At 67.0% G+C, this 55089-nt stretch carries 57 protein-coding genes and 1 riboswitch (1 of these 58 only partly in view); of the genes, 12 read left to right on the top strand and 45 right to left on the bottom strand.

Annotated features, from left to right (window positions below; translation table 11 throughout):
• The 5 genes from glyA to BLQ10_RS19330 form a co-directional block, all read right to left on the bottom strand.
• Positions 1-961: serine hydroxymethyltransferase (glyA, locus tag BLQ10_RS19310; protein ID WP_091564631.1), on the bottom strand; the 961-nt coding region annotated here is incomplete at its 3' end.
• Complete coding sequence (gene gcvH, locus BLQ10_RS19315; protein WP_091564632.1) at positions 958-1353, bottom strand: glycine cleavage system protein GcvH; 396 nt, start codon at positions 1351-1353, stop codon at positions 958-960. The genes gcvH and glyA, both read right to left, overlap by 4 nt.
• A gap of 701 nt (positions 1354-2054) precedes the next feature.
• On the bottom strand, positions 2055-3218 hold the full coding sequence (gcvT, locus tag BLQ10_RS19320; RefSeq protein ID WP_091564633.1) for a glycine cleavage system aminomethyltransferase GcvT: 1164 nt from the start codon (positions 3216-3218) through the stop codon (positions 2055-2057).
• Positions 3219-3230: 12 nt separating this feature from the next.
• A complete protein-coding gene (gcvP, locus tag BLQ10_RS19325) occupies positions 3231-6125 on the bottom strand; it encodes an aminomethyl-transferring glycine dehydrogenase (RefSeq protein WP_175558699.1) in 2895 nt (964 codons plus the stop codon).
• Positions 6126-6281: 156 nt separating this feature from the next.
• Positions 6282-6380, bottom strand: a riboswitch (glycine riboswitch).
• A gap of 243 nt (positions 6381-6623) precedes the next feature.
• Complete coding sequence (locus BLQ10_RS19330) at positions 6624-7163, bottom strand: TetR/AcrR family transcriptional regulator (RefSeq protein ID WP_091564695.1); 540 nt, start codon at positions 7161-7163, stop codon at positions 6624-6626.
• A 68-nt stretch (positions 7164-7231) separates the two neighbouring features.
• Between BLQ10_RS19330 and BLQ10_RS19335 the strand changes: the two genes are divergently transcribed.
• A complete protein-coding gene (locus BLQ10_RS19335; protein WP_091564634.1) occupies positions 7232-8806 on the top strand; it encodes an MFS transporter in 1575 nt (524 codons plus the stop codon).
• Between the two features lie 5 nt (positions 8807-8811).
• Here BLQ10_RS19335 and BLQ10_RS19340 read toward each other — a convergent pair whose 3' ends face one another.
• From BLQ10_RS19340 to BLQ10_RS19355, 4 genes are all read right to left on the bottom strand, one after another.
• A complete protein-coding gene (locus BLQ10_RS19340) occupies positions 8812-9285 on the bottom strand; it encodes an SRPBCC family protein (RefSeq protein ID WP_091564635.1) in 474 nt (157 codons plus the stop codon).
• Positions 9282-9671 (bottom strand): ArsR/SmtB family transcription factor, encoded by a 390-nt coding sequence (locus BLQ10_RS19345; RefSeq protein ID WP_254785677.1) that lies wholly within the window; start codon positions 9669-9671, stop codon positions 9282-9284. Before BLQ10_RS19345 ends, BLQ10_RS19340 begins: the two co-directional genes overlap by 4 nt.
• Positions 9672-9809: 138 nt before the next feature.
• Positions 9810-10289: a Dps family protein gene (locus tag BLQ10_RS19350; protein WP_091564637.1), complete on the bottom strand. Its 480-nt coding sequence runs from the start codon at positions 10287-10289 to the stop codon at positions 9810-9812.
• A 165-nt stretch (positions 10290-10454) separates the two neighbouring features.
• Positions 10455-11273 (bottom strand): sigma-70 family RNA polymerase sigma factor, encoded by an 819-nt coding sequence (locus BLQ10_RS19355; RefSeq protein WP_091564638.1) that lies wholly within the window; start codon positions 11271-11273, stop codon positions 10455-10457.
• Between the two features lie 242 nt (positions 11274-11515).
• On the opposite strand from BLQ10_RS19355, the gene flgN reads away from it, so the two are divergent.
• Positions 11516-12031, top strand: coding sequence for a flagellar export chaperone FlgN (gene flgN / locus BLQ10_RS19360; RefSeq protein ID WP_175558700.1), 516 nt, complete (start codon positions 11516-11518; stop codon positions 12029-12031).
• Between the two features lie 13 nt (positions 12032-12044).
• Here flgN and BLQ10_RS19365 read toward each other — a convergent pair whose 3' ends face one another.
• From BLQ10_RS19365 to BLQ10_RS19425, 13 genes are all read right to left on the bottom strand, one after another.
• Entirely contained in the window at positions 12045-12293 is a 249-nt protein-coding gene (locus BLQ10_RS19365) for a carbon storage regulator (RefSeq protein WP_091564640.1), read from the bottom strand.
• Between the two features lie 9 nt (positions 12294-12302).
• Complete coding sequence (locus BLQ10_RS19370; protein WP_091564641.1) at positions 12303-13571, bottom strand: hypothetical protein; 1269 nt, start codon at positions 13569-13571, stop codon at positions 12303-12305.
• Positions 13549-15597 (bottom strand): flagellar biosynthesis protein FlhA, encoded by a 2049-nt coding sequence (locus BLQ10_RS19375; RefSeq protein ID WP_091564642.1) that lies wholly within the window; start codon positions 15595-15597, stop codon positions 13549-13551. The genes BLQ10_RS19370 and BLQ10_RS19375 overlap by 23 nt, the downstream gene beginning before the upstream one ends.
• A 106-nt stretch (positions 15598-15703) precedes the next feature.
• A complete protein-coding gene (locus BLQ10_RS19380) occupies positions 15704-16792 on the bottom strand; it encodes an EscU/YscU/HrcU family type III secretion system export apparatus switch protein (protein ID WP_091564643.1) in 1089 nt (362 codons plus the stop codon).
• Positions 16792-17550, bottom strand: coding sequence for a flagellar biosynthetic protein FliR (locus BLQ10_RS19385; protein ID WP_091564644.1), 759 nt, complete (start codon positions 17548-17550; stop codon positions 16792-16794). The genes BLQ10_RS19380 and BLQ10_RS19385 overlap by 1 nt, the downstream gene beginning before the upstream one ends.
• Before the next feature lies 1 nt (position 17551).
• A complete protein-coding gene (fliQ, locus tag BLQ10_RS19390) occupies positions 17552-17827 on the bottom strand; it encodes a flagellar biosynthesis protein FliQ (RefSeq protein ID WP_090582752.1) in 276 nt (91 codons plus the stop codon).
• On the bottom strand, positions 17824-18690 hold the full coding sequence (fliP, locus tag BLQ10_RS19395) for a flagellar type III secretion system pore protein FliP (protein WP_091564645.1): 867 nt from the start codon (positions 18688-18690) through the stop codon (positions 17824-17826). The genes fliQ and fliP overlap by 4 nt, the downstream gene beginning before the upstream one ends.
• Positions 18687-19286 carry a flagellar biosynthetic protein FliO gene (gene fliO / locus BLQ10_RS19400; protein ID WP_091564646.1) on the bottom strand — a complete coding sequence of 200 codons (600 nt, stop codon included), beginning with the start codon at positions 19284-19286 and terminating at the stop codon, positions 18687-18689. Before fliO ends, fliP begins: the two co-directional genes overlap by 4 nt.
• On the bottom strand, positions 19287-20009 hold the full coding sequence (fliN, locus tag BLQ10_RS19405) for a flagellar motor switch protein FliN (RefSeq protein ID WP_091564647.1): 723 nt from the start codon (positions 20007-20009) through the stop codon (positions 19287-19289).
• Positions 20006-20902, bottom strand: coding sequence for a flagellar motor switch protein FliM (locus tag BLQ10_RS19410; RefSeq protein WP_254785678.1), 897 nt, complete (start codon positions 20900-20902; stop codon positions 20006-20008). Before BLQ10_RS19410 ends, fliN begins: the two co-directional genes overlap by 4 nt.
• 75 nt (positions 20903-20977) lie before the next feature.
• The gene (locus BLQ10_RS19415; RefSeq protein WP_091564649.1) at positions 20978-21805 is read right to left on the bottom strand and encodes an OmpA/MotB family protein; all 828 of its coding nucleotides are present in this window, start codon (positions 21803-21805) and stop codon (positions 20978-20980) included.
• Positions 21802-22623: a motility protein A gene (locus tag BLQ10_RS19420; protein ID WP_091564650.1), complete on the bottom strand. Its 822-nt coding sequence runs from the start codon at positions 22621-22623 to the stop codon at positions 21802-21804. Before BLQ10_RS19420 ends, BLQ10_RS19415 begins: the two co-directional genes overlap by 4 nt.
• A 2-nt stretch (positions 22624-22625) precedes the next feature.
• Positions 22626-22928, bottom strand: a complete 303-nt coding sequence (locus tag BLQ10_RS19425) for a flagellar FlbD family protein (protein WP_091564651.1) — start codon at positions 22926-22928, stop codon at positions 22626-22628.
• Positions 22929-23232: 304 nt separating this feature from the next.
• Here BLQ10_RS19425 and BLQ10_RS19430 point away from each other — a divergent pair, with 304 nt between their 5' ends.
• A complete protein-coding gene (locus tag BLQ10_RS19430; RefSeq protein WP_254785679.1) occupies positions 23233-24369 on the top strand; it encodes a cytochrome P450 in 1137 nt (378 codons plus the stop codon).
• Positions 24370-24518: 149 nt separating this feature from the next.
• On the opposite strand, the gene BLQ10_RS19435 is transcribed toward BLQ10_RS19430, so the two are convergent.
• From BLQ10_RS19435 to BLQ10_RS19510, 16 genes are all read right to left on the bottom strand, one after another.
• Positions 24519-25682 carry a flagellar hook protein FlgE gene (locus tag BLQ10_RS19435; protein WP_091564653.1) on the bottom strand — a complete coding sequence of 388 codons (1164 nt, stop codon included), beginning with the start codon at positions 25680-25682 and terminating at the stop codon, positions 24519-24521.
• Positions 25683-25713: 31 nt separating this feature from the next.
• Positions 25714-26148 (bottom strand): flagellar hook assembly protein FlgD, encoded by a 435-nt coding sequence (locus BLQ10_RS19440; protein WP_091564654.1) that lies wholly within the window; start codon positions 26146-26148, stop codon positions 25714-25716.
• Between the two features lie 18 nt (positions 26149-26166).
• Complete coding sequence (locus tag BLQ10_RS19445; protein WP_091564655.1) at positions 26167-27975, bottom strand: flagellar hook-length control protein FliK; 1809 nt, start codon at positions 27973-27975, stop codon at positions 26167-26169.
• Positions 27972-28691, bottom strand: coding sequence for a C40 family peptidase (locus tag BLQ10_RS19450; protein WP_091564656.1), 720 nt, complete (start codon positions 28689-28691; stop codon positions 27972-27974). Before BLQ10_RS19450 ends, BLQ10_RS19445 begins: the two co-directional genes overlap by 4 nt.
• Positions 28688-29122 (bottom strand): flagellar FliJ family protein, encoded by a 435-nt coding sequence (locus BLQ10_RS19455; protein ID WP_091564657.1) that lies wholly within the window; start codon positions 29120-29122, stop codon positions 28688-28690. The genes BLQ10_RS19450 and BLQ10_RS19455 overlap by 4 nt, the downstream gene beginning before the upstream one ends.
• Entirely contained in the window at positions 29119-30447 is a 1329-nt protein-coding gene (locus tag BLQ10_RS19460) for a FliI/YscN family ATPase (RefSeq protein WP_091564658.1), read from the bottom strand. Before BLQ10_RS19460 ends, BLQ10_RS19455 begins: the two co-directional genes overlap by 4 nt.
• The gene (locus BLQ10_RS19465; protein WP_091564659.1) at positions 30444-31175 is read right to left on the bottom strand and encodes a FliH/SctL family protein; all 732 of its coding nucleotides are present in this window, start codon (positions 31173-31175) and stop codon (positions 30444-30446) included. The genes BLQ10_RS19460 and BLQ10_RS19465 overlap by 4 nt, the downstream gene beginning before the upstream one ends.
• Positions 31165-32181, bottom strand: a complete 1017-nt coding sequence (gene fliG, locus BLQ10_RS19470; protein ID WP_091564660.1) for a flagellar motor switch protein FliG — start codon at positions 32179-32181, stop codon at positions 31165-31167. Before fliG ends, BLQ10_RS19465 begins: the two co-directional genes overlap by 11 nt.
• A complete protein-coding gene (gene fliF, locus BLQ10_RS19475; RefSeq protein WP_091564661.1) occupies positions 32178-33788 on the bottom strand; it encodes a flagellar basal-body MS-ring/collar protein FliF in 1611 nt (536 codons plus the stop codon). Before fliF ends, fliG begins: the two co-directional genes overlap by 4 nt.
• Positions 33788-34093 (bottom strand): flagellar hook-basal body complex protein FliE, encoded by a 306-nt coding sequence (gene fliE, locus BLQ10_RS19480; protein WP_091564662.1) that lies wholly within the window; start codon positions 34091-34093, stop codon positions 33788-33790. Before fliE ends, fliF begins: the two co-directional genes overlap by 1 nt.
• Positions 34093-34485, bottom strand: a complete 393-nt coding sequence (locus BLQ10_RS19485; protein ID WP_091564663.1) for a flagellar basal body rod protein FlgC — start codon at positions 34483-34485, stop codon at positions 34093-34095. Before BLQ10_RS19485 ends, fliE begins: the two co-directional genes overlap by 1 nt.
• On the bottom strand, positions 34485-34826 hold the full coding sequence (gene flgB / locus BLQ10_RS19490; RefSeq protein ID WP_091564664.1) for a flagellar basal body rod protein FlgB: 342 nt from the start codon (positions 34824-34826) through the stop codon (positions 34485-34487). Before flgB ends, BLQ10_RS19485 begins: the two co-directional genes overlap by 1 nt.
• Before the next feature lie 145 nt (positions 34827-34971).
• On the bottom strand, positions 34972-35397 hold the full coding sequence (locus BLQ10_RS19495) for a hypothetical protein (RefSeq protein WP_091564665.1): 426 nt from the start codon (positions 35395-35397) through the stop codon (positions 34972-34974).
• Positions 35390-35887, bottom strand: a complete 498-nt coding sequence (gene fliS / locus BLQ10_RS19500; RefSeq protein WP_091564666.1) for a flagellar export chaperone FliS — start codon at positions 35885-35887, stop codon at positions 35390-35392. Before fliS ends, BLQ10_RS19495 begins: the two co-directional genes overlap by 8 nt.
• On the bottom strand, positions 35884-37203 hold the full coding sequence (gene fliD / locus BLQ10_RS19505) for a flagellar filament capping protein FliD (RefSeq protein ID WP_091564667.1): 1320 nt from the start codon (positions 37201-37203) through the stop codon (positions 35884-35886). Before fliD ends, fliS begins: the two co-directional genes overlap by 4 nt.
• A gap of 141 nt (positions 37204-37344) precedes the next feature.
• Positions 37345-38193: a flagellin N-terminal helical domain-containing protein gene (locus BLQ10_RS19510; protein WP_175558701.1), complete on the bottom strand. Its 849-nt coding sequence runs from the start codon at positions 38191-38193 to the stop codon at positions 37345-37347.
• Positions 38194-38417: 224 nt separating this feature from the next.
• On the opposite strand from BLQ10_RS19510, the gene BLQ10_RS19515 reads away from it, so the two are divergent.
• The 4 genes from BLQ10_RS19515 to fliW are packed head-to-tail and all read left to right on the top strand — an operon-like array spanning position 38418 to position 41745.
• Entirely contained in the window at positions 38418-38978 is a 561-nt protein-coding gene (locus BLQ10_RS19515) for a flagellar protein FlgN (RefSeq protein WP_368086532.1), read from the top strand.
• 10 nt (positions 38979-38988) lie between these two features.
• Positions 38989-40416, top strand: a complete 1428-nt coding sequence (flgK, locus tag BLQ10_RS19520; protein ID WP_091564668.1) for a flagellar hook-associated protein FlgK — start codon at positions 38989-38991, stop codon at positions 40414-40416.
• A gap of 4 nt (positions 40417-40420) precedes the next feature.
• On the top strand, positions 40421-41344 hold the full coding sequence (gene flgL / locus BLQ10_RS19525; RefSeq protein WP_091564669.1) for a flagellar hook-associated protein FlgL: 924 nt from the start codon (positions 40421-40423) through the stop codon (positions 41342-41344).
• Positions 41341-41745 (top strand): flagellar assembly protein FliW, encoded by a 405-nt coding sequence (gene fliW, locus BLQ10_RS19530; RefSeq protein WP_091564670.1) that lies wholly within the window; start codon positions 41341-41343, stop codon positions 41743-41745. Before flgL ends, fliW begins: the two co-directional genes overlap by 4 nt.
• Positions 41746-41826: 81 nt before the next feature.
• Here the strand turns inward: fliW and BLQ10_RS19535 are convergent, their stop codons facing one another.
• From BLQ10_RS19535 to BLQ10_RS19545, 3 genes are all read right to left on the bottom strand, one after another.
• Positions 41827-42336: an AMIN-like domain-containing (lipo)protein gene (locus BLQ10_RS19535; protein WP_091564698.1), complete on the bottom strand. Its 510-nt coding sequence runs from the start codon at positions 42334-42336 to the stop codon at positions 41827-41829.
• 386 nt (positions 42337-42722) lie between these two features.
• The gene (locus tag BLQ10_RS19540) at positions 42723-43025 is read right to left on the bottom strand and encodes a DUF4193 domain-containing protein (RefSeq protein ID WP_018775830.1); all 303 of its coding nucleotides are present in this window, start codon (positions 43023-43025) and stop codon (positions 42723-42725) included.
• Between the two features lie 174 nt (positions 43026-43199).
• The gene (locus BLQ10_RS19545) at positions 43200-43694 is read right to left on the bottom strand and encodes a GyrI-like domain-containing protein (RefSeq protein WP_091564671.1); all 495 of its coding nucleotides are present in this window, start codon (positions 43692-43694) and stop codon (positions 43200-43202) included.
• 224 nt (positions 43695-43918) lie between these two features.
• On the opposite strand from BLQ10_RS19545, the gene BLQ10_RS19550 reads away from it, so the two are divergent.
• The 3 genes from BLQ10_RS19550 to BLQ10_RS19560 are packed head-to-tail and all read left to right on the top strand — an operon-like array spanning position 43919 to position 47589.
• Entirely contained in the window at positions 43919-44974 is a 1056-nt protein-coding gene (locus BLQ10_RS19550) for a nitrilase-related carbon-nitrogen hydrolase (RefSeq protein WP_091564672.1), read from the top strand.
• Complete coding sequence (locus BLQ10_RS19555) at positions 44971-46011, top strand: agmatine deiminase family protein (protein ID WP_091564673.1); 1041 nt, start codon at positions 44971-44973, stop codon at positions 46009-46011. The genes BLQ10_RS19550 and BLQ10_RS19555 overlap by 4 nt, the downstream gene beginning before the upstream one ends.
• 9 nt (positions 46012-46020) lie before the next feature.
• The gene (locus BLQ10_RS19560; protein WP_254785680.1) at positions 46021-47589 is read left to right on the top strand and encodes an APC family permease; all 1569 of its coding nucleotides are present in this window, start codon (positions 46021-46023) and stop codon (positions 47587-47589) included.
• 137 nt (positions 47590-47726) lie between these two features.
• Here BLQ10_RS19560 and BLQ10_RS19565 read toward each other — a convergent pair whose 3' ends face one another.
• The 3 genes from BLQ10_RS19565 to BLQ10_RS19580 all read right to left on the bottom strand — a co-directional run bounded on the left by BLQ10_RS19565 (position 47727) and on the right by BLQ10_RS19580 (position 52209).
• A complete protein-coding gene (locus BLQ10_RS19565; protein ID WP_254785681.1) occupies positions 47727-48665 on the bottom strand; it encodes an alkaline phosphatase family protein in 939 nt (312 codons plus the stop codon).
• 1119 nt (positions 48666-49784) lie between these two features.
• A complete protein-coding gene (locus tag BLQ10_RS19575) occupies positions 49785-50696 on the bottom strand; it encodes a dihydrodipicolinate synthase family protein (RefSeq protein WP_091564674.1) in 912 nt (303 codons plus the stop codon).
• A 34-nt stretch (positions 50697-50730) separates the two neighbouring features.
• The gene (locus BLQ10_RS19580; RefSeq protein ID WP_091564675.1) at positions 50731-52209 is read right to left on the bottom strand and encodes an MFS transporter; all 1479 of its coding nucleotides are present in this window, start codon (positions 52207-52209) and stop codon (positions 50731-50733) included.
• Positions 52210-52471: 262 nt separating this feature from the next.
• On the opposite strand from BLQ10_RS19580, the gene BLQ10_RS19585 reads away from it, so the two are divergent.
• Positions 52472-53686 (top strand): alpha-hydroxy acid oxidase, encoded by a 1215-nt coding sequence (locus BLQ10_RS19585; RefSeq protein WP_091564676.1) that lies wholly within the window; start codon positions 52472-52474, stop codon positions 53684-53686.
• 34 nt (positions 53687-53720) lie between these two features.
• Here the strand turns inward: BLQ10_RS19585 and BLQ10_RS19590 are convergent, their stop codons facing one another.
• On the bottom strand, positions 53721-54476 hold the full coding sequence (locus BLQ10_RS19590) for an IclR family transcriptional regulator (protein WP_091564677.1): 756 nt from the start codon (positions 54474-54476) through the stop codon (positions 53721-53723).
• 174 nt (positions 54477-54650) lie between these two features.
• Here BLQ10_RS19590 and BLQ10_RS19595 point away from each other — a divergent pair, with 174 nt between their 5' ends.
• A protein-coding gene (locus BLQ10_RS19595) for an aldehyde dehydrogenase (NADP(+)) (protein ID WP_091564678.1) crosses the window boundary here: on the top strand, positions 54651-55089 show its 5' portion. The gene runs 1031 nt beyond the window's last position; only the first 439 of its 1470 coding nucleotides appear in the window; it begins with the start codon at positions 54651-54653; the stop codon falls past the right edge of the window.

Raw genomic sequence — 55089 nt, forward strand, 5'->3', positions numbered from 1 at the left:
CCAGACGCTCGGCGAGGATCCGGGCGCCGGCCAGGACACGCTCCTGGCGTTCCTTGAACTCCGGGGACGCCGCGATCTTGAACGCCACGGCCTTGCCGGCGATGACGTGCTCCAGCGGGCCGCCCTGCTGGCCGGGGAACACCGCGGAGTTGATCTTCTTGGCGATGTCGGCGTCGTTGGACAGGATGATGCCGCCGCGCGGACCGGCGAGGGTCTTGTGCGTCGTGGACGTGGTGACGTGGGCGTGCGGGACCGGGGACGGGTGCAGCCCGGCCGCCACCAGGCCAGCGAAGTGGGCCATGTCCACCATCAGGTAGGCGCCCACCGAATCCGCGATCCGCCGGAACTCGGCAAAGTCCAGCTGCCGGGCGTACGCGGACCAGCCGGCCACGATCAGGGCCGGCTTGTGCTCCCGGGCCAGGCGCTCGACCTCGGCCATGTCGATCCGGTGGTCCTCCTCGCGGACCTGGTACGGGATGACGTTGTAGAGCCGGCCGGAGAAGTTGATCTTCATTCCGTGCGTCAGGTGCCCGCCGTGGGCCAGGTTCAGGCCCATGATGGTATCGCCCGGACGGATCAGGGCATGCATCACCGAGGCGTTGGCCTGCGCGCCCGAGTGCGGCTGCACGTTCGCGTACTCCGCGCCGAACAGGGCCTTGACCCGGTCGATGGCGAGCTGTTCGACCACGTCAACGTGCTCGCAGCCGCCGTAGTAGCGCTTGCCCGGGTAGCCCTCGGCGTACTTGTTCGTCAGCACCGAACCCTGCGCCTGCATGACAGCTTTGGCGGTGTGGTTCTCCGACGCGATCATCTCCAGCCCGTCGCGCTGGCGGGTAAGCTCGGCGTCGATCCTCGCCGCGATCTCCGGATCCAGCGCGGACAGGTCCGCGTCCAGGCTCGGCGAGACTACCTGCTCGAACGCGACTGTGCTTGTGCCTGCGGCCGCGGCTGCCGCGCTCACAGTTCGCCGCCGTTCTTGGACGCGTACTCCTGGGCCGAGAGCAGCGGGCCCTCGGACTCCGCGGCGACCTTGAACAGCCAGCCGGCCCCGTACGGGTCGGAGTTGATCAGCGCGGGATCGGAGACAACGGCGTCGTTGATCTCCGTCACCTCACCCGTGACCGGCGAGTACAGATCAGAGACGGACTTGGTCGATTCGACCTCGCCGCAGGTCTCCCCCGCGGTCACCCTCGAGCCGACCTCGGGCAGATCCACGTAGACGATATCGCCCAGGGCGTCCGTGGCCACGGCGGAGATGCCGATGGAAACTGTGTTCGACCCGGCGTTGCCGGAGTCCCGCGAAACCCACTCGTGCTCGTCGGAGTACTGCAGTTCAGGGGCAACTTTTGCCATGTGTTTTTCCTTTGCGTTTGAAAAGTCGTGGGCTAAATCAATTGTGGCTGAGGTACGCGGCAACGACCGTGGCCGGGTTGGGTGGCGGTTGAGGCAATTCCTCCCCGCCATCTCCCTAACCTCGCAAGCTCGGCCAGGGAACCCTGATGGCGTGGGCCCACGCATGCTCGGTCGCGATGGCGCCCGCTGAGCGGACGCGACGCTCCCTTAGACGCACGCTTCCGGAATCCCCTCACCCGCCGCTATTCAGTTCAGTTCTGGACGCCAACAGTTTTCGAAAAGACACCAGTTCCGGAAGAAACAGTGGCCGTTCGTATTCTTCTAGAGCCGGGCTGCTTCTTGGCTCCAAGGGTGTCATCAAGCTCAACCCCCAATGATCGAGCTTGGCGTGGCGCCCGGTGGGACAAGCCGAGCCGCGGTAGGCGGCATATCCCCCAGCACCTTGGCTTTCGAAGGCGCCGGTTCCCGTCGGTCCGGATGTGGCGTGATGTCTCGAAGGTGACGTGCCCCCGAGGGGCCGGCCGGGCTGGGTTTTCGAAAGCGTGCGTCTAAGCGAGTGACCGCCGTCCGGGTTCCCTGACCGAGCTTGCGAGGTTAGGGGGACGGTGGGAAAGCGAGCGAGCACGCGTGAAAACCCAGACGGACGGCCCCGGTGCCGGGTACCGCTGAGGCACCCGGGAACCGATGACGTACTGGCCGGGCTACTTTTGGCGCTTGTAGAAAGGCAGTGCGACCACTTCGAACGGCTCGGCCTTGCCGCGGAGGTCGATGTCCAGGGCGGTGCCGGGCTCGGCGAGCTCGACGTCGACGTAGGCCATCGCGACCGGGTAGCCGAGGCTGGGGCTGGGCTGGCCGGAGGTGACTTCGCCGACGACGTTGCCGTCCTTGAGGACCGGGTAGTGGCCGCGGCCGGCCCGGCGTCCGAGGCCCTTGAGCCCGACGAGCTTGCGGCCCGTGGTGGCGCCGGCGCCGGCTTCCTTCTTGGCGGCCAGTGCGGCCTTGCCGATGAAGTCGCCTTCCTTGGACAGCGCGACGACGGGGCCCAGGCCGGCGGCGAACGGATCGCCTTCGAGGGTGAGCTCGTTGCCGTAGAGCGGCATGCCCGCCTCGAGGCGGAGCGAATCGCGGGATGCGAGCCCGGCGGGGGTCAGCTCGCCGTCTTCGGCGATGGCGACGAGCGCCTGCCAGAGCGCGGCGGCGTCGTCGTTGGCGACGAAGATCTCGAAGCCGTCTTCACCGGTGTAGCCGGTGCGGGCCAGCAGGAGGTCCTGGCTGGCGCCGCCGAACATGAACGGGACGTCTACGGCGGCGTAGTACTTCAGGCCGGTGACGAGTTCGTGCTCCGCGGCGGGAACCAGGCGCAGCAGGATTTCCTGGGCCTTGGGTCCCTGGACGGCGATCAGCGAGGTCTCGGCGGAGGCGTCCTGGACCGTGACGTCGAAACCCCCTTCTTTGCCGGAACCAGCCCGCTCGGCCAGGGCCGCGGCCACGACCTTGGCGTTGCCCGCGTTGGGGACCACGAGGAACTTGTCAGTGCCGTCGGCCGCCGCCGGACGCCGGTAGGTGATGAGGTCGTCGATGATGCCGCCGTCCTCGTTGCAGATCAGCGAGTACTTGGCCTTACCGATCGACATCGCGGAGATCTTGCCGACCAGGGCGTAATCCAGGAAGGCTGCGGCGTCCGGGCCGGTGACCCAGACTTCGCCCATGTGGGAGAGGTCGAACAGGCCCGCGGACTTGCGGACGGCGTGGTGCTCGGCGAGTTCGGAGCTGTACTTCAGGGGCATCTGCCAGCCGCCGAAGTCCGTGAAGGAGGCTCCGAGCTTCTTGTGCTCTTCGTACAGGGCCGTGTAGTTCTCAGTCATCGTTGGCTGTCCTTAGTTGGCGGAGTCGTCGGAGTGGGCTGCTGTGTCTTCTTCGAAGGATTCGAGGGGAGGGCACGAGCAGATCAGGTTGCGGTCCCCGGCGGCGCCGTCGATGCGTCCGACCGGCGGGAAGTACTTGTCCTGCTTGAGCGTGTGGACCGGGAAGACGGCCTGCTCGCGTGGGTACTCGCGGGTCCAGTCGGTGCTGATCACGGCAGCGGCGGTGTGCGGGGAGTTGCGCAGCGGGCTGTGCTCCACGGTGAAGTCGCCGTGGGCCACCTGGTCGATCTCGGCGCGGATGGCGATCATGGCCGTGATGAACCGGTCGATCTCGCCGAGGTCCTCGGATTCGGTGGGTTCCACCATGAGGGTCCCGGCCACCGGGAAGGCGAGCGTGGGGGCGTGGAAGCCGTAGTCGATCAAGCGCTTGGCGACGTCCTCGGCGGTCACGCCGGTCTTGGCCGTGAGTTCGCGCAGGTCCAGGATGCACTCGTGGGCCACGAGGCCGCCTTCGCCGGTGTAGAGCACCGGGAAGGAGTCGTTCAGGCGCGCCGCGATGTAGTTCGCCGCGAGCAGCGCCGACTTGGTGGCCTCGGTGAGGCCGCGGCCGCCCATGAGCTTCACGTATGCCCAGGAGATCGGCAGGACGCCGGCCGAGCCGTACCGGGAGGCGGAGATCGGGGTGCCGTCGGCGCCGTTGGCCGGGTTCGCGGCATCGCCCGGCATGAACGGTGCCAGGTGGGCCTTGGCCGCGACCGGGCCGACCCCGGGTCCGCCGCCGCCGTGCGGGATGCAGAAGGTCTTGTGCAGGTTCAGGTGCGAAACGTCGCCGCCGAACATGCCCGGCTGGGCCAGCCCGACGAGGGCGTTGAGGTTGGCGCCGTCGATGTAGACCTGGCCGCCGGCGGCGTGGATCGCGTCGCAGACCTCGCGGACGTCGGCGTCGTACACCCCGTGGGTGGACGGGTAGGTGATCATGATGCAGGACAGGGCGTCCTTGTTGGCCTCGATCTTGGCGGTCAGGTCCGCGTGGTCGATCGTGCCGTCGGAGGCGGTGGCCACGACGACGACCTTCATGCCGGCGAGCACGGCGGAGGCCGCGTTGGTGCCGTGGGCGGACGCCGGGATGAGGCAGATGTTGCGCTGGGCGTCACCGCGGGAGAGGTGGTAGCCGCGGATGGCCAGCAGGCCGGCGAGCTCGCCCTGGGAACCGGCGTTGGGCTGGATGGAGACCTGGTCATAGCCGGTGATCTCGGTCAGCTGGGCTTCGAGGTCCTCGATCAGTTCGCGCCAGCCGGCGGTCTGGGATTCCGGGGCGAAGGGGTGGATGGAGGCGAACTCCGGCCAGGAGATGGCTTCCATCTCGGCCGTGGCGTTCAGCTTCATGGTGCACGAACCCAACGGGATCATGGTGCGGTCCAGTGCGAGGTCGCGGTCCGAGAGGCGGCGGATGTAGCGCAGCAGCTGGGTTTCGGAACGGTGGGTGTTGAACACCGGGTGCTGGAGGAAGTCGGAGGTGCGCTCGACGGCGGGGTCCAGGCCGAACCCTTCAGAAGTGTCGGTCACGGACGCGCCGAACGCGGCGATGACGTCGGCCACGATAGCGACCGTCGTGGCCTCATCGGCGGAGATGCCGACGGTGTCGGCGTCGATGGCGCGCAGGTTGACGCCCTTGGCGTCGGCGGCCGCGATGATCTCTGCTGCCCGGCCCGGCACGGAGACGGTGATGGTGTCGAAGAAGGAGGTGTGCAGCACGTGAAGGCCGGCGGCCTTCAGGGAGGCGGCGATGGTCTTGGCGTGGACGTGGACCGTCTGGGCGATTGCCTTCAGCCCGTCGGGGCCATGGTAGACGGCGTAGAAGGAGGACACGATGGCCAGCAGCGCCTGGGCGGTGCAGATGTTGGAGGTGGCCTTCTCGCGGCGGATGTGCTGCTCGCGGGTCTGCAGCGCCAGACGGTAGGCCGGGACGCCGGCGTTGTCCTTGGAGACACCCACGAGGCGGCCGGGCATGGAACGCTCGAGGCCCTTCTGCACGGCCATGTAGGCGGCGTGGGGGCCGCCGAAGAACAGCGGCACGCCAAAGCGCTGGGCGGAGCCGACAGCGATGTCCGCCCCCTGCTCGCCCGGGGGCGTGATGAGGGTCAGGGAGAGGAGGTCGGCGGCGACGGTGACGAGGGCGCCGCGTTCCTTGGCGTCGGCGATCACGGCGGTGTGGTCGAACACGCGGCCGGAGACGCCCGGCTGCTGCAGGACGACGCCGTTGATGACGCCCTCGGGCAGGCCCTTGGAGAGGTCAGCAACCTCGACCTCGAAGCCGAGGGCTTCGGCGCGGCCCTTGACGATCGCGATGGTCTGCGGGAGGCAGTCGGCGTCGAGGACGGTCTTGCCGTCGTGGGCCGTCTTGTTCTTGTTGGCGCGGCGCATCATCAGCACGGCCTCGGCGACGGCCGTGGCTTCGTCCAGCAGCGAGGCGTTGGCGATCGGCAGGCCGACGAGGTCCTGGACCATGGTCTGGAAGTTCAGCAACGCCTCTAGCCGGCCCTGGGAGATTTCCGGCTGGTAGGGCGTGTACGCGGTGTACCAGGCCGGGGCTTCGAGGATGTTGCGGCGGATCACCGGCGGGGTGAGCGTGTCGTAGTAGCCCTGCCCGATCATCTGCACGGCGGTCTTGTTCTTCGCGGCCAGCTTGCGCAGCTCGGCGAGGACTTCCACTTCGCTGAGGGCGGCGGCGAGCGCGAGGTCGGAGTCCTGACGGATGTCCTTCGGAACGGCGGTGTCCACCAGGGCGTCGACGGTGTCGTAGCCGACAGCCTTCAGCATGGCGTCGACGTCGGTCTGGCGGCGCGCGCCGATGTGCCGGTCAACGAAGGACGTGGAGGCTGGGGTAACAGTCACAAGGAACTCCATAACTCAGGCGGCGCAGGGTACGCCACATTGATTCGGGTTCCTCCCCGCTCTGTATTGGACCTGAGAGTTTCCGCGCAGCCTGCGTTTGAGGGGCTCCGCTTGCACCGTCGGTGAGCACAGCATGTCCGGGACAAGCCTGCTACTTTCCAGAGATGCCTTGCCGCGGCGGTACGTGGGCCTGAGAGATTCCTGGGGAGGGTTTGCTCCTACGGCGCCTGCTTGTACCTACTTGCAGGGCTCTCCCGCCGCAGATCAAAGGCGTATTCAATTGGGGGTGACAACAGTCACAGCTCTCATTGTCCTATGCCGGGCGCGCGTCCGCAAACTCCCGGCGACCGGCCCACCCAAGGTTACGGGCAACGAGCCGCCCCCAGGTGAGTCCGCCAACGCGATTTCGCCGGACAGCGCCGGGGTCGCCGTAACGTTCCGGCGAAGTCGCAGGCTTCCGGCGAGTTCGGCGGAAGTAAGTGGCGGGGGTCGGCGGGGTGGGCCCGGGCGTCAGCGGCGCAGCCTCTCGACGGCGGCGAGGAGGCTCTCGACGTCCGCCTCGACTTCCGGAAGCGGCCCGCCCGGGCCCCGGCCCAGCATGGCGTTGAAGTACAGCCCGTCCCCCATGTACAGGACGGCCTTCGCCATGGCGGGTCCGACGTCGGCTGCCAGCAGTTCCAGCCAGCTCGCCTGGGCGGCGGCGAAGCGGCGGAGGGTCTCCCCGTGCGCCACCTCGGCGAGCCGCGTGGCCGCCACGAAGACCCGGTCCATGGGCGTGTCCGCCCACACCGAGGACTTGATGAAGTACGCCGCTGCCCCTTCGGGGGCCGCCGCCATGGCCGCAACATCGGCAGCCAGATGCTGGTCCAGCCGTTCCAGCAGGACCGCGATCATCGCCTCCTTCGTCGGGAAGTGGTAGAGCAGGCCGCCCTTGGAGACGCCGGCCCGGCGCGCGACGGCGTCCAGCGTCGCGGCGCGCTCACCGACTTCGATGAGCAGGGCTTCGAAGGCATCGAGGACGGCCTCGCGGGCGACGGGTTTCCTGGGCATGCATCCCATCATGCCTGTCATGCCACGCATTTCTTAACTGTACCGTCCAGACGGTATAGTTACGTCTCATGAGCATCTCGTCTATCACCGCAGCCACCAGCACCCCGGCCGCCACCGGCCCCCGGGCACCGTGGCGCGACTGGGTGGCGCTGGCCCTGCTGATGTTCCCGGTCCTGCTCGTGGCCGTGGACAACACCGCCCTGACGTTCGCGCTGCCGACCATCGCCACCAGCTTGTCCGCTTCCGGCGTCGAACTGCTCTGGATCATCGACGCTTATCCCCTGGTCCTGGCCGGACTCCTGGTCGCGATGGGCTCCCTGGGCGACAGGATCGGCCGGCGCCGGCTGCTCTTCGTGGGCAGCGCGGGTTTTGCCGCAGTGTCGGCCGCGACGGCGTTCGCACCGAGCGCCGAATGGCTGATCGCCGGCCGCGCCGCGCTTGGCCTCTTCGGCGCCATGCTCATGCCGTCCACGCTTTCCCTGATCCGCAACATCTTTCCGCAGCCCAACCGGCGCAGGCTCGCGGTGGCGATCTGGGCAGCGGGCTTCTCCGGCGGCGCCGCCCTCGGTCCGATTGCCGGCGGCTGGCTGGTGGAACACTTCTGGTGGGGCGCCGTCCTGCTGGTCGCGGTGCCGATCATCCTGCCCCTGCTGTTGCTCGGTCCGGCGCTGATACCGGAATCCCGCGACCCGAAGCCCGGCCGCGTGGACGTGCCCAGCATCGCCATGTCCCTGCTGGTCATGGTGCCCGCTGTCTACGGGATCAAGACCCTCGCCACCCACGGGCATGCACCAGAGGCGTTCGCGAGCATCGGAGCCGGCCTGCTCATGGGCTATGCGTTCATCCGGCGTCAGCGCGCCCTGGCCCGCAACGAGGGTACGGCGCCGATGCTCGATGTCAGCCTCTTTGGCAACCGGATCTTCAGTACGGCCATCATTGCCAACGTCCTGGCACTGTTCTCCTTCAACGGCTTCATTCTGTTCCTGGCCCAGCACCTGCAACTGCTGGAGGGCCAGTCCCCCTCGGCCTCCGGGGTAGCCATGGTCCCGGCCCTGATCGCCACAGTTGCGGCGGGGCTGTTCGTAGTCCCACTGGTGCGCAAGGTGCGGCCCGGCTTTGTTGTGGCCGGCGGGCTGCTGCTGAGCGCGGCGGGCTATTTCCTGGTGGCATTCGGCGACCACAGCCACGGCCCGTCCCTGCTCCTGGCCGCCCTGATGGTGCTCTGCCTGGGGGTGGGCGCCGCGGAGACGATCTCCAATGACCTGATCCTGGGCGCGGCGCCCGCGGACAAGGCCGGGGCCGCCGCGGCCATCTCCGAGACCGGCTATGAAGTGGGGTCCCTGCTGGGCACGGCGATCCTCGGCTCGATCCTGACGGCCTCCTACCAGGGCAACCTCCGGCTCCCCGCGGGCGTGACCGAGCTTGCCCCGGCCGCGGCCACCAGCCAGGCCGGCGAAACCCTCGCCGGCGCCGTGGAGCTCGCCCGGATGCTTCCGGCTCCCCTGGCGGAGGCAGTGACGGCGGCCGCGCGCACGGCCTTCGACTCTGGCGTCCACGTCACGGCGTCAATCGCGCTGGTCCTGATGGCCGGGGCCTGCGTCCTCGCCGCCGTCGTCCTGCGGACGGTGCCGAAGGCCAACTAACAGGCTTACCGGCCGTCGACGTACTTCTGCAGGGCGTCCAGCAGCTCACCGGTGCCTTCCTTGCGCCCGGCGACCTGCGCCTCGTCGCTGGCCCGGGAGCCCGTGAAGAATGCGCCTTGCTCGGTCAGGGTCAGGAGGGTGCCGTCGCCGTCGGGCTCGAGTTCGATCGTGCTGAGCGAGACAGACATGCGCTCGCCATCCAGGAGCATCTCGTAGGTGTAGATGATCCGCTCGTTCTCGACGATGTCGTGGTAGATCGCATGCATGGTGGAGACGAAGCCGCCCGCCGGGCCGCCGACGTCGGTCTCGCGGCCACCCACCCGGAAGTCCAGGCTGGACTCGCCCTGTTCCCAGTCCGGCGGCCCGCCGAACCAGTTCTTCTTGCGCTCGTGGTCGGCGAAGGCGTTGTAGACGGCCGACGGCGGGGCATTCAGTCGGCGTTCGAGGCTGAAGCTTGCATGGGTGACGGGGGTGTTCATTGCGTGCTCCTCGGTGAGGGCGGGTGTTCGTTGCTGGCTGGCTGGCCGCGGGAAAGGAAGTCCTCGAGCCTGTCGAGGCGGCGCTCCCCCGGCGTCCGACGCTGGCCCAGCCAGTCTTCTGCGCGTCGGACCGTGGCGTGGTCAATGCTGCAGCTGCGAACCCTGCCGATTTTCTCACTGCGAATCAGGCCGCTGGCTTCCAGGACCTGGAGGTGCTGAACAACGGCGGGCAGGCTCATCCCGAATGGCGCGGCCAGCTCGGAGACCGCCGCCGGCCCGTCGCAGAGCCGGACCAGGATCGCACGGCGGGTAGGGTCGGCGAGCGCGTGGAAGACGACGTCGAGCTCCCGGTCGCTGAGCGGTTGATCCACCGAATTGTTAAGCACATACTTAAGTATTCTCCGGCACCGGGGGAAGTCAAGGGGTTCCCGTGCTCGAACTCCCGCGATTAAACAGAGGCGTCCGGCGCCGGGAGAACTCCGGCGCCGGACGCTGATGCTTTTTAGGGGCGGGGGAGCCGGTTCCTACTTGTTGTCCGGGGTGGTCACGCTGGCGTTCGCCCGCATGGTCTCGGCATTCACCATCCAGGCATACTGCTCAAGCTTGGCAATGAAGGCATGCAGGAGGTCGGCGGTGGTGGGGTCTTCCTCATCCACTTCATCGTGCACTTTGCGCATCGTGCCGACGGCCGCCTCGAGGGCCGCGACAATCCGTTCGATGGCGTCCTTCGTGTTGATCAGACCGGCCGGGAACTGGGCGAGCGCTGTGGACTTGGAAACTGTGGAGCTGCGGCCGTCCGGCAGGGCGTGGATGGCGCGCATGCGCTCGGCGAGCTCGTCCGCGAAACCGCGGGCGGCCTCGACGATTTCGTCCAACTGGAGGTGAAGGTCCCGGAAGTTGGTCCCGACGATGTTCCAATGCGCTTGCTTGCCTTGAACGTGGAGTTCGATCAGGTCCACTAGGACCGCCTGCAGGTTGGCCGTCAGTGTAGGTGTTGCTTTCATGCATCCTCCTCGATAGAACCGGTACCTTGCGGGCCGCGGGCGCCATCTGCCGGCACCCCGGCCGATGCTTCCGACGCTACCGCAGGGCAGGGACGGGCCGCGAGGTTCGGGGAGGAATTTCTCAGTCAGCTTACTAAGTCGGCTTACTAACCGTTTCGGGAAGGCTCAGACTGCCTCGTTGAGGAGCGGCCCCCGAGGGAACACGGCCCTTGTGATGCCGCCGGAGGTGGACTGGGAGAGCTGCGTGAGGTAGTCGTTGCGGCGCCTCGGGGTAATCCTCGACTGGGGTTCGAACGGCTGCTCGGGGTCGTCGGCGTAGTGGGCGGTCAGTCCGTCACGCATGAGCCGGATGGCCTCCGAACGCTGCTGGGACACCGCTGCGTGCGTGGATCCGAGTTCCGCGGCCAGGTCTTTGACCGTCCGGTCGCCGAAGTAGATTTCCTCCACAACGTAGCGCATCCGTTCCGGGAGGGATTTTACGGCGGCCCGCAGGTACTGGAGCCGTTCGTCCGCGAGCACAGAGTGTTCCGGAGTGAGGGTTTCGGCGGCCAGCGTATCCACCACGGCCTCATCGAGGGGCGTCAGCGTGCGCGAGGCGTCCGCGAGCGCGGCCTCCACAACGCTCTGCTGGACGCCCAGTGCGGAGGCGATCTCCTCCACTGTGGGGATGCGGCCCAGTGCGGACGCCAGGGTTTCCTGGACGGACATGGTTTCCTTGATCCGCCGGCGGGCGGAGCGGGTGGCCCAGTCGCTGGCCCGCATCTCGTCGGCGAAGGCGCCTAGGATGCGCCGGCGCGCGAACGCACCGAACGGCACCCCGAGGTCCGGGTCGAACGAATCGGCCGACGTGATCAGGGCAATAGCACCGGCCGAGGCCAAGTCATCGCGAGAAAGGTGTGACGCCTTCGAGCACAAATCTGAGACGAGATACCCCACCAGCGGAAGGTGCTGCGTGACCATCTCGTTGCGTTCCACGCGATTCAATACTGTGTCCCCCCATGAGACCGGATCCGAAGGGTCCTAGACCCTCAAAACGCCGGGAGCCGCACCCAAACCGACCGGTGCTCCCCCCATAGGAGTCAGCGTTCGCAAGTAGGGCGCAGCACCCATGGTCGAAACCTATCACCTGATCCAAGATCTGCGTGTACCCTCAGGGAAAAGCTTGGCAAAAAATGCGGTGGCCGTCCTGATGCTGTGAGTCACGGGGCGGAAAGAGAATGGGGCCCATGAGCGCAAGTGATCTCTCCGCGGCGCTGTGGCAGGAGCGGCGGCACCTGGAGCTGCTCCTGTTCAGGCTGGAAACGCAGCGTCTGCACATTGCGGCCGGGAATCTGGAATGGCTGAACTTCATGGCCTCCGAGATTGAAACCGTACTGGACCGCCTGCGCTTCGAAGCCCTGGCCCGGGGTGTCGAATCTGCTGCCGTGGCGGCCCAGTGGGGTCTGCCGGCGCAGACCACGCTCGTCGAACTGATTGCGGCCGCACCCGCCGGGCCCTGGTCCGAGATCCTGCGCGAGCATCTGGAGGCCCTGCACGCACTCCTGGCCCGGCTGGGCGAGGCCGCCAGCGTGAACGAAGAGGCACTGCGCACCCTCCCCCTGCCGGGACGCCCCGGGCCGGCGGACACGGCCGGGATGCTGGATCAACTGACCACCGGCGGAAATCTGGAGAGGTCTCTGGCCGTGGTCCGGCGTTCCGCCCAGCCGCTCCTGGCCCAGTATATGGGCGAGGACCAGGACTGACCCGGTGCGGTCCTCAGCCCTCGACGGGAGTGGCCCGCGGCGGCATGAGCCCGCGCAGCGCGTCCTCGGCGTCGGGGCCAGCTTCCGCCGCCGCGAGGTTGGCCGCTGCGATGGCTTCGATGACTTCCCGGCGCTGGATGGGCACACCGCGGGGTGCCTCAATGCCTATCCGAACGCCGTCGCCGCGGCCTTCCAGAACCGTGATGACGATGCCGTCGCCGATCATGATCTGTTCGCCCGGCTTGCGTGTAAGTACCAGCATCCTCTCAATCTACCCTTCAGCGCGGGGAGCGTCGGACGATTCCCGCCGGTTCTGCCATGTCGGAGCCGGCCCTGCCGGGCGCCCGTCGATCCAGCCCACGGGCAGTCCAAGACCGTTGACGGTTTCAGGTGACCCGGTCTCCGCGGCGCCGACCACCGCCACTGCGGTCACGTTGAGCTGGGCGGACAGCACGCCGACCCAGCGCGCCGTGTCCTCATGCTTGCGTCCGGCGTCGACCACTACCCAGACCTGGTCAGCGGAGAGCGCGGCCACGGACTGCACCCGGGCCAGGGCGTTGCGGGCTTTGCCGAGTCCGAACGCCACCAGGACGGTGCGCTCCGTCACCACCGCGTGGGCGCGCGCGGCTGTGGCGTTTTGGCGTCCCTCGACGTGCAGGTGGCCGTAGGCGGAGAGCTCGCCGGCGGTCCGCACATCGGCACCGCCGGCCGCCATGGACATAGCCAGGGCGGCGTCCATGGCGTCCTCCCCCAGCCCGATCAGGACCACGAGATCGCCGACGCCGGTCAACGGGGCAGGGGCGCCCGGCGCAGGGCCCGGCGCGCTGCCAGGCGCGGCGGTCGGCGCAGCAGTGGAGGCCAGCCGGCCGGCGGCGCTGGCGGGAGGTACGGCGGCGGGAGGTGCGGCGGCGGGGCCCGGATCGATGGGGGAGGCCGGGCGCCCGGGGTTGCCGACGGCGGCGGCCGTTTCCGCCGGGGTCCGGAGCCCGGCGCCGAGCTGTTCCAGAAGCTCGGAGAAGTCCCGCGACTCGGTGGATACACCGGCAGTTGCGGGCCGGTGCAGGCTGAGCTCAGCGGCGTCCGCCTCTTCCAGCAGTGCGGCGATGGCGGCGCCCTGAAGGTGATGGGACGGGAGGTGATGGGACGCGCCGGGAGCGGGCGGGGCCGTCGCCGGCCCTGCCGGGGCTCCGGTCTGGGCTGCCGGCGGGGCCGGTGTTACGGAGGCCGTCCCGGCGTCGGTCTCCCCCGCGGTCTCCCCCGCGGGCCCACCGGCGGGCCCACCGGCGGGACCACTGGCGGCCGTGCCCGGCTCGGCCCCGGCCAGGATGTCGGCGTCGGGCACTACCTCGCCGGTGACCACCTCGTGCTTGGACAGGATCTCGATCATGGCCTCGTAGCGGTCCTGGGCGAAGAGCCCGGCGATGCCTGGGCTGATGACGCGTTCGGCGGACACGATCCGGGCCGCGGGTCCGTACAGCTGTTCTGCCTTGCGGCGGATTTCCTCGAGCGAGGCTCCCTTAAGCCGATAGCGGTTCGGCATGGCGCACCACTCCTACTGTTTCGATCCGGACGTTGGCAGAGGTCACCTCGCGGTAGGACAGCACCGGCACGGACCCGGGCTGCGCACCGATGAGGCGGTGGATGGCGGGCCGGAGCGCCGGTGCGCACACGAGCACCGCCTGGCGGTTGGCGGCGGCCGCGGCGTCGACGGCGGAGCGCACTGAGCGCAGCACGGCGTCGAGCCTGTCCTGCCCCATGACGATCTGGCTGCCGCCTTCCGCGGGCCGCATGTCCTCGAGCATGTGTTGTTCCAGGACGGGGTCGATCATGATGACGTTGAGCACGTGGCCGTCCATGAACTTGGCCGTGAGCGCGGGTCCGAGGGCCTGCCGGGCGGCTTCCACGAGCGATTCCGGATCAGTGGAAATCTTGGCGCGGAGCGTGAGGGCCTCGTAGATCCGGGCGAGGTCGTTGATCGGCACCTGCTCATCCAGCAGGCCCTGCAGGACGCGCTGCAGCTCGGCGAGGGAGAGCAGGGCCGGGGTCAGTTCGTCGACGGCGGAGGGGCTTTGCTTGCGCACGCCCTCGGTCAGCACGCGGACGTCCTCGCGGGACAGCAGCCGGGCAGCGTTCGCCGCGACGATCGAGGACAGGTGGGTGACCAGGACGGAGACCCGGTCGATCACCGTGGCACCGGTCATTTCGGCATTGTGGCGCATTTCCCCGGGGATCCACTTTCCGGCGAGCCCAAACACGGGCTCGATCATCGCCGGGCCGGGGAGGGAGTCGAGGTTCTCGCCCAGGGCGAGCATTTGGCCGCTGGGGGCCGTGCCGCGGCCGGCTTCCACGCCGGCGATCCGGATGGCATAGGTGGCCGGCGGCAGGTCCACGCTGTCCCGCGTGCGCACAGGCGGGATGACGAGGCCCAGCTCCATGGCGATCTTGTGCCGGAGCGACCGGACCCGGGCCAGGAGGTCATCGGAGGCGCCGGAGACCATGTCCACGAGGTCCGGTGCCAGCAGGATCTCCACCGGGTGGATGCGCATGTCTTCCAGCAACTTCTCGTTGGGATCCTTTTCCGGGAAGTTCAGCGCGGTCGACTCAGCCTCCCGGGCTGTTTCCGCCAGCTGCTGGCTTGCCGCGGTCCGGCGGGAGGCGATGATCAGGCCGATTCCGACGACGACGAACGGGATGGGCGGCATGCCGGGGATCAGGGCCATGGCGAGGGCGGCGACGCCGGCGATCATGAGCGCATTCGGTGACTGCAGCAGCTGCGTGGAGGCCGTCCGGCCCATGTCCGACTCGGCATTGGACCGGGTCACGATCATGCCGGTGGAGACTGCCATGAGCAGCGCCGGGATCTGGGTGACGAGCCCGTCGCCCATGGTCAGCAGGCCGTAAGTGTTCAGGGCGTCGCCGATTTCCAGGCCGCGCTGGACCATGCCGATGGCGATGCCGCCGACGAAGTTGATGATGATAATGATGATGCCCGCGATGGCGTCACCCTTGACGAACTTCGACGCGCCGTCCATGGCACCGTAGAAGTCGGCCTCGGCAGAGACTTCGGCCCGCCGCTCCCGGGCCTGCGTGTCGGTGAGGAGCCCGGCGTTGAGATCGGCGTCGATCGCCATCTGCTTGCCGGGCATGGCATCGAGGGTAAAGCGCGCGCCCACCTCGGCCACCCGCTCGGCGCCCTTGGTGACCACGACGAACTGGATCACCACGAGGATGAGGAACACGACGGCGCCGATGATCATGGAGCCGCCGACCGTTACCTTGCCGAAGGCATCAATGACCTGCCCGGCGTACCCGTTGCCCAGGACCAGGCGGGTGGAGGCGACGTTGAGGCCGAGCCGGAACAGCGTGGCCACCAGCAGCAGGGACGGGAACACGGAGAAGTCCAGCGGCTTCTTGACGAACATGCTGGTGAGCAGGACCAGCAGTGCCAGCAGGATGTTGCAGACGATGAGGAAGTCGAGCAAGGGCGCGGGCACGGGAACCACCAGCAGGAGCACGATCCCCACGATGCCGATGGGCACCACCAGCCGGTTCAGCCTGTTGTTCATGGTGCGGTCCTTTCACAGACGCTGATTCCCAAAGTGTTCATCCCGCGCGGCACACTGTGTTTCGCACCGTGTTTCACGCTGTGTTTCGCACGTTGCGCAACGTGTCTCATACGGCCGCGGCCGTGCTGGTCATGCGGTGCATCCCGGCGCCGGCACCCCGGGCCTTGAGCGCCATGACGAACGCGAGGACGCCGGCCACCGCCCGGTAAAAGTCCACCGGGATCTCGTCCCCCAGCTCACAGGCCCCGTGCAGGGCCCTGGCCAACGGGATGTCCTGGACCATGGGCACGTTCTTCTCCTCGGCCTCTTCCCTGATCCTGGCAGCCACGTGGCCGGAGCCCTTGGCCACCACGCGGGGCGCGGACTTGCCGGGCTCGTACTTGAGCGCCACCGCCACGTGCGTGGGGTTGACCAGGACGACGTCGGCGTCTCCGATCGCCGCGATCATGCGGTTGCGGCTCATGGCCATTTGGCGCGCGCGGCGCTGGGACCGGATGAGCGGATCGCCCTCGCTGTTCTTGTTCTCGTCCTGGACTTCCTTCTTGGACATCCGCGTCTTCTTGCGGTTGCGCCGCATCACGACGAAGAAGTCCGCCGCGGCCAGCACGATTCCGGCGGCCACCGCGAACTGGACCAGGGCGGAAATGCCGCCGGCGGCAGCCTGCACCACGCCGGCGACCGGCAGCCCGCCGGCGGTCAGCAGCACCGGGACCAGCCCCTGCACCACGGAGTAGAGCACCAGCCCCACCACGCTGGCCTTCAGCAGCGCCTTGAGGCCGCCCCACACCGCCTGGGCGCCGAAGAGCCGCTTGATCCCGCCGAGCAGGTTGAAGTGTTCGAATTCGAGCCTGAATTTCTTCAGGTGGACACCGCCCTGGAGGGCGGAACCGGCGAGGACGGCGAGGAACACGACGATCAGCAGGGGTCCGATGATCCCGGCGATGGACGCGAACCCGTCTTCCAGCGCCCGGACGGCTTTGCCGGGATCCGGGGCGGACATGATCCCGCGGACGCTGAAGAGCTGGTCTGTGGCGGCGTTGGCGGCCCGGTTCACGGTGCTGGGCAGCATGAGCGCGGCGGCGCCGACGCCGAGCCACGCTGTGAGGTCCTGGGAACGGGACAGCTGGCCCTTGGAGCGGACGTCCCGCATCCGTTTGTCGGTAGCTTGCTCGGTCTTTTCCTGTGAATCCGCCATCAGCCCACCCCCAGCACGGCTTTGGCTGCCTGCCCGGCGAGGCTGGAAACGATCCGTGGCAGCGCCAGGAACATGAAGCCGGCCAGCATCAGGGTGAGCAGAATCTTGAGCGGGAAGCCGAGCGAGAAGGCGTTCAGCGCCGGCGCCACGCGGGTCAGCAGGCCGAGCCCGACGTCGGCAAGGAACAGGACCACCAGGAGGGGGCCGGCGATCTGCACGGCGGCGAGGAACATGCCGGACACTGCCGTGATGATGGCCTGCACCGGTTGGGCCAGGTCAATCCCCCCGGCCAGGGGCAGCGCGGCAAAGCTGCCGGTGAGGCCCGTGATGACCAGCTGGTAGCCGTCGGAGGCGAAGAGCAGGGCCAGCGCCGCCATTTGCAGGAGTCGGGTGAACTGTGCGCCGTTGACCATCATTTGGGGATCGTAGGCCTGCGCCATCTGGAATCCGCTGGACAGGTCGATCAGACTGCCGGCGGACTGGATGGCTGCGAAGATCACCAGGACCAGGAATCCCAGGACGAGCCCGGTGACGAGCTCCAAGACCACACCGGTGAGGAACGCGGCGGTGTCGCGGGGCGTGTAGCCGCCGACCATGCGCTGCGTCACCGCCAGTCCCAGCCCCAGCCCCAGCATGGCCTTGACGCGACCCGGAAAGGCCTGGTGCGAGAAGGGCGGTGCCACGATCAGGAAGGCGGTCATCCGGACCGTGGCCAGCAGCAGGACTTCCAGCCAGGTCGGGTCGATGGGGATGCCCACCTCACAGGCCTCCGAGCAGGGACGGGATCTTCGCGAAGAGGTCGTTAGTGAACGAGACCATCTCCGAAATCATCCAGTGTCCGCAGACGATCAGGGCCACGGCCACCGCGGCCGCCTTCGGCACGAAGGACAGGGTGGCTTCCTGCAGCTGCGTGATGGACTGCAGCAGGGAGATGGCCAGGCCCACCACCAGCGCCGTGACAAGCACCGGCGCGGCGAGCTTCGCGGCCACAATCATGGCCTGGAGGCAGATGTCCAGGACCGCGTTGGCGTTCATCCTGAACTCGCATAGCTCTGGACGAGCGCGGTGATGATCAGGCCCCAGCCGTCCACGAGCACGAACAGGAGGATCTTGAAGGGCAGCGAGATCATGACCGGCGGCAGCATCATCATGCCCATGGACATCAGGGCAGCGGACACCACGAGGTCGATCACGAGGAACGGGATGAAGATGACGAAGCCGATGATGAACGCGGCACGGAGTTCGGAGATCATGAACGCCGGGATGAGGGTCTGCAGCGGCACGGCCTCAGGAGTGGCCGGGTTCTCGGCCCCGGCGGCGCGGGACATCAGGGCGATGTCCTCTTCCCGCGTGTGGGCGAGCATGAAGTGCTGCAGCGGACCCGACGCGGCGCTGACCGCACCGTTGAAGTCCAGCTTGCCGTTGAGGTAGGGCTGGATTCCGAGGGTATTCATCTCGTTGATGACGGGCCACATCACAAAGATCGAGAGGAACAGGGCCAGCCCGGCCAGGACCTGGTTTGGCGGGATCGACGGCAGGGACAGCGCGTTGCGGGTCATTGCCAGGACCACAAAGATCTTGGTGAAGGACGTCATCATCAGCAGCAGCGAGGGCGCAACGGCCAGGAGCGTGATCCCGATCAGGGTCAGGACTGCGGTGGAGGGTTTGCCGTCCATCCCGTTGATCTGGATGTCGACGTTTCCGCCGCCGGGGTTGGCAGGGTCGGTCGGCGGCACCGGCGGCACCGGGTCGATGGGTGCGGCGTGGCCGGCCGGGGCGTTGAGCCACAGCAGGAGGACGGCAAACAGCACGACGGCGACCCCCAGGGCCAGGAGCCTGAGGGTTCTTGCGACAGCTGTTCGCGGACGGGTGGTGCCAGTGGCGAGCGGGAACATCAATTGCGGCGTCCGCTCCTGAGAGCGGCGGCAGCCTGCTTCCAGGTGGAGCCGGCCAGGATGGAGCCGTGCAGGGGCGGATGGCCCGAAGCGCCGCTGGCGCTGCCACGGCCGGCGGGGCCGCGGGCATGGGAGTTGCGGTGAAGGGAGCTGCGGCGGGACGGCGGCAGGTCCCGGACCCCGTCCGGGCCGTCGGCGGCGGCATCCGCGCCGTCGGCGCCGTCACGGGCGCGCCCGGCCGGCTGGCTGCTGAAGTGGTTGCCGGCGAGCGGGCTGGCCTCGGCCAGGACCCGGGCGAATTCCCCCAGGCCGCGGCTGATGCCGGGAACAGGGACTTCTTCGGGTTCGGGCGGGATGTCCCCAGTGTGCAGGACGTTGACGGCGTGCTCGGTGACGCCCAGGAGGAAGCGCTGCCCGGCGGCGTCGACCACCACCACGGAGGCTTTTTGTCCTAGGCTCTGCCGGCTGACGATGGTCAAGGCGCGGTCAGCCCGGCGCCGCCCGGCGCCTTGGCCCAGCCGGCGCTGGAGGAACCACATGAGGCCAAGCACCGCGCCCAGGGCCACGACTACCCGTAGCCCGAGGATCAGTGCGTCCATTCAGCTGAGCCCCTCGGCGACATCGAGGATCCGGGTGATCCGCACCGCGTAGTCCTGGTCGAGGACCACAACTTCGCCGTGCGCGATCAGGCGCCCGTTGAGCAGGACGTCGGCCGGGGCGCCGGCGGAGCGGTCCAGCTCGATGATCTTGCCCGGCTCCAGGGACAGCACGTCCCGGACCGACATCCGGGTGCGTCCGATCTCCACGGTCAGGGCCATTTCAATGTTGTTGATGCGGCCGAGCCGGCCGGCCACCGTGTCGCCGCCGGCGAACAAGTCCCCGCCGCGGTCCTGGCTGTTGCCGTGTTCGCGGAGCCGGACAGCAAACCAGGCGGCGGCGTTGCTGCCGTCGGAAAGTTCAAAGACAGCCGTGTCGGGGTCCGAGAGGAGCCCGGAGACGTCGGATTCCCGCAGGTCGGACAGGACACCGGCCCCGAAGACCGAGCTGGCGCTTTCCATCGCGGGGCGCAGGACGTCAGTCACGGAGACGTGTCCCAGCTGGGACCCGGCCCCGGCGGCCTCGTCAAGGAAGGTGCGGTCGCTGAGCATGAGGGCGAGGTCGGCGGTCACCGCGCCGACGAAGGTCGCCGTGACCGCTTGCCGGGCGTAGGCCGCCGCGGAGCGGGCGGGCACCAGGGCGACAACCTTCAGGGCCACCGGGCTCGGCAGCTCCTCGACGAGCCGTTCCGCCGACAATTCGTGCTTGGTCAGGGTGATGCTCATCGTTGGTTCTCCTCGATTGTGACAATTACTGCGGCCGCGCGGGAGCCGTTGCGGGCCGGGGCGGCGGTGGCCAGCCGGGTTCCGTCCAGGGTGAGGTCAAAGGGCCGGTTTTCCAGGTGCGGCAGGGTCAGGACGTCGCCGACGGCGAGTCCCAGGACCTGGCTTGGGGTGACGAACGACGTCGAGAGCCGTACCGACAGTTCCACCGGCACCTGCTCCAGCTGGGCGCTGACGCGCGCGGCGGCGTCGTCGCGGGAGTCGGTCGGGTTGACCTTCTTGAGCCGTCCCAGCAGGATGCCGGCCGGAACGGCCAGGGTGGCCGGGGCGTTGACGTCGCCGACGCTCATGGTGAAGGAGGCGACGATCATCAGTTCGCTCGGCGCGGCCGCCTGGGCGAACTGGGAGTTGTACTGGATCGTGTCCACCCGGACGGCCTCGCTGAGCAGCGGTCCCAGGGAGTAGCCGAGGTCTTCGAGGGCTTCGTCCATGAGGCCCTTGATCAGCGCCTGCTCGATCTGGGTGAACTTGCGGTCCGGCATGGGCGAATCGTTGGAGGCGCCGAGCATGCGGTTGACCCAGCCGAGGGCGGCCGGGCCGGGGAACTGCACCACGAGCTTGGAATCGTGGGCCTCGACGGTGCACAGGACCATGGCCGTGACGGCGGGCAGCGAGGCGGCGTACTCGTCGTAGCTGAGCATGCTGACATCTTCAAGGCGCACCACGGACTTGACGCGGACCTTGGCGGTGAGCTGCGTGCCCCACTGGCGGGCGAAGGTTTCGAAGGCGAGCTCCAGCACTCGGCTGTGTTCGCGGGCGAGCGTCGCGGGACGGCGGAAGTCATAGACGCTGACGGTCCGCTCCCGTGCCACTTCCCGCTCATCCAGAACACTCACGGTTGCCACTATCGGCCAGGGAACCCGAGGCGTAAGCAATCCGCCGCAGGCAATCCGCCGTAGGCAATAAGCAGCCTATTTCTGGCTCTGTTTCAATGCCTCCGGGATCAGCGCCCGGACGACGTCGGGCTTGTCGGAAAGGACCACGATGTCCACCCGGCGGTTCCGCTCCATGAGCGCCGGGGTGGAGTCGTCGTTGACCTGCCGGGCCGATCCGAACGCGACGGCGCCGATAGTGCCGGGGGCAATGCCGCCGTGGTCCACCATGTGCCGCAGGACGTTGACGGCGCGCGCCGAGGACAGTTCCCAGGTGGAGGGGTAGGCCGTGATGCCGTTCGCGGCGTGGCCCTCGACCATGATTTCCATGCGGGCCGGCTTCAGGACCGGGGAGATGACCTGCAGCACTCGGGTGGCCCGGGAGGTGAGCTCGGGCCGGTCGGGTTCGAAGAAGGCCTGTGATCCGACGAGTTTGACGGTCAGGCCGCGCTGGTCGATCTGGAACTCGACGTTCTCGCTCAGCCCGGCGGCTGCCAGCCCGGCCTGCATTTTCTTCTGCAGTTCCTTGAGTCGGTCCACTTCCTTGACCGCTTCAGCCATGTTTTTCTCGGGGGATGCGGTTGCCGCGCCCTTGACGGCGGCGAACGCCTCGAGGTTCTGGTCCACGAGTTCCGGCGGCACCACCGTGCCCGACGCCGTGTCCACGGTCTCCGACGCGACCGCGCCGAATCCGGTGGCCAGGGAGTTGCGGAGCTTTTCAAACTTGTTGGCGTCCACGGTGGACATCGCGAAGAGGACGATGAACATGCACATCAGCACGGTGACCATGTCCATGTAAGACGCCATCCAGCGTTCGTCGACGTGGTGTTCTTCCGGCTTCTTGCGCCCGCGCCGCCTGGGGCTCACGCGGCCTCGTCCATCCTGTCGGACTTGTCCGCGCCGGCGGCTTTCTTGCCGCCGCTGCCGGAGCTCTTGAGCTGGTGCTCCGGGACCATGGCGCGGAGCCGTTCGGCGAGCAGCAGCGGCTGGGCGCCGGACTGGACCGACAGCATGCCTTCCATGAGCAGCGTCATCCGTTCGATGTCCAGTTCCGAGAGCCGGGCCATCCGGGCGCTGAAGGGAAGCCAGATGAAGTTGGCGGAGAGCAGGCCCCACAGGGTGGCGACGAAGGCTGCCGCGATCATTGGGCCCAGGTGGTCCGGCGTGGAGAGGTTTTCCAGGACGTGGGTCAGGGACACCACGGTGCCGATGATGCCCACGGTGGGAGCGTAGCCGCCGAGGCTCGCGAAGAATTTGGAGTTGGCGTGGTCGCTGCGGGACTTCGAATCGATCTCGTCCTCCATCAGCATCCGGAGGTCCTCGGCGTCGGTGCCGTCGGCTATGTTCTGCAGGGCACGGGCCAGGAAGGGATCCTTGACGCTGGCCGCTTCCTCTTCCAGGGAGAGCAGGCCCTCACTGCGGGCCTTTTCGGCGAAGCGGACCATCTGGTCGATGCTTTCCTGCGGCTTGGCGGTCTTGCCGAGGAACATCTTGGGGAGGGCTTTGAAGGCTTGGACAACGTCCTTGAGGGTGTTTCCGGCGATCCCGACGGCGAGCGTGGCGCCGAAGACCAGGATCATGGGGGCGGGGAGGAGCAGCGCCGACAGGCTGGCGCCCTCGAGCGACACCATGGCGATAACGGAGCCAAAGGCGAGGAGCAGTCCGATGACTGTTGCGGGATCCATCGTTACTTTCTGGGTTGCGCGGGCGCCGTGGGGCCGGCGCCGTCGTCGTAGGGGTCGTCGTCCGGATCGTCGGTCCGGACCAGGCTTAGCGGATATCCGGTGATGGCCGGAAAGTCCCGGGCTTTGCTCAGGATGTAGGCCCGGTAGTCGGCGATGAGCTCGACCACTTCGGCGAGGCTTTCCAGCACCACGTAGGCGGCGCCGTCGAGCGTCACCAAATGCGTATCCGGGCTCTCGTGGATGCGCTCAATGAGGTCCGGATTGACCGCGAAGCGCGTTCCGTTGAGGCGTGTGACGACGATCATGGGCCGATTCTGCTCTGTGAGGGGAAGGGTGTTCTCCTCCGTACTGTCGGCAGGACCGGCCCCTTCGTTAGGCGCCTTGGTGACGTACCGGTTCCGCAGGGCGGCCAAGGTGGGCCAGAGTGCCCGTGCCAAGGCTGTTGCGCGGTATTAGGGTGGGAGCTGACGGGGCCACGCGGCCCGCCCCGTTGGACGCCTGCTCTGTTGCAGTTCGTCCCTTGCAAGTGGTCCAGTGCCAGGAAGCGACGGCCGTCCGCCTCATGAGGAAAGGCCAGCCATGGTGCCATTTCCGGCTCTGGAGCAGCCGTTGAACCCGTTTCCCCGCTACGAAGCCATGCGGCACAGTGAACCCGTTTTCCAGGATCAGGAGACCGGGGTGTGGCACGTGTTCCGCTACGACGACGTGCAGCGCGTCCTGTCCGAGCACGCCACGTTTTCTTCCCGGATCGGCGGGGACAACCCCTCCGAAACGGGCCAGCTCTTCGCCGCCAGCCTGATCAACACGGACCCGCCCAGGCACCGCCAGTTGCGTTCCCTGGTGTCCCAGGCGTTCACGCCACGGTCAGTGGAAGCGCTCGGCCCGCGCATCTCGGAACTCACTGACGAGTTGCTGGACCCGGTAGTCGGTGCCGGCGCCGCGGAGCTGATCGACCAGCTGGCCTATCCGTTGCCGGTCATCGTGATCGCGGAGCTGATGGGCATCCCGGCCGCGGACCGGGACCGATTCAAACAGTGGTCCGACGTGATCGTGAGCCAGACGCGCCCGGGCGCCGACGAGACCGGGCACATGGCCGCCCACCGGGAAATGGCGGAGTACTTCATGGGCATGATCGAGCAGCGGCGGCGCATGCCGGGCAATGACCTCATTAGCGGGCTCCTCGCGGCCGAGATCGACGGGCAGAGGCTCAGCGGCATCGAGTTGCTCGGATTCTGCGCCCTCCTGCTTGTTGCCGGCAACGAGACCACCACCAACCTGATCGGCAATGCTGTGCTGTGCTTCACCGAAGCGCCGGGCACAGCGGAGCGCCTGATCGCCGAGCCCGCCCTGCTCCCGCAGGCGATCGAAGAAGTGCTGCGGTACCGCTCCCCCGTCCAGTCCATGTACCGGATCTCCGCCGTCGACACGACGCTGCGCGGCCTGCCCATCCCTGCGGGGTCGCCGATCGTGGCCTGGATCGGCTCGGCGAACCGTGACAGTGAGCAGTTCCCGCACCCTGACGTGTTCGACGTCGGACGCTCACCGAACCGTCACCTCGCCTTCGGGCAGGGCGTCCACTTCTGCCTCGGCGCTCCCCTGGCCCGGCTCGAGGCCAAGATCGCGCTGCAGGCCGTGCTCTCCCGGTTGCCCGGACTGGCCGTGGATCCCGAGGCGCAGCTGGAACGGATGGAAAGCACGATCGTCTACGGAGTGAAACAGCTTCCCGTGTCCTGGCAGGCTGCCTGACGGCGAGCGCCGCCACCGCCACCGGCCCCGGCCCCATCCCGTTGCTTACTCCCGTTGCCCTATCAGTTGTGGCTGCTACGGGGTCCGAATGACAGCCGTTGACAGCCGTAAGTGATAGGGCAACGCGGGGGGGGCGGGGGCTGGAGGAGTTAGCGCTTCAGCTGGGTCAGTTCCTGCAGGACCTCATCCGACGTGGTGATGATGCGGGCGTTCGCCTGGAAGCCGCGCTGCGCAACGATCAGGTTGGTGAATTCCTGCGACAGGTCGACATTCGACATTTCCAGCGAGCCGCCGGTCAGGGTGCCGATGCCGGGGTCGCCCGCGGCACCGAGCTGCACGCCGCCGGAATTGCCGGTTGCCACGTAGGAGGAGCCGCCGGCCTTCTCCAGGCCAGCCGGGTTGGTGAACTTGGCGAGGGCGATCTTGGCCAGGACCTGCTTGATGCCGTTGCTGAACGATCCGATCAGAGAGCCGTCGTTGCCGAGTGTGTAGGACTCGAGCTTGCCCACGGCGGCGCCGTTCTGGCCGCTGACGGCCAGCGAGCTCATGGTGGCGTAGCCCGAGACCTTGGAGACGTCGATCGTGATGCCGTTAACAGCGATCGGGGCGCCAGCGTTCAGCTTCCCATTGGTGAACGTCAGGGAGCCCGCGGTTGTTGCGCCACCGTCGCTGGAAGCATCCCAGCCGGCCGCCGTTTTGGTGAACGTCAGCGTCAGGCTGCTTTCCTTCCCGTTGGCGTCGTAAACATTGACGACACGGTCCAGTTTGGTGCCGTTTGCGGTGTCGTTGGGCAGGTTTCCGTCCAGCGTCACCGTGTCCGTGGCCTTGGCCACCATGGTGTTGGGGTTCAGCGTGATGTCGCCGACGGGGCCACCCGCGTTGATGACGCCGTTGGTGGCGGTCCAACCCTGCAGGATGCCGCCGTCGGGGCTCACCAGCTGGTTAGCTGCGTCCGGGCTGAACGCGCCGGCCCGGGTGAAGAGCTGGCTGCCGCCCTTGCTTGTGACGAAGAAGCCGTCACCGGAAATCATCATGTCCGTGGCCCGGCCGGTGCTCTGCGAAGAGCCCTGGGCAAAGTTGGTGGTGACACCGGCAACCCGGACGCCCAGGCCGATCTGGGCGGGGTTGCTGCCGCCGGTCGCGGGCTGCGGGCCGGTGGCGCCCTGCTGCAGCTGGGACAGGGTGTCCTGGAACTGGGTGGAGGAAGCTTTGAAGCCGGCGGTGTTGACGTTGGCGATGTTGTTGCCGGTAACGTCCAGCATGGTCTGGTGGGCGCGAAGGCCCGAGATTCCGGAGTACAGCGAGCGGAGCATGGGAACTGCCTTTCTACGGGTGAAGAACTGGTTAGGAAGCGGCCGGAGCGGTGAGCCCGGTGATGGAGTCGAGGGGAACGGAGAGGTCGCCGATCTTGACGGTCGGAACGGCGCCGGCATAGGACACCGAGCCGGCGACGCCGGTGCCGGTCGTACCGTCGCTGAGGGTGTAGTCCACAGTGTGGCCGACCAGCTGCGCGGCCGCAGACCGCATCTGGAGGGAGAACGCCTCCTTGCTGTTCGTAGCCATTTCGGTCGTTTTCTCCATCATGGAGAGCTGGATGGTTTGGCTCATCATCTGGTTAGTGTCCATGGGCGCGCTCGGGTTTTGGTTCTTGAGCTGCGCCACGAGCAGGGACATGAACACGTTCGCATCCATGGTCTGCACGGGTGCCCGAACGGCAGAGGCCTGGGCGGCCGTCCCCGCCGCCGTTACCGGCTGGGATGCGATCGGCTGAATCGTCATAAGTCGCGTTCCTTCGTGTCAGACAAGAATGTCGAGGGTGGTCTGGGGGCCGTTCAATATCCTGGCGGTGCGTATGGCTTGACCATCGGCCAACGCGTCCCAGCGGTGTCCGGGCCGCGGCTCGGACGGTCCGTTTCGGCCGCCCGGGCCGGAGCCGCTACCGCCGGGGTCACGGCCGGCGGCGAACTGGGCGCCGGAGCCGGCCCGGTCCTGGCCGGTGCCGTTGTGGCCCCCGCTCTGTCCGGAGCCTCCGGGCCCGCTGTGATCGGACAGGTTAAGGCTGGCTCCGAATCCGGCGTCGTGGAGTTCCTTGCGGAGTTCGGGCAGGATGCCGCGGACCGCTTCACGTCCGGCGTCGCCCGGGGCGAAGAGCTCAATCCGGACGCCCGCGGCGTCGATCTGGGCCCGGACCGTCAGCGGGCCGAGATCTTCCGGGCTAACCTTGAGCGTCATGATGTGCTGGCCGTGGGGCGCCCCCACGAGCGTGAAGAGCGGTTTGGCCAGCTGAGGCTGGAGGGATGCCGCGAAATGGGGAGCCGGCGGGGACGCAGGCTGTGACGGCGGCTGGGCAGCGGGCTGGAACGCAGGCTGGGACACAGTTGCGGCGGCCGTCGGCGGCTGGGCGGGTATTACCGCCGGTGCCGGGCCTGGGTTGTCCGGATCGGACGGTGTCTCCGCGGCGTTGCCTACCGGCGCCGCGGCTGTGGCGCTGGCGGCTGTGGCGCTGGCGGCTGGGGCGGTCCGGGCTTGCCCGGACGCGGACGGTGCGACGGCGGTGACAGCGCCGGTGACAGCGGTGGCGCCTGTCCCGTTGGCCGCCGGTCCGGAGGCCGCTGCGGCGGTGCTCGCTGGCGAAGCCTCACGCGCAGAACCAAGTCCCGGCGCGGTCCTTGCCGCCGCCCCTGCCGGTGTTGCGGAGGCGGCGGGGGCGACCTGCACGGTGGCTGCCGGGGTTGCGCCGGCAGGTGCAACCCCGGGCGACCCGCTGGCCACCGCGGCGGAACCGGGCGCAGGAGTGGTCCCCGCCGTGCCGGCGAGGGTTCTGGCCTGCGGCACGGCCACAGCGGTGGCGGCCGCGGCGGCCGGTGTAGAAACCTGCCCAGCGACCGGGCCGCCAGCGGCTGCATCGGGCCCACCGGCAGCATTGACAAGGGCGTCCGCGCCCGCGGTCTGTGCGGCCGCGACGGCGGGCGACTCACCCTCCCGCACGATCCGATCCGGGACGGAGACCGGTGTCTGGCGCCGAGTGGCCGACAATCCCGTGGCCGCGATGGTTGGGCCCTGAGCGGCGGCAGCCGGCAACTCGGCGGGAAGACCGGCCGCGGTTACGGAGGCAGCGGCGGTCCGTGCCGGAGCAGGGAAACTATCGTGACGGTCCGACGCCGGCGCCACGGCCTGCGCTGACGCGCCGACCTGTGTGAAGGAAACAAACTGGGTGGAGGAGAACTGGGCCGGGGCGAGCTGGGTGGCGGCGAACTGGGCCGTGGCATTCTGCGCCGGCCCAAGGCTGGCGATGCCGGACGAAGCGGCGTCGGCAACCGCCAAAGGGTTCTCGACGGGGCCGGCCAGCGAAGCGCCGTCCGTGCCGTCGTCGCGCACCGGCAGTTCCGGCACCCCGTCGTCGGCCAGCGGTACGGCAGCGGCGGTTCCCGGCCCGGCAGCGGTGCCGTTGCCTGCTGCGCCCTGGACGTCGTTGAGGACGGCGTCGAAGGACGCGGTCTCCGGGCGTCCGTTCCCGGGCCGCGGCTCCGGTCCCTGCCGGGTTGCCCGGACCGGTGCGGCAGCTGCCGGCGCAGCCGCCAGATCCATCGACGCCGCTGCCTTCATGATGCCGTCCCTGCGGGAACGATGCGCCGGATGGAGGTCAGGTTGGACTGCTGCTCCCAGGCATCGCGGATCTGGATGGTCTTGCCGGGCACGGGAGCGTCGATCGCCTTGCCGTTGCCCAGGTAGATGGAAATGTGGTTGCCGCCGAAGCTCACCAGAAGGTCCCCGGGTTTCGCCTCGGCGAGGGAGGCTACCGGGGTGCCCTGGCGCATCTGGTCGCTCACCACGCGGGGAAGCTCCACACCGAGGTCTTTGAAGACCCGCTGGGTGAAGCCGGAGCAGTCCATGCCGGTGGCCGGATTCGTTCCGCCCCACACATAGGGAACACCGATGTACTTCTTGGCCACTGCCACCACGTCGTTGCCCGTCGCGGCACCGCCGGTGTGTACCCCTCCCGTTGCCTGGGCGCCGGTGAGCGCGGCGGTCCCGGTGAGCGGGGCGGTCCCGGCCGCCGTCGTGCCGCCAAGCCCCAGTGAGGTGCCGAGGCCCACGCTGTCCGTGAGGGAGGAGACATCCGTTGCGCCGCTGCCGCCCATTGCCGCGGCAAGTGCCTGCGTGAACGTGGCGGAGTCGCCTGTGCCCGTCGCGGTCGCGAGTGAGGTCGCCGCTGCAGCCTTGGCCGTGGCGGCGCTTGTTTCCGTGGCCGCGGGCCGGCTCAGTTCCGCGATCATCGACTGAATGCCCTGCATCCGGCTGATCGCCTCGGTCATGCTCATGGCTTCACCTGCTGCTCATCGCGGTGCCAGAGCGTCGAGGCGATCTCGTCCAGGGCCGACTGCTCGGCGCGCAGGTCCGCAGAGTGGACCTCGGCGTCGTGGCGGGCTTGCAGTTTTTCCAGCCCCACGGACCGCGTGCGGGCGGCGATGAACTCGGCGCGCGCCTTGGCTTCGTCAGCCTCGGCCAGATGCGTGAGGTTCTGCAGGTCCGCGAGCATGCTGTGCGAGGAAGACCGGGCGGCGGCCACGGCGCGCAAAGAGGCCGAGCTGGAGATGGGGTCATCCGTGGCCGCCAGCTCGCGGCGGGCTGCGGCTTCGCGGACCCGGACGGAGCTGGAACGTGAGCGGGCGCGCGCCAGCCCGGTTGCCGCCTGGTCCTGCTGGAGCTGGCGGAGGCGCAGGAGGCCAGCCAGAGAGAATTCGCGGTTCATGCTGCTGCTTCCAGGATCGAAGTGAGGTGGCCGAGCCGCTGCCAGGACTCGGGGTGGGCGGTGGATTCGTCCATCGGCTGCTGGAGGAAACCGCTGACGTCGTGCTCGTGGTTCAGCGCGGCGTCTACCAGCGGGTTGGTCCCGGCCTGGTAGGCGCCGACGTCGATCAGGTCCTGCGCCGCCCTGCGGGCCGCCAGGACCCGGCGGAGGGTGGCCGCGGACTCGAGGTGCGGCCGGGAATTGACCTTGGTGGCCACCCGGGACACGGATCCGAGCACGTCCACGGACGGGAAGTGCCCCGTGACGGCAAGCTTGCGGTCCAGGACCACGTGGCCGTCCAGGATGGAACGGGCGGCGTCGGCAATGGGCTCGTTGTGGTCGTCGCCGTCCACCAGCACGGTGTAAATGCCGGTGACAGAGCCGGTTTCTGCCGTGCCGGCGCGCTCCAGCAGCCGGGCCAGGATGGAAAACGTCGACGGCGGGTAGCCGCGGGTCGCCGGGGGCTCGCCGGCCGAGAGGCCGATCTCGCGTTGGGCCATGGCCACCCGGGTGAGGGAGTCCATCATGAGGACCACATCCTGGCCCTGGTCACGGAAGGACTCAGCGATCCGGGTGGCAGTGAAGGCTGCGCGCATGCGCATGAGGGCTGGCTCGTCGGAGGTGGCGACCACCACCACGGAGCGCGCCAGGCCGGCGGCGCCGAGGTCGTCCTCGAGGAACTCGCGGACTTCGCGGCCGCGTTCGCCGACGAGGGCGATCACCGAGATCTCAGCGTCCGTACCGCGGGCGATCATCGAGAGCAGGGAGGATTTGCCGACGCCCGAGCCGGCAAACAGGCCCATGCGCTGGCCCTTGCCGAGCGTCGTCATGGTGTCCAGGACGCGCACGCCGGTCTGCAGCGCGGTGTCGATGCGGGCGCGTTTCATGGCGTTCGGTGACTCGTTGTCGATCGGCACGCGCGGTCCGCTGAGCAGCGGGCCCTTGCCGTCGATCGGCCGTCCCAGGCCGTCAAGGACCCGGCCGAACAGGCCCCGCCCGGTGGGAACCAGCACCGCGCTGCCCTTGGCACGGACGGCGTCACCGGCAGCCACGCCGGCCAGCCGGCCCAGCGGCATGCAGCGCACGGAACCGTCCAGCGCCGCGACGACTTCGGCGTCGAGGCCCGGGTTCTCCCCCACGGTCACGAGGTCGCCCAGCGCGCAGTCCAGTCCTGACACTTCCAGGCCCAGCCCAATAACGGAGGTGACGACGCCGACCCTTTGCGGGGCAGCCGCGGCCAGCGCTGCGGCATAGTCGGCACCCTTCGGGCGCCATTCGGCGATCATGCCTGGCCCCGGTAAGCGCCACTGGTAAGCTCACCGGGAAATTCACCGCGAAATTCACCGGGAACTCCGGCGGCAACGCCGGCGGAAGCATCGGCGTCGGCCTGGCCGGTCTCGCCCAGCAGTGCAGCCCGGGCACGCCCGAGGGCGCCGCGAAGGCTGGCGTCGAACCAGCCATGCTGGTATTCGACCTTCGCGTCGCCGCGGCCCAGGGAGGCGTCAGCGATGAGCGGCAGCCCGGCGGGCTGTTCCTGCCCTTCCCCGCTGAGGACCTCGATGTCCGCCGGGTGGAGCCGGATCGCCAGCACCGTGGCTGCGTCGTTTCCGGAGAGGGCTCGGGCCAGGGCGGCGCGTGCGGTCCGCGTGCCTTCGGCCAGTTCGTAGCCGAGGATGGCCTCGGCCAGTTCCAGCGCCGTGCGGGCCAGGATTTCTTCGGCGTCCTGCAGGGCCTGCACGTTGCGGTGCGCGAAGTCCGTCCGTGCCACCGCGAGTGCGCGCACGGCACGGTCCAGGTCCTGCTGCCCGGCGGCCAGGGAAGCGGCTTGTTCGGCGGCCATCCGGTCCCGCCAGCGACGCTGTTCCTTCGCGGCGGCGCGCACACCGGCGGCGTAGCCTGCGGCGTGGCCCTCGGTGTAGCCGGCCTGTTCGGCCGCCGGGCCGCTCGCGCGCAGCGAGGGAAAGACGATCCGCGCCGGGGTGGTGCTGGCGGCAGCGGCGTTGTCAGTAGACATAGTCTTCTTCGTCCCCGCGCTGGATGGTGATCTGGCCTTCGGCCTCGAGCTCGCGGATGGACCGGACGACGGCGGCGCGGGCTTCTTCGATCTGCGAGGCACGCAGCGGCCCCAGGGCGGCGATCTCGGATTCAAGAATTTCCAGATTGCGCCCGGAGACGTTGGTGGTGATGGTTTCCAGGACCGGCTCGGAGGCGCCCTTCATGGCCATCGCCAGGACGGCCGCGTCGAGTCCGCGCAGCACCAGTTGCACGTCGCGGCGTTCCAGTTTCACGATGTCGTCGAACGTCACCATCTGGGCCCGGATCTCCACCGCGAGGTCGGGATCGAGCAGGTCCAGGCCGTCCAGCACGGACCGTTCCGTACCGGCGTCGGTCCGGTTGATGATCTCAAGCAGCGGCTGGATGCCGCCGACCACTTTTGAGGCCCCCTGGGACACGGCTGCGCCGCCGCGGAGTTTGAGGGTGTCGGCGACGATCCCGATCGCCTCGGGCGCGCCGGAGCCCATCGTGGCGATGCTGAGGGCGACGTCGGCCCGCAACGAGCCGGGCAACCCGGACATCACGGCCGAGGCCTTGCGCGGGCTGAGGTGGGCGAGCACCAGGGCGATGGTCTGCGGCAGTTCGCCGTCGATCAGGGCCAGGATCTGGACGGGTTCGATGTCTTCGAGGAACTCAAAGGACTTGCCGGCCATGTTGACCGTCAGGCGGTTCATGAGTCCGGCGGCCCTTTCCGAGCCGAAGGACGCTTCCAGGAGGCCCTCGGCGAGTTCCCGCCCGCCCCGGGCCTGGCGCTGGCTGGTCTGCGCGGCCTGATGGAAGTCCTTCATGATTTCCTCGGCGACGTCCGGGTCCACTTTCCGGAGCTTGACGATCTCGCCCGCGATTTCCTCCGCCTCGGTGTCGGTGAGCTGGGCCATGACCCTGGCGGCGTTCTCGGAGCTCATCTGCATCAGTACGACGGCGGCGCGCTGGGTTCCGGTGAGGACTGCATCTGCTGTTTTCATGCCGGCTGCCTGTCGTCCATGAGGCTGCGCAGGTAATCGGCGGCCCGCTCCGGGTTGGCGGCGACCATGCTGTCGATCTCCAGCCGGCGGCGCTCAATCTCCATCTGTTCGACCGTCGGGCCCGGAAGCGGTGGCAGGGCGGTGAGCGGGATTGCCGACGTCGCCGGCGCGGGCGGCAGGGCCACAACGGGCGGGGCCACCGGCATGATCTCCAGGTCCATGCGTTCGCCGAGGTCCACAGGCTCGCGCTTCTGGCGGCGCCGCAGGATGATCGTGACCACCAGGGCCAGGATCAGCAGGCCGAGCAGGATGCTGCCTGCGGTGACAAGGGTTCCGAAGAACGCGGCCTGCTTTTCGGCTTCAGCGTTGGCCTTGGCATCGGCGAGCGCTCTGGCGGCGTCGTCGGCGGCGGCGGTGCTGAACGGCACAACCTCAACCGTCACCACATCGCCGCGCGCGGTGTCGGCTCCGGCTGCGGAGGTGACGAGATTCTTCAGCGAAACGAGGTTCAGGCCGCCGGCGGCGGCCTGGCTGACGGCCACGGAGATGGTCTGCCGCTTGATGGCACCGGCCGGGATGACCCGGTCCTCGGTGACCTTGTTGACGGCGTTGTTCTTGGTCGCGGTGGAGGAATCGAAGTTGCCATTGCCACTCGTGCCGCTGGGCACAGCGATGTTGTCCGGGCCGAGGACGCCGGCGGCGCCTCCCCCGGTTCCGGTGTATTTCTCGGTCTTGGACGATTCACTCAGCGGCAGGGCGCCGGCGGTGTTGGAGAAAGTTTCGCTCTTCTGCTGTGCGGATTCGCCCGTCACGTCGGCGGCAACGGCGACCGTGGAGTTGCCCGGGCCCACCACGCGGTCCAGGACGGCCCGGACGGCGTCCGAGGTGCGCTGCTGGTAGTCGCTGGCCTGCTTGGTCGACGATCCGGCCGTCCCGCCGCCGACGGTGGAGAGCACGTTGCCCTGGGAATCGACCACGGAGACGTTGGCGGGCTTGAGGTTTTCGATGGCGGCAGAGGTGAGGTGGACGATCGCCTGCACCTTGTCACTGGACAGGGTGGCGCCGGCGTCGGTCTCGATAAACACCGAGGCGGTGGTGTCCGGGGCCTTGGACACAAACACTGTCTTCTCGGGGATGGCGAGCCGGACGGCGGCGGTTTTCACGCCGTCCATGGCGGAGATCGTGCTGGCAAGTTCGCCTTCGAGGGCGCGTTTGTACGTAACGGACTGTTGAAACTCCGAGGACGTCACGCCCATCTTGTCCAGCAGGGAGTACCCGGTGGCGGCGGCAGTCGGCAGGCCCGCGGCCGCGGCCTTAAGGCGCTCGTCGTAGACCTTGTCCTGTGGCACCAGGATGGTGGATCCGCCGTCGCTGAGCTCGTACGGAACGTTGTCCTTGCGGAGCTGTTCGACGATGCCGTTGGCGTCGGTGGTTTGCAGGCCGGAAAACAGGGGGGTGAGCACCGGGCGGGTGAGCCAGGCGGACAGGGCCACGATGCCCACCACCAGCAGGGCAGCGCCAAGCACGGCCAAGGTGCGCTGGCCGGCGGTGAAGCTCTTCAGGCTCGCGCCGAAGCGCTGGAAGAAAGCGGTTATCTGCGGAGGCATCAGGCCTGCATCCTCATGATCTCGTTGAAGGCGTCAACGCCCTTGTTGCGCACGGTGGCCATGAGCTCGAGTGTCACCTGGGCGCGGGTAGCGGCAAGCGTGGCGTTGTGGATGTCGTCCAGGTTGCCGGTCACGGCGGAGACTGCCAGCTGGTTCGACGTCGACTGCAGCTGCTGGAGGTTATCCACCGCGCCGGTGAGGGAGGTTGCAAAGGCGGAGCCGTCCGTGCCGGCAACGGGAGAAGTGCCGCCGACGTAGTTCGTCGGCAGGACACCCTGGACGGGGGCGATGGGGGCGACAGTCATTAGGAGCGTCCAATCTCAAGGGCAGCCATGTAAGTTTCGCGGGCGCGATCGACCACCTGCGCGTTGGCCTGGTATCCGCGCTGGGCGATGATGAGCGCACCCATCTGTTCGGCCATGTCGATGTCCGGGTACTTCACGTTGCCGTTGGCATCCGCCAGCGGGTGGTCCGGCTGGTAGACGATCCTGCCTTCGGCGTTGCCGAGCTGGGTGCTCTTGACGTACACGCCCGAGCCCTCCGAGCCCTCTGCTGCCTCGACGTACCGGGCCTGGAAGGCAGGGCCGGACGTGGCGGAGGCGTTGTTCATGTTGGCGAGGTTGTCCGAGACAGCATCGAGCCATTTGCGGTGGACGGTGAGGGCGGAACCGGCGATGCCGATCATGTCGAAAGTCATCAGCTGGTCCTCAGGGCGGAACGCACGGCGGTGAACTCGTTATTGACGGCGCGGGCGGCGAACTGGAAGCGCAGCACGGTGTCAATGTTGGACAGGGTTTCGGTGTCCAGGTTGACGTTGTTGCCGTTGAGCTGGGTGGGTTCCAGGGAATCCGCCGTGGTTGCCTGGACGCGGCCTTCCCCGGACTGCACCGACGCCGCGAGGGCGTCCTCAAAGCTGACGCGCTTCGCGTGGTAATTCGGCGTGTTGACGTTCGCGATATTGTTCGCGATGGTCCGCTGGCGCAATGCCAGCCCGTCCATGGCACTGGCCAAGGCGGCGGAAGTCACGGATTCGAGCACAGAGTCCTGCCTGGGAAAGGTGGGGGTGGCCGATCCGTGGCCGGTAAGCGAGCGATCCGTGCTCTTACAGTGGTTATCGGCACTGGTCAGCGCCGCGTTAGGCGAAAATGCAACAGTTCTTTCGAAGATTTGAGCTGAGGAAGTTTCAGCCGTTGACGTCGAGGTAGATGGCGGCGGACGACTCCCCCACACCGGGTACCGAGGACACTGCCTGCAGCTGACGGGCCACGTCCATCCGGGCTTCATCGAGCCGGTGGGCAACGCGCTCCTGGGCAGCGGCCAGGGCAGCCGCCCGGCGGCGAGCAGCCGCAGGCAGCGGTCCGGGCCGGGTGGGCGGCGTCCAGCGTTCCACGGGCAGCGGCGCCACGTGATTAGGAGATGCGGCGGACAGCGGGCCCAACGGATCCTTCAGGGTACGCTCCGCGGCCTGCACCGCCATTTCGAGCACATCCAGGATAGCCATCCAAGCTGCCAGGGCTGTGTCAACGGCCGCGGACTCGGTCAGGGTTGATGCGGTGTGGTTGTAACCGGCTCCCCCTAAGCCGATATCCCAGTCAGCCGGCTCAGCCAAAACCGAGGCTCCCGCCACCTGTTCCGGGCTGGGTGTTCCAGGCCCCGGCGGCCGAGAAGGCGGCGGGGGCTGCCGCGGGCAGCTTGGTCGGCGCCGCCACTGCTGGCACTGCAGCGGCGGCTTCATGCCAAGCCTGACGGAGAGGTTCCATTAGCTCGATCGCTTCACGGGTCAATGCCGGATTGCGCTGGATGTTGGCGTTAACCAGAGCAGTGTGGGTGTAGTTGTAAAGGCCCAGCAACCCGTCGGCGCCGTCCCAGGTGCCGAGCTTAAGTGAGGACGATAGCTCAGAGATGATGGCCTGAGCGTGCAAAAGGTTTTCCGAGGCGACTTGCCAGTTCCCGGCTTGCTGCGCGGTTTCGGCCCTTCCAAGGTCCAGCAGCAGCCGGTCGTAAAGCATGGTGAGCAGGCGCGCCGGCGGGGCTGAAAGGACAGAATCCGCCAGATACTGGTTCCGCTGAGCCGAACTGCCGTACGAGGTGGTGGTCATGCTTGGTTACTTCCTGAGGAGAGGCCGGAGAGCTGGGAGGTAAGCCACGACTGCTGCGCCTTCATGCCGCTGAGCGCCACCTCGAGGGCGGAATACGTGTGCTGGAGCGCTTCTTTTCGTGACGCCAGCCGGAGATCCCAATCGCTGATGCGGCCGTCCAAGTCCTTGACCTCGGACTGCTGGCCGGTGATCTTGGACGTCAGGGTGCCGTCGTACTTGTCAGAAGCCCGCGTAGCGGCGGCGGCAATCCGAGTGGCAATCTCCTGCACCTTGGCTCCGACTCCGGACGGGTCCGCGGCGAGGGCTGCAGCGAATTTCTTGTCGTCGAATTCCATGCTGCCGGTCTTGGTGATGCTTATGCCGATTTCCGAAGGAGAGCTCGGCGGGGTTCCAACGGGCAAGAACGCCGCGGACAGAATGGCCTGATTTACGGCCCGCACCGAGCTGTCGCCGGAGAAAATTCCGGCCGTAGTGGACGAGCCGCTGCCACTGACGGCGGTCTTGCTGGCCACGAGGGAGAAGATGCCGTTGGCACCGGCGATGAGGTCGGACGCCAGTTTTGTGATCGCCGCGTCATCGCGGGCCACCTTGAGCGTGACAGTTTGGTTCGACGCCTCGCTCACGGTCAGTGACGTGCCGGGCAAGACGTCGGCAAAGGTATTGGTCGAAGATTTAACTGTCAGGGCCGCGTCGGATCCAGCCCACAGGACCACCTCCGCGTCCTGGGCGTTCTTGGCGTTGGCGAACATGTTTGGCGGGTCCGAAATCGTGAATTCCCCGGCGCTGCCCGACTTCGTGGCGGTCAGCTGCAGGCGAAAGTTCCCTGAACCCACGGAGACCTTGCTGGCCGTGACGCCCGCACCGGCAGCGTTGACGGCTTTGATGACGTCGTCCAAGTTACTGGTTAACGGAGTGACGGTGAAGGATTGGCCGCCGCTGTTGATGGTCATGGTGGTGTAGGGCCAGCCCACCGCGCTATCTACCGTCCCGGACACCGCCACCTGGGTCTGCGCCAACTTCGCGACCTGGAAGTCTACTGATCCGGCTTGTGCGGCTGAAGTGGTTGTTACGGCGACTTTGTCGCTGCTCGTCGTTGCCGCGAACAGGTCCAAGGCCCCGGCCTTGGACGCGGCGCTCGCCTGCGTCGCCAAGGCAGCGACTTTACTGTTGAGCCCTTGGAGCGCAGACACCATGGACTGGATGCCCGCGGACTTGGATTTGAGCTGGGTCTGCGGGATGGCCTCGACTTGCATCAGCGAGTTGATCAACGAAGTGGTGTCAAGCCCGCTGGCCAATCCATCAAGGGCGATTCCCATGGCTGCTCCTCCTTGGTAGCTAGATGATCAGGTGCTGACTCGAAACTCGGGGACTGCGCGGAAGGGCCGGACGATGGATTACTCCTATCGTCCGGCCCTCACCGGTCCAAACAGTACTACCGGATGGTGGCCGGGAGCGGTTTAGCGCAGGAGCTGGAGAACGCCCTGGCCGGACTGGTTGGCCTGGGCAAGCATCGCAGTGCCGGCCTGGGACAGAATGCCGGCCTTGGTGTACTTGACCATTTCGGAAGCCATGTCGGTGTCCTGGATGCGGGACTGGGCCGCGGACAGGTTTTCCTTGGCGATCGCGACGGTCTTGCTGGCGGACTCGAGCCGGTTCTGCGTGGCGCCGAGGTCCGAACGGGATGCGGAGACCGCCTTCAGGGCAGCGTCGATCGTGGTGATCGTGCCCTGAGCATTAGCCGCGCTGGTCAGGTCGAAGGCGCCTGCAGCGTTGTTATTCGCGCCGGCCAGGGTGCCGAGGTCGGTCGGCATGTCGGCCAGGTTGATGGTGATCTGGTCGTCGGCGTTGCCATTGGCGCCCACCTGGATGACCATCGTGGCCGCGGAGCCGTCCAACAGAGCCTTATCGCCGAACTTGGTGTTGTCGGTGATGCGCTGCAGCTCCTGGCCGAGGGACTTGGCTTCGCCATTGATGGCGGAGATGGCGTCGGCGCTGTTCGCACCGTTGTTGCCCTGGACGGCGAGGTCACGCATGCGCTGCAGGATCGAGGTGACCTGGCCGAGGGCGCCATCGGCGGTCTGGATGACCGAGATGCCGTCCTGGGTGTTGCGGCCGGCCTGGTCCAGACCGGAGACCTGCGAGCCGAGGGCAGTGGCGATGGACATGCCGGCAGCGTCATCGGCTGCACGGTTGATCCGCAGGCCGGACGAAAGCTTTTCGAGCGACTTGGACAGGTCGTTCTGGGTGTTGTTCAGGTTGCGGAAGGCGTTGTTGGCGCCGAGGTTGGTGTTGATCTGCATACCCATGGTGAATTCCTCCGTGATTGGGATGTTAAGCGATGGCCCATCCGTGGGCCTTCGGAAGTAGCTATCGCCGTTTGATATGCACAGGTAAGCGGAATTCGGAAAATTTTTTCCTGACGCGTTCATCACGCCATGAGTCTTGTTGTCCGCCGTATTGCGGCTAACGAATCCCACACCCCGGCCGATAGTTTCTACGAGCCCAGCTGTTGGCTGCATCGTCCGCACGCTTGACCAGCCACACCGGCACCACCGCACCTGTCACCCGCTACATTCACACACATGAGGGAGCCGTCCAGACCATGGCCATCCACGAACTTTCAGCCCTGCTGTGGCGGGAGCGTGAACTCCTGGACGTTCTGACTTTCAAGCTTGAGGAAGAGCAACTGTTGCTGACCTCGGGCAAGTCCCGCTGGCTGCCCCACGGGACCAAGGAAGTGGAACAGGTGCTGGGGCACCTGGCCCAGGCGAGCCTGGCCCGTACCATCGAGGCCGCTGTCGTCGCCGAGGTCTGGGGACTTCCCACCGATGCCTCTCTGGCCGAGCTGGCCGCCGCCGCCCCGGAAGGAGCTTGGGCCGAGGTCCTCACCGCGCACCTGACGGCACTGACCCGCCAAACGGCGCTGATCAAGGAGCTGCGCGATTCCAACGAGCAGTACCTGCGCACTGCGGTCCGCTCCACTCAGGAGTCGCTTGCCGATCTAAACCCCGCGGCCGCCGCCGGCACTTACGATGCCCACGGCAAGACCGGGCAATCAGCCGGTTCCCGAATCTTCGACCAGCAATTCTAAGGAAGCGACCATGAGCACCTTTGGCGCCCTGAACACGGCCTACCGCGGACTTACTGCCGCCCAGCAGGGCATGAATGTGGCCGGCCAGAACATCGCCAACGCCGCCACCGAGGGATATACCCGTCAGCGTGTCGAGCAGTCCTCGCTGGCCGCGCCCGCGCGCGGGCTCTTCAGCGGCGGCCCGTTGCAGGCCGGTCAGGGTGTTTCGGTGGACGCCATTGCACGTCTCGGCAGCAGCTTCCTTGACGGCAGCGTCCGCTCGGCCGGAGCCCAGGCCGGCTACGCGAGTGTTCGTTCCTCGGCTCTGCAGGGCATCGAAGGCGTGCTTCAGGAGCCCGGCGAGAACGGTATCTCAACCGCGTTGCAGGGTTTTTGGTCCGCTTGGCAAGCCGCGGCCAACCAGCCCTCGGAGGACGGTCCGAAAGGGCTCCTGCTGAATGCCGCCAACTCCGTGACGGATAAGATCTCCTCCGCGTACCAGGCCCTCGACGCGCAATGGAGCAGGACCCGCGCCCAGGCCTCCGACAGTGTTGACGCCGTCAACGCGGCTGCCGCCCAGGTTGCTTCCTACAACACCACTATCCGTTCCACCGTCGCCGCCGGCGGATCGGCCAATGAGCTGATCGACGCCCGGGCCAAGCTCACGGAGAAGATCGCCAGCCTCGCCGGCGGCACTGTCCGCGAGCAACCCGACGGCACCGTGGACGTGCTCGTCGGCGGCAATGCCCTGGTTACGGGCGGCTCAGTGCGGACGCTCGCGCTCTCGGGCTCCTCATCGGATCGGATGGGGTCGCCTGTGCAACTTGAATGGACGGACCGGAGCGGTGTCGCCGTACCTGTCGACGGCGGCGAAATCGCTGGCGCCTTGTCCGTGTTGGCACCGGCGGCCACACCACCATCCACGCCCGGCTCCGGCGGCGCGATCGCCGAGGCCGCCGAGAATTACAACAACCTTGCCGTGGCCCTCGCAACGGCCGTGAACAAAGTGCACCAAGACGGAGTCACCGGCACCGGCGCCACGCGGATCAACTTCTTCACGGTTAGCGGCACCGGCCCCGCCGCGCTGAACATCAAGGGACCCGCAAACACCGCCGATGTCGCCCTCAAGGGCGCCAGCGGAGGCGCCCTGGATACCAGCATCGCGGACGAGATTTCGCAGCTCGGCACCGGACCGGCTTCACCGGACAAGGTCTGGTCAGGCATCGTCACAAGCATCGGCGTTCAGTCACGTGGCGCCCAGCAACATGAGTCCCTCACCGCAGCGGCGCAGGCATCGGCGTTGACCGGCCGCGCCTCGCAGGCCTCCGTGAGCCTGGACGAAGAGAACGTCAGCCTGCTGGCCAACCAGCACGCCTACCAAGCCGCGGCCCGCGTGATGACCGCCGTCGACGAGGCCCTTGACGTCCTGATCAACCGCACCGGATTGGTAGGAAGGTAGCCACATGCTGAACCGGGTAACAAACCTGACCATGAGCGCGAATGCCCAGCGGACACTGCAGACCCAGCAGTCCAGGCTGGCCGAGCTGCAGGAAAAGGCAACCTCACTCAACAAGATCTCCCGCCCGTCAGACGATCCTGCCGCGACGGCGCAGGCCCTCGAGACCCGGGGTCTGCTCGCGGCCAACGCCCAGTACGGCCGGAATATCGAGGACGGCAACACCTGGCTCACGGCTGCAGATTCTGCCCTTGAGCAGGCCACCAACGTCATGAACCGGATCAGGGACCTCACCGTGCTGGCCGGAAACGGTTCCCTGCCCCAGTCCGGCAAGGACGCCATCGCTGTCGAGATGGATGCCCTCAACCAGGATCTCGTTTCGATCGCCAACAGCAAGCATCTGGGCCGCAACATTTTCGCCGGCAGCTCGGATGCCGATCAGGCTTTCACCCCGGGTGCGCCCCGGGATCCGACCAACCCGGCCGACGCCGGCCAGCCGCCGAGTTTCAACGGGGCTGGTGTCAGCCCGGTCGAGAGGCGCGTCAGCGCCACCCAGACCGTTCGGGTCGACGCCGACGGCGGAGCGATCTTCGGGAGCGACGCCGGTTCCGTGTTCGCGGTCGTCAGCAACATCGCCGCGCAACTTCGGACCGGTGGGGTGATGACCTCGCAGCTGGCCGACGTCGACACTGCCTTTAAGAAAATCGTCAACGGGCGTGCTGAAATTGGAACACGCCAGGCGCAGCTGGAACGCGCCGGCAACGTCAACACCGAATTGGAGGCCAACTTGGATGCGCAGAAGACTGGCATAGAAAAGGCAGATCTCGGCAGCGTCATCATGGACCTGAAGCTTCAGGAAACCAACTACCAGGTGGCCCTCGCCGCGACGGCACGGGTGCTTCAGCCCACCCTGATGGACTTCCTGCGATGAGCACCCCGGTCATGGACACTCCCATCGCAAGCCTGCCCGTCACCTTCACCGCACCCATGCCCGGCTTCGAGGATCTGCACGACTTCTCGCTGCGCAGCATCGAAGGCGCGGCCGGCCTCTACGCGCTGGAGGCGGGTTCCACCGCGGTGCGGCTGTTCCTGGCCGATGCCGCCATGTTCGCGCCGAGCTACGCTCCGCCGATCCCGGCCGACTCGCTGGAGTCGCTAGATTTCAGCGAGCGCGAGGAGCCCCAAGTGCTGATTGTGGTCAGCCACGCCCCCGGCTCTACCACCGTCAACCTCATGGCGCCGATCATTCTCAACCGCCGCACGGGCCGCTGCACCCAGCTCGTCCTGGACGGCCGGGACTACCCGCTGCGGGCAGAGCTCAACTCGCTCTAGCCAACCCGCTCCGGGCCGAGCTCAGCTCGCTCTCGCCAACCCGCCGGGCAGGCGCGCAGCTCGGCCCTTCCACCCCGGCCATCACCAGAAGTGCGCCACGTCCACCACGAGTCGTGACCCGGCGCCCGGCCCGGACATGGTCAGGACCCGGAACGGCAGCCGCGCGCGGACTCCCAGGCCCAGGCTGCTGTAACCTTCGAAACTGCCCGCCCACGCCACCTGCCTGAACGTCTGGTAACCGGTCACGTCTGCCAGTTCCCTCTTGTTCGCCGGGTTGTAGGTGGGCTTGCCGGCGTCGTCATATGCAGGCGCGTTGACCGTGAGCTGAATGAAGGCCTGGCCCCGCAGCGGGACCGGCAGGCCGGACCCGTCCTGCACCACCTCGGGCACGTAGCGGATGGTGTAGCCGGCCACAGGGCCGTTGAGCTCAATGACCAGCCGGTCAAAACAGTAATGCTGACCGGACCGCACGTTGACCACCTTGGCCCGGCTCATGGCCGAATCCGTTTTGATCAGCGAACCCCAGACCTGTCCGCAGTACGGGTCCGCGGCGGCCGGCGCCGGCGCAAGCACCCCGAGACCGGCGGCCATCAGCACTGCCGCGAGCAAGGCGGGGATCTTCTTCAACTGGGCCTTTTTCAACGCGGCCACCCCCTGGTGCTGCCTGAGCCCTTGGGCTGGCTGAACTGTCAGCGCAGGTCAGACGCTTCCAGCGTAGGCGGCCCCGAACCGGCGGGCGAGGCCCTCAACCGTTTCGGCGCCCAACCGTTAATGTGGCCCGTTCCTGGTCACGGACGGATTTCACGCACAGATCTCGAGACCTTCCTTCACGAACAGATAACACGCCGGGCCGCGGGCCATGCCAGGAACGAAGAAGCGCCGGCACCCCAGGGGGTCCGGCGCTTCGTGCGGTTTGCTGTCTCATCGACCGCGGGACGTCGCCGGCTGCGGAAAGCAGCCGGAACGGGCGAAGCTTCTTAGCCTTCGCAGTCGCGGCAGTACTTCATGCCGTTCTTTTCAAGGGCGACCTGGGACCTGTGACGGACCAAGAAGCAGGAGGAGCAGGTGAATTCATCGGACTGCTCGGGAACAACAATGACCGTCAGCTCTTCGCCGGACAGATCCGCACCCGGAAGATCGATGCCTTCCGCGGTGTCGTTCTCATCGACGTCGATCACAGCAGTCTGCGCGCCGCCGCCTCGGGACGCCTGAAGGGCCTCCAGCGACTCAGCGGGAGATTCTTCCTCTGTCTTGCGTGGGGCGTCGTAATCGGTAGCCATATCGGGGTTCACTTTCGTTGCTACGCAGCGCCATTTCAGGCACCTCAGTGAAGCAGTTTAGGACATTTCGCGGGGAGTTGAGGAATAGTGTGGCCAATCAGACACAATGAGTCGGACGGGGCGCGGGAGGCGGCCCCCGGCCGAAGCTCCGGCCGCGCCCTTCGGGTGGGCAGTTCAGGCGACCGGCCAGACCACCAGCGTCTGCCACTTCGCCGGGTCGGGCTCGGCGCCGGGATCGGTGAGGTAGTACTCCCACATTGCTTCCCCCGGGCTCGCACCGTCCTGCCGCATCCGCGCCATGATCGCCCCGTAGGTCTGCTGCAGTGATTCGTAGGGCCCGATGTGCATCGCCTCGTAGGCCCGGCCTGCCGGAAGGGCCCCGGCGATGACCGCAGTGTCCGCGCTGCCCGGGTTCGTGAAAGGCGCGGCGAGGGGGAACCCCGCCTCGACGTCGACGACGTCGGTCGGCGTGCCTCGGTACAGCGCAAACGGGGGTCCGGCCAGCTGCACATGCTGCTCCTGCACCGCCCCCATGACGGCGCCGAAGGCACGGCCGAAAAAGTCCCGCAGCGCATTCATCGGGACAGTCTCACGCACCACTGCAGTGGGCTGTTCCTTGAGTTGGGCGGGCTTGATGTCCGGAGCCGCCCCCGGGTTTGTCTGAGTCATACGCCCAGCGTCTGCCGCGTCCAATCGGCGGTCTAGGGCCTTACGGCCCCCGCCCACGGAGGGGCCCGCAGCGTGTCCGGCCGCACGCGCCCTGACACGGCGCACGTATGGCCGCGGATAAATAAATGAACTTTATTCATATTAGGTATTGCCCCGCACCGCGATGAGCCCAATACTAAATGAACAACGTTCATTTATGTGACGCCCGTCTCACTGGAGTAGCCATGATCGAAATCACGTCCCTCGACACCCCGCCCTCCCTCGCCCGCACCGCACCGTCCAGCCGGCCGGCACTGCGTGTCGGCGTCGTGCAGCACCGCTGGCATCCTGACGCCGCGGCCCTGCACGCCGAACTGGACGAAGGCATCGGGCGGGCCGCCCGGTTGGGGGCCGACGTCGTCTTCCTGCCCGAGCTCACACTGTCCCGGTACCCCGCGGACACGCTGCCCGAAAACGACACCACCCGGGGCCGGTCCCCGCGCCCGCGGCCCTCGGACATCGCCGAGGACCTGTTCACCGGCCCCACGTTCGGCTTCGCGGCGGACGCGGCCCGCCGGCACGGAATCTGCGTCCACGCCTCGCTGTACCAGAAGGCGGAGAGCCCGGACGGTTCTGACGACGGCCTGGGCCTGAACACTGCCATCCTGGTATCCCCCGAAGGCGAACTGCTGGCCCGCACGCACAAGCTGCACATCCCCGTCACGGCCGGCTACTACGAGGACAAGTTCTTCCGGCAGGGCCCGGACGGCGACGACGCCTACGAGGTCCATTCCCCCGCCGAGCTCGGCGGTGCACGGTTGGGCATGCCCACCTGCTGGGATGAATGGTTCCCCGAGCTGGCGCGGATCTACTCCCTCGGCGGGGCAGAACTCCTGGTCTACCCCACCGCCATCGGCTCCGAGCCGGACCACCCGGGCTTTGACACCCAGCCGTTGTGGCAGCAGGTCATTGTGGGCAACGGCATTGCCAACGGGCTGTTCATGGTGGTCCCCAACCGCTGGGGCAGCGAAGGCACGCTGGACTTCTACGGCTCTTCCTTCATCTCCGATCCCTACGGCCGGATCCTCGCCCAGGCACCGCGGGACGAGTCGGCGGTGATTGTTGCGGACCTCGACCTCGACCAGCGCCGGGACTGGCTCACGCTCTTCCCCTTCCTGGCCACGCGCCGCCCGGACACCTACGCGCGGCTGACCGAACCCGTACGACCCGACGCCCCGCTCGGCCTCAACGCGTATGAGGCCACGGCACTGCGGACCACGGCGCAGAAGGCCACAGCATGAGCGCCTGGCGGATGCCGTCCGAAACGGCACGCCAGGACCGCGTCTGGATGGCGTTCCCCACCGGCGGCTACACGCTGGGCGAAACAGAGGCAGAAGCCCACGCCGCCCGCTCCGTCTGGGCCGCCGTCGCGAACGCCGTCGTGGAATTCGAACCGGTCACCATGCTGGTGGCGCCGGCGGATGTAGGGACCGCTGCCCGCTACCTCCGCCCCGACATCGAGGTGGTCACCGCCGCCTTGAACGACGCCTGGATGCGGGACATCGGCCCCACGTTCGTGCTGGACGACGGCGGCCGGCTCGGCGCCGTGGACTGGGTGTTCAATGGCTGGGGCGGCCAGGACTGGGCCGCCTGGGACAAGGACTCGCTCGTGGCAGCCGCCGTCGCGGCACGCTCGGGGGCCAGCCACCTCGTCTCGCCGCTGGTGAACGAGGGCGGCGGCATCCACGTCGACGGCGAAGGCACAGTCCTCGTCACCGAGACGGTGCAGCTGGATCCGGGCCGGAACCCGGGGCTCAGCAAGGCCGACGTCGAGGCCGAACTGGCCCGGACCCTGGGCACCACCCACGTCGTCTGGCTTCCGCGCGGTCTGACCCGGGATTCGGAACGGTTCGGCACTAGGGGCCACGTCGACATCGTCGCGGCCATCCCGTCCCCGGGCACCGTGCTGGTCCATTCCCAGCAGAATCCGGCACATCCCGATTTCGAGGTCAGCAGGAGCATCATCAGCCACCTCGCCACCACCCGGGACGCGGCCGGCCGCGAATGGAACATCATCGAAGTCCCAGCCCCGGAAACCCTGACGGATGAGGAAGGCTTCGTCGACTACAGCTACATCAACCACCTGGTGGTCAACGGCGGCGTCATCGCCTGCACGTTCGGCGACCCGATGGACGAAAAAGCCCTGCGCATCCTCAGCGACGCCTACCCCGGCCGCAAGGTGGTGGGCATCGACGCCCGCGAGCTCTTCGCCCGCGGCGGCGGCATCCACTGCATCACCCAACAGCAACCGTCCGCCTCCCGGAATCTCCCAGAATAAAGGTCAGCCATGAGTCAAACTATCGGCCGTGAAGACGGCACCATCACGCACGACGCCGTCGATCCGGCCGGTTCCAAGCACGGCATCACGGGCAAGGGGCTCAAGGGCGGCCAGCTTGGCCTGCTCGCCGTTGTGGTCCTGGGCATCTCTTCCGTGGCGCCCGCCTACAGCCTCACCAGCTCGCTGGGACCGGCCGTTGGCGCCGTGGGCGTGCAGCTGCCGGCGATCTTCATCGTCGCGTTCATCCCCATGATCCTGGTGGCGTTCGCCTACCGCGAGCTCAACGCCGATTCCCCGGACAGCGGTACCACCTTCACGTGGGCCACGAAGGCGTTCGGCCCGTTTGTCGGCTGGATGGGCGGCTGGGGGCTGCTGGCCGCCAACATCATCGTCCTGTCCAATCTGGCCGGCGTCGCGGTGGACTTCTTCTATCTCTTCCTGGCCCAGGTGTTCAACAACCCCGAACTCGCGGACCTGACCTCGAACACGGCCGTGAACATCGTTACCTGCCTGGTATTCGTGGCATTGGCCGTCTGGGTCAGCTACCGCGGCCTGCACGCCACCAAGCTCGTGCAGTACAGTATGGTCGGCTTCCAGGTGCTGGTCCTGGGCGTCTTCATCGTCATGGCGCTCACCCACGCAGCGTCCGGTGACGCAGGCACCTCCCTCGCGTTCAGCTGGGACTGGTTTAACCCCGCCAAGATCGAGAGCTTCGAGCAGTTCACCGCCGGCATGTCACTGGCCGTCTTCGTCTACTGGGGCTGGGACGTGTGCCTCACCGTGAACGAGGAAACGAAGGGCGGCCGGGGCACCGCGGGCAAAGCGGGGACGACGACGGCGGTCGCCGTTCTGGCCCTCTACCTCGCCGTGATCGTGGCCACCATGATGGTGGCCGGCACAGGTGCCGACGGCATTGGCCTGAATAACCCGGACAACCAGGCGAACGTCTTTGCCGCGCTCGCCTCGCCCGTCATGGGTCCGCTGGCCATCCTGATGTCCCTGGCCGTGCTCTCCGGCACCGCGTCCTCCCTGCAGTCCACCATGGCCTCCCCCGCCCGCAGCCTGCTGGCGATGGGGCACTACGGGGCGCTGCCGCCGCGCTTCGCATCTGTCAGCAAGCGCTTCGGGTCCCCGGGCTACGCCACGGTGATCGCGGGCCTGCTGTCCGGCGGCTTCTACGCCGTCATGAAGGTGGTCAGCGAAAACGTCCTTAACGACACCATCATGGCCCTGGGCCTGATGATCTGCTTCTACTACGCCCTCACGGCCTTCGCCTGCACGTGGTACTTCCGGCACAGCCTGTTCTCCAGCGTCCGCAACTTCTTCATGCGGCTGCTGTTCCCGGCCCTGGGCGGCCTGGTCCTCACCGTGGTCTTCTTCCAGACCGCTGTGGACAGCTGGGCGCCGGAGTTCGGCAGCGGCTCCGAGGTCTTCGGCGTGGGCCTGGTGTTCATCCTGGGCATCGGCATCCTGGCCCTTGGCGTTGTGGTCATGCTCGTGACCGCGAAATTGCATCCGGGCTTCTTCCGGGGCGAGACCATCCGGAAGGACACGCCCGCCCTGGTGGTTCCGGAGTAGCCGCCGGACTCATCGACCCGTACGGCCCCGCTCCCCGGACTCCAGGAGCGGGGCCGTACGTCTTTCGCGCCTCTACGGCGCCGGGTTCAGCAAGGATTGCCCGCGCTGCCGCCGCCATCCGGGGCGGCTGGGGCTGGTCACGGCTGCGAGTTGAAGACGTCGGGCCCAAAAGCGTCGACTCCGGGCGCACCGGCATATCCGAGGCGTGGCAGCGAGAAAATGTCTTCGATCGTGGCCAGAAGGCTGTAATGGCTGTACGTCTTGTCCGATGTTGTGCCGCCCCGGACGAAGGGGGAGAGCACCACGGCACCGACGCGGCCCCCGGCCGTTCCTCCGGGAACGCCCTTTGGGCCTTGTCTGGCCCCCTCAGCTTCGTCAAAGGTAATGACAAGCATCCCGTCCTGCTTATAGGCAGGGGAGTCCAGAATCGCGGGGATCTGTTTCTGCAACCAGACGTTGGAACTGACCAGGCCTCCCTCCCTGCCGTCCGCGCAGGGACTGTCATGCCCGTCATTGCATAAGTTGGGGCTGATGTAGGAAAGGTTCGGGGTGGTCGCTGCGGACTTAAGATCGCCCGCAAGTTCAGTGAAGTCGACCACGTTCTTCTGACAATCCGGAGAAGACGTGATCGCCGCGAAGTACACAAAGGGATTGTGCCGGGTCGCGTATTGATCATCCGGTGAGGCGTCCTGGTTATCGTCCTCGGCCCCGGCCTCAGGGTGCCGGCATGGACTCTTCATCCCCTCCATGTAGCCCTTCCAAGTTTTACCGGCCGCACTGAGCTGCCCCGCGACGGTCGGCACCGACGCGGGATAGACGCAGCCGGTACCTTCCACCTGCCCCAGCCCGGCGGTGCCCGCTGGCACGAACGGGACATATGTGCCGCAATCTTCCCGGGTCATGGGGTTGGAGGCCTGCCCCGAAATCTGCGCGATGTAATTGGGAGCGGAGTGATGGGCGATTGCGTAGTACTTGGAAAGCAACACGCCCTTGGAGCGAAGCGTCTCAGACAGGTAGGGAGCGTCCGAGTCAGCGCCCCAGGCCGCGTCGAATCCTTGATTCTCGAGATTGATCACAAACACGTGCCCCGGGCGGTCCGCGCGGGCGCCCGTCGCGGGCGCCTGACTGCCGACGGCTGACCCTGGCTGGCAGCCCGAAACTGCCAGGACTGTTGCCGCTGCCAGCACCAACAGGCCGGCAGCGCCCCGACCGATGGTTCCTTTCGATTTTCCGGGGTTCATGCGCATCCCGCTTTCTTGTTGCGCGTGGAGCAGGGGCGGCCCGATACCCTTCGGTCACGGCCCTGCTCTCGAGACCGACAAGTCGCTGGAACCAGCATAGGTCTCCGGCTCAGAGATGTCCCTCCCCCGAACACCTTGTTAAGCTCCCTGGTTGGCGCCGCGACGCCGGGAATGACCGGTTCAACAGCTTCGGTGCCGAAGAGGGCCGGCCGGTATCGCCGCCCATCCCGGGGCGCTTTTGGGCCTGGTTCCGTCCCCTGCGCCCGCTGATCGCGGCGTGTTCGTGTCAAAGCGCCCCCGGACAGCACGCCGCGGCCAAACTCAGCAGTGGCGCGCGCAGTATCCGTGCATGAAAAACCCCTCCATCTCGGGCAAAATGGCCGGGATGGAGGGGTTTGTGGGGCCCCTGTCGGATTCGAACCGACGCCCCCCCGCTTTATGACCAGGTGCTATTGACTGCCCGGACTCGGCCCGTTCAGGCCCGCATTTGCGTGGTTTTGCGAACAATGGCAAGCAACGAATAGTCACCCGTTGGTGCTGATTGGGGTGAGTAAAGGGTGAGTCGGTTGCAATCGCCTCACCTGGGCGACTCTCCCGCCGCCCGCAGATTACGAAGGGCCCATTATCGGCAGTGAAAACCAGCTGCAATCAGGTGATTCTCGCTGACGTTGTTGAGGTCTCCGTGGGCCACAGCGCCGCGGTTGATTCTATGGGATTCGGTGAGGCCGACCTTGGCCTTGAACCCAGAGTCCGCGCCGTGGAGGTATCGCTCGAAACGGGACTATGTCCGGGAGCAGTTCCCGATGTTCTGCCAGCGCCGCTCTGAATGCATGCACTGCAACGCAGCATCGGTGAGGTTATTGGCATCGAGGGCCGGGATCAGCAGGACGGCTCGCTGGTCCCGGCCCTCATGTGCCCGTTCCTTGGGGAGCTCGGCAGTGGTGTTGCGGGGTTTTAGGCCCAGCGGAGGACGAGCGGATCATGCCGTTTGGCAAGTTCGATGAGCTGGGAACGCGTGCCCGGATGAAGCTCCCCGATCGGCGCCCTGGTTTTGTCGCTGTCGATGAGGTTTCCCTCCTTCATCAGCACTTTTGTCGCCCGCAGTCCGCACTGGCGGTTTTCGAAGTGGATGAACGGGAGCAGCTCTTCCCAGTGGCTGACCGCTTCATCTCGTTTGCCGTCATGGAAATCCCTGACGATCTGGCCCAGCTCATCCGGGACCATGCAGCTGCTCATCGTGCCTTGGGCTCCGGCCTCGAGGTCGGGGATGAGAGTGATGGCTTCCTCTCCGTCGAAAGGACCGGGCAGGTCGTTGCCCGCTGCCGATATCAGGGCGCGTAGTTTGTCCGCCGCCTGCGGCGTTTCTATTTTGGCGTACTTGATCTGGGGGATCTCCCTGGCCAGGTGTGCCAGCAGCGGTACGGATAGCGCCGTGGGGCTCATCGGTGCATCCTGGATCATGATGTCGATTTCCACGCCGTCGGAGACGCGGCGGAAGTATTCCAGGATTGCCTCGTCATCGACCTTCATGGTGGCGCCGAAGAAGGGCGGCATGAGCATGACGAGGGAGGCGCCCATTTCCTGGGCTTGGAGGCTGCGGTCACGGGCGATGCGGGAGCTGAAGTGGCTGGTTGTGACGCATACGGGGAGCCTGCCGGCGGCTTGGTCCAGGGTCGCCGCCAGGACGAGCTCACGCTCTTGGTCCGTCAGGGAAAACTGTTCGGAGTAGTTGGCGAGGATGCAGACAGCGTCGGAGCCGCCGTCCACAAGGTAGTCCACGACCCGGCGCTGACCTTCGAGGTCGAGTTCCTCGTTGTCGGTGAATATGGTGGGCGCTACTGGCATTACGCCCTTGATGACGCTCATAGTGTGACGTTTTCCTTGCTCTTGAGTGTCATTGTCATGGCCGGGCCAGTGCGGGCACCGGTTCCGTTTCGTAGTCTTCGGCGTCAACGTCCCGGCCGTGCGGATCCCATTTGTTGACGAGGATGACCAAGATGGCAATTGCCGGGACGACGGCGAGGACGAGCAGCGCCTTGGTGCCCCAGGCCGCGGTGGCCAACGGCCAGAACACTAGCCCGGCGATGGCTCCAAGGCGGATACCGATCTGTGTGAAGCCGGTTCCGGCGCCGCGCAGCGACGTGGGGTAGGACATGGTCGCCATCGTCATGCCTTGAGCGCCGGGGCCGGCAGCGTGGCAGAAGATCAGCAGGCCAATGACGAGGGCACCCACCCAAGACCAAATTCCCTCGACGTTGCTGAGATTGCCGGCGATGATCATGCAGAGGAAGGTGCCGCAGAAACCGTATAGCGACAGTTTGCGTGGCCCAATCTTGCCGGACAGCTTGGCTCCCAGGAAGCCACCGGTCACACCGAAGCAAAGGTTGAGGATGAGGGACGAAATAATGTTCGTCATGACGTTCTGGGTGTGCAGCATAGCCAGCACAATTTGCCCGACAAAGAAGCCGACAGCGTAGTACTCCATAGCCTGGCCCGCGTTGATGACGCCGGCCAGGACCGTGCGCGCCCGGTACCTCCGGCCGACGAGCTTGCCCCACGCCTGGGTCAGGGTCATCTGGAACTGCTTGCGCTCGGCGCGCGGATCAACAGCGTCGGGGGCGACTTCAGCATCAATACTGTAGGTCCCTTTGAGGATCTTTGCGGCTTCGTGGAGTCCGAGGTTCTGCGCGGCCCATGAAGGTGATTCCGCCATATACTTCTGGCGGAAGACCATGATCAGGATGGCTGGTACAGCGCCGAAGCCGACGACGATCCGCCACATCTGGTTTTCGCCCCAGTTCATGGACTGGAACAGGAAGTACACGGGGATCAGCAGGGCAAAGGTCGAGGCGACGGCCACGTACCACATGGGCTGCCACAAGGAGACGGTGCCACCTTTCTTCTTACGTGAGGCATATTCAGCCAGGAAACTGAATGCCACCGGGAAGTCGACGCCGATGCCGACGCCCATGATGAACCGAGCGATGATGAGGGTCCAAACGTCCGGCGCAAGGGAGCAGGCGATTGCAGCCACGACGAAGAAGACCATGTCGGCCATAAAGACCTTGAACCGGCCGAGCTTGTCAACGAAGTATCCGCCGAAGACGGATCCGACCAGCGCACCGACCATGATCGAAGCAGAGACAAAAGCGAGCATGCCGGGCGTCAGGTGGAAATCTTTGGCGATGTAGGGCATTCCAAAGGCCACTGAGGTGAAGTCGTAGGCGTCGAGGAAAATGCCGCCCAGGGCAATCAAAGTGATAGCGAAGGACTTACCCGTCCGGAGCCGACCGCTATTGATCAGTTCCGTCACATCTTGGGCCGAGCGCAGGACAATTTTTTTACCCGCCTGCACGGGAGAAACCGGACCGTCTGTCATTGACGTATTCCTTTCGTGGACACACTACTTTGTGTGTTCTAAATTTCGAACGTTGATCGAAGTGATGGCAAAGCTGCGATCAGGTCATGGTGACTGGGATCACCCGGAAGTCTAAGGATGTGCAGGGGCGTCCGTCAAGCGGCCTGCCGATTTCGCCAAAATAGAAGCGAATTAGTCTCAGCTCCACGACTAGGGCCTTGGTTGCACTGTTCTAGAAATAGGACGCTAAACTAAATTTCGAACAACGAAGGAGTTGCATCCAATGAGCGATCGTCAAATACCCAAATGGTCTGAACTGCGCGAACTTCTACAGTTCCGCAGGCTCGAACTGGACCCGGTCGAGCGCAGGCTCGCCCAAGCATTCACCATTGCGGACCTCCGCGAAGGCGCCAGAAAAACCACGCCGCGAGCGGTGTTCAACTACACGGACGGTGCGGCCGAAGAGGAAATCACAATCGCCCGCTGCCGGCAGGCTTTCCGGGACATCGAATTCGTGCCCTCGGTTCTTCGCGACGTCTCGAGCCCTGATCCGACCACCCAGCTCTTCGGCAGGCCGTTGGCCTTCCCGCTCGTGCTCGCGCCGACGGGTTACACACGCATGATGCACAATGACGGCGAAAAGGCCGTGGCCCGGGTGGCTGCCCGGTACAACGTGCCGTACACCCTCTCCACCGTGGGAACGACAACGGTGGAGGATCTCGCCGAAGCCGCCCCCGACGGGAACAACTGGTTCCAGCTGTATGTGGCAAAGGACCGGGCGAAAACAGTCGAACTCATCGATCGGGTCATCGCGAGCGGCTACAAGGTGCTCATGGTGACTGTTGACACCCAAGTCGGAGGCTCAAGGGTGCGGGAACTCCGCGATGGGCTCACGATTCCGCCGGCACTTTCCGTCAAGACCTTTGCCGACATGGCGACCCACCCGAGCTGGTGGTTCGACAAGCTGACCACCCCGCCGATCGAGTTCGCCTCGCTCCGAGGATTCTCGGGTAACTCCGCGGAAGTCGCGGATCAGATATTCGACCCTGGGCTCACCTTCGAGGACATCGCCTGGCTTCGCAAAGTGTGGCCCCACAAACTCCTGATCAAGGGCATTCAAAGCGTGGCTGATGCCGAACATGTCGTGGAGCTTGGCTGCGACGGCGTCGTACTCTCCAACCACGGCGGGCGTCAGCTGGATCGGTCCCCGACGGTACTGCGCATTCTTCCGGTTGTCCGGGAGCGGCTGGGCTCCGATCCTGTCGTGCTGATCGACAGCGGCGTGATGTCCGGAAGCGACATACTGGCGGCCGTCGGCCTGGGCGCGGACGCGGCAATGGTCGGCCGGGCGTACCTGTACGGCCTGATGGCCGGAGGGGAACGAGGGGTGTCCCGCGCTCTGGAGATCCTCCGGGGCCAGTACGTCAGGTCCATGCAGCTGCTGGGGGTAAAGTCAACCGCAGGCGTGACCCGAGAACATGTCTCGTTTGTGGACTAACTTCGGTGCCGCCCACCGGCGTCGCGGTTCAGGTTCAGAGGAAACCAAGCTCCGCGCTGAACCGGCCCGCGCCCTCGGAAGCAAAGGCCGCCCACTCCGCGGGGGAACGCTGGTTCCAGCGCATGTCCGGGACCGAGATGCTGAGCGCGGCCACCACCGTTCCGCTGTGGTCCCGGATGGGGGCCGCCACGCAGGAGACGTCCGGGTTGGACTCCCCGGCTTCGAAGGCCACATCCGCGGCGCGGATCTGGTCAAGTTGATTCGCCAGCACGTGCGGCTCGGTGATGCTGCGGGCGGTGAGCTTGGCCAGGCCCTTGCGCAGCAGGCGGCTGCGGTCGGCTTCCGACAGATGTGCCAGCAGGACTTTGCCCACGGCCGTGCAGCTGGCGGGAACCCGCCCGCCCATCCGGGAGACCATCCGCACGGACTGGGTGCTGTCGACCTTGCAGACGTAGACGACGTCGGGTCCTTCAAGAATCCCGACATGCACCGTTTCATCGCACTGCCGGGCGACCGACTCCGCGACTCGCAGGCCAACGGAATGCAGGTCCAGCCGTTCGGCGAAGGCGTTGCCGAGCCGGAAGACGCTGAGCCCCAGGTGGTAGGTGGCGGTGGTGTCGTCCCGGCGGAGGTACCTACGCTCGGCCAGCGTAGTGAGGAGCTCGTGGACGGTGGTCCGGGGAAGCCCGGTCCGCTGAACGACTTCCGGAGCCGTCAATCCATGGCGGGCATCGAGAAAGAGTTCCAGAACATCGAGACTCCGAAGGACAGCGGGAGTCAGACGTGCCACAGCAATACCCTCTCTAGGCAACGGATTTTCCAGGACCGAAAGTCCATCCTACAGTGCGGGTTCGAAATTTCGCACAATGAACGCAAGCCGCCGCCACAAGCGGCTACGCAGAAGCTTGATACCCAGCCCGAAGCAGTCGATCCAAGGGGCGCAGGCCCCGGAAGGAATAGAGCCATGATCACAACACTCGAGCAGACCAACGACCAGATCGTAGCCGCTCACAACGCCTATGAGCAGGCCAAGGAGATCTCCCCACGCCAGCGGGCGGGCTGGTTGGCGGAAATGGCCTCCGCATTGGAAGCCAACGCTGACGAGTTGGTCGCCTTGGGGCGGCAGGAGACGCATCTTGACGAGGGCCGTCTCCGTTTCGAGCTGCGGCGGTCCGTATTCCAACTTCGGTTGTTCATGGATGAAATCATCCAGGGTGCACACCTTGACGCCACCATCGACCACGCCGATCCGTCATGGGGTATGGGTCCGAGACCCGACATTCGGCGATTCTCCGTCCCGCTCGGCGTCGTGGGCGTTTTTGGTGCCTCCAACTTCCCCTTCGCTTTCAGTGTGATGGGCGGGGACAGCGCTTCGGCGCTTGCGGCAGGATGTGCAGTAGTGC

The organism is Arthrobacter sp. ok362 (genome assembly GCF_900102785.1).
Lineage (GTDB): Bacteria > Actinomycetota > Actinomycetes > Actinomycetales > Micrococcaceae > Arthrobacter.

Bases quoted from the DNA above. Each gene is read 5' to 3' on its own strand.
- gcvH (WP_091564632.1), bottom strand. From the start codon at position 1,353: ATGGCAAAAGTTGCCCCTGAACTGCAGTACTCCGACGAGCACGAGTGG.
- gcvT (WP_091564633.1), bottom strand. From the start codon at position 3,218: ATGACTGAGAACTACACGGCCCTGTACGAAGAGCACAAGAAGCTCGGA.
- gcvP (WP_175558699.1), bottom strand. From the start codon at position 6,125: ATGGAGTTCCTTGTGACTGTTACCCCAGCCTCCACGTCCTTCGTTGAC.
- BLQ10_RS19330 (WP_091564695.1), bottom strand. From the start codon at position 7,163: ATGCCCAGGAAACCCGTCGCCCGCGAGGCCGTCCTCGATGCCTTCGAA.
- BLQ10_RS19335 (WP_091564634.1), top strand. From the start codon at position 7,232: ATGAGCATCTCGTCTATCACCGCAGCCACCAGCACCCCGGCCGCCACC.
- BLQ10_RS19340 (WP_091564635.1), bottom strand. From the start codon at position 9,285: ATGAACACCCCCGTCACCCATGCAAGCTTCAGCCTCGAACGCCGACTG.
- BLQ10_RS19350 (WP_091564637.1), bottom strand. From the start codon at position 10,289: ATGAAAGCAACACCTACACTGACGGCCAACCTGCAGGCGGTCCTAGTG.
- flgN (WP_175558700.1), top strand. From the start codon at position 11,516: ATGAGCGCAAGTGATCTCTCCGCGGCGCTGTGGCAGGAGCGGCGGCAC.
- BLQ10_RS19365 (WP_091564640.1), bottom strand. From the start codon at position 12,293: ATGCTGGTACTTACACGCAAGCCGGGCGAACAGATCATGATCGGCGAC.
- BLQ10_RS19370 (WP_091564641.1), bottom strand. From the start codon at position 13,571: ATGCCGAACCGCTATCGGCTTAAGGGAGCCTCGCTCGAGGAAATCCGC.
- BLQ10_RS19375 (WP_091564642.1), bottom strand. From the start codon at position 15,597: ATGAACAACAGGCTGAACCGGCTGGTGGTGCCCATCGGCATCGTGGGG.
- BLQ10_RS19380 (WP_091564643.1), bottom strand. From the start codon at position 16,792: ATGGCGGATTCACAGGAAAAGACCGAGCAAGCTACCGACAAACGGATG.
- fliQ (WP_090582752.1), bottom strand. From the start codon at position 17,827: ATGAACGCCAACGCGGTCCTGGACATCTGCCTCCAGGCCATGATTGTG.
- fliO (WP_091564646.1), bottom strand. From the start codon at position 19,286: ATGGACGCACTGATCCTCGGGCTACGGGTAGTCGTGGCCCTGGGCGCG.
- fliN (WP_091564647.1), bottom strand. From the start codon at position 20,009: ATGAGCATCACCCTGACCAAGCACGAATTGTCGGCGGAACGGCTCGTC.
- BLQ10_RS19420 (WP_091564650.1), bottom strand. From the start codon at position 22,623: ATGGATCCCGCAACAGTCATCGGACTGCTCCTCGCCTTTGGCTCCGTT.
- BLQ10_RS19425 (WP_091564651.1), bottom strand. From the start codon at position 22,928: ATGATCGTCGTCACACGCCTCAACGGAACGCGCTTCGCGGTCAATCCG.
- BLQ10_RS19435 (WP_091564653.1), bottom strand. From the start codon at position 25,682: ATGCTCCGCTCGCTGTACTCCGGAATCTCGGGCCTTCGCGCCCACCAG.
- BLQ10_RS19440 (WP_091564654.1), bottom strand. From the start codon at position 26,148: ATGACGATTCAGCCGATCGCATCCCAGCCGGTAACGGCGGCGGGGACG.
- BLQ10_RS19445 (WP_091564655.1), bottom strand. From the start codon at position 27,975: ATGAAGGCAGCGGCGTCGATGGATCTGGCGGCTGCGCCGGCAGCTGCC.
- BLQ10_RS19450 (WP_091564656.1), bottom strand. From the start codon at position 28,691: ATGAGCATGACCGAGGCGATCAGCCGGATGCAGGGCATTCAGTCGATG.
- BLQ10_RS19455 (WP_091564657.1), bottom strand. From the start codon at position 29,122: ATGAACCGCGAATTCTCTCTGGCTGGCCTCCTGCGCCTCCGCCAGCTC.
- BLQ10_RS19460 (WP_091564658.1), bottom strand. From the start codon at position 30,447: ATGATCGCCGAATGGCGCCCGAAGGGTGCCGACTATGCCGCAGCGCTG.
- BLQ10_RS19465 (WP_091564659.1), bottom strand. From the start codon at position 31,175: ATGTCTACTGACAACGCCGCTGCCGCCAGCACCACCCCGGCGCGGATC.
- fliG (WP_091564660.1), bottom strand. From the start codon at position 32,181: ATGAAAACAGCAGATGCAGTCCTCACCGGAACCCAGCGCGCCGCCGTC.
- fliF (WP_091564661.1), bottom strand. From the start codon at position 33,788: ATGCCTCCGCAGATAACCGCTTTCTTCCAGCGCTTCGGCGCGAGCCTG.
- fliE (WP_091564662.1), bottom strand. From the start codon at position 34,093: ATGACTGTCGCCCCCATCGCCCCCGTCCAGGGTGTCCTGCCGACGAAC.
- BLQ10_RS19485 (WP_091564663.1), bottom strand. From the start codon at position 34,485: ATGACTTTCGACATGATCGGCATCGCCGGTTCCGCCCTCACCGTCCAC.
- fliS (WP_091564666.1), bottom strand. From the start codon at position 35,887: ATGACCACCACCTCGTACGGCAGTTCGGCTCAGCGGAACCAGTATCTG.
- fliD (WP_091564667.1), bottom strand. From the start codon at position 37,203: ATGGGAATCGCCCTTGATGGATTGGCCAGCGGGCTTGACACCACTTCG.
- BLQ10_RS19510 (WP_175558701.1), bottom strand. From the start codon at position 38,193: ATGGGTATGCAGATCAACACCAACCTCGGCGCCAACAACGCCTTCCGC.
- flgK (WP_091564668.1), top strand. From the start codon at position 38,989: ATGAGCACCTTTGGCGCCCTGAACACGGCCTACCGCGGACTTACTGCC.
- flgL (WP_091564669.1), top strand. From the start codon at position 40,421: ATGCTGAACCGGGTAACAAACCTGACCATGAGCGCGAATGCCCAGCGG.
- fliW (WP_091564670.1), top strand. From the start codon at position 41,341: ATGAGCACCCCGGTCATGGACACTCCCATCGCAAGCCTGCCCGTCACC.
- BLQ10_RS19535 (WP_091564698.1), bottom strand. From the start codon at position 42,336: ATGGCCGCCGGTCTCGGGGTGCTTGCGCCGGCGCCGGCCGCCGCGGAC.
- BLQ10_RS19540 (WP_018775830.1), bottom strand. From the start codon at position 43,025: ATGGCTACCGATTACGACGCCCCACGCAAGACAGAGGAAGAATCTCCC.
- BLQ10_RS19545 (WP_091564671.1), bottom strand. From the start codon at position 43,694: ATGACTCAGACAAACCCGGGGGCGGCTCCGGACATCAAGCCCGCCCAA.
- BLQ10_RS19550 (WP_091564672.1), top strand. From the start codon at position 43,919: ATGATCGAAATCACGTCCCTCGACACCCCGCCCTCCCTCGCCCGCACC.
- BLQ10_RS19555 (WP_091564673.1), top strand. From the start codon at position 44,971: ATGAGCGCCTGGCGGATGCCGTCCGAAACGGCACGCCAGGACCGCGTC.
- BLQ10_RS19560 (WP_254785680.1), top strand. From the start codon at position 46,021: ATGAGTCAAACTATCGGCCGTGAAGACGGCACCATCACGCACGACGCC.
- BLQ10_RS19575 (WP_091564674.1), bottom strand. From the start codon at position 50,696: ATGAGCGTCATCAAGGGCGTAATGCCAGTAGCGCCCACCATATTCACC.
- BLQ10_RS19580 (WP_091564675.1), bottom strand. From the start codon at position 52,209: ATGACAGACGGTCCGGTTTCTCCCGTGCAGGCGGGTAAAAAAATTGTC.
- BLQ10_RS19585 (WP_091564676.1), top strand. From the start codon at position 52,472: ATGAGCGATCGTCAAATACCCAAATGGTCTGAACTGCGCGAACTTCTA.